Here is a 57,038-nt window from a genome sequence, read left to right as displayed (position 1 = left end):
CATGCTGGCCGACTTCCAGGCCGCTTATCCCGACATCGTGCTGGACCTGAGCAGCGACGACAGCGTGGGCGATATCTTTGCCCACGGTTTTGACGCCGGCATACGCCTCGGTAAATTCATCGACCAGGACATGATCGCCGTGGCGCTGGGCCCTGAGCTGCGCCAGGTCGCCGTCGCTTCGCCCGCTTACCTGCAGGCGCATGGCGCGCCAGCCACGCCCGAAGAACTGGTCCGGCACCGCTGCATCAACTGGCGCCGTCCGGGCCTCGCTTCCCTGTATCACTGGGAGTTCGCCAGGGATGGCGAGCGTTTCGAGCTGGCCGTGAAAGGCTCACTGATCGTCAACGATTGCGCCGTCGCCCTGCAGGCAGCCGTCGATGGCCTGGGCATTACCGTCTGGACGGAGCAGTGGATGCAGGCCGAATTGCAGTCGGGCCGCTTGCAGACTTTGCTGGGCGACTGGTCGCCACCGTCCGCAGGCTTTTATCTGTACCACCCCAGCCGCCGCCAGACACCCGCCACCTTGCGCGCCTTTATCGACTTTGCCCGCGCCAGGCTGGCGCAGGCGTAAAAAAACCGCACGGCGCGAGCGGTGCGGTTTTTGTTTTCAAGCTGGGACTACATTATTTTTTAATGTAGGTATCGAGCCAGTTCAGCACCGTGTGATGCCACAGCAGCGAGTTCGCCGGCTTCAGTACCCAGTGGTTTTCGTCCGGGAACACCAGCAGCTTGCTCGGGATGCCCTGGCGTTGCAGCGCCGTGAACGTGCCCAGGCCTTGGGTAGTCGGGATACGGAAGTCGAGGTCGCCCTGGACCACCAGCATTGGCGTTTTCCAGTTTTTGACGTAGTTCACGGGATTGAATTTCTCGTGCTTGTCCGCTGCGTCGAAGTACGGGCCGCCATTTTCCCACTCGTTGAACCACAGTTCTTCGGTCGAGTAGTACATGGCGCGGTTGTCGAATACGCCGTCATGGTTGACCAGGCACTTGAAGCCATCCGGCCAGTTACCGGCGATCCAGTTCATCATGTAGCCGCCATAGGAAGCGCCCAGCGCGCAGCTGCGCTCGCGGTCCAGCCATGGGAATTTCTGCACGGCCGCCGCCAGGCCTTTTTGCAGGTCGACCAGAGGCTTGCCGCCCCAGTCGCCGCTGATCGAATCGGTGAACTTCTGGCCATAGCCGGTCGAACCGTGGAAGTCGATGAAGACGGTGGCGTAGCCGGCACCCGCATACACTTGCGGATTCCAGCGGTAGCTCCAGCTGTTGCCGAAGCTGCCTTGCGGGCCGCCATGCACGAGGAAGGCGATCGGATATTTTTCACCGGCCTTGGCGTTCCATGGCTTCATCACGTGGCCGTAGACGGTTTCGCCATCGGCGCCGGCGAACGAGAACTGCTCGTATTCGCCGAAGCGCACGTCAGCCAGCGCTGCCGCGTTTTGCTTGGTTAGCTGCACCATTGCTGCGGTGTCGGTCTTTGCATCGAGCTTGCGCGAGTACAGCTGCGCGCCGCCAGCCAGGCTGGCGTGGGTCAGCACGATGGTATTGCCGCGCACGTCGAATTCGCCGACGGCGCCCTTGCCCGTCAGGGCGGCGACCTTGCCATTGGCGGCGTCGATATGGAACAGACGGTGCTGGCCGATATCATCGGCAGCGACCAGGAAGCCCTTGCCATCCGGCGTCCAGCGGAAGTCGGCGACCGAACGGTCCCAGTCATCAGCCAGGGTGCGTTTCTTGCCGCTGGCGACATCCATCAGTACCAGGTGAAAACGGTCTGCTTCAAAGCCTGGCTTGGTCATGGCCACGTAGGCCAGGGTGCGGCCGTCTGGCGAATAGGTGGCGCGCGCGTCCCAGGCCGGGTTTTCCGGCGTCAGGTTGCGTGGCGCCTGGCCGCCGATGGCCGGCACGGTGTAGACGTCGAAGTTGGTCGACCACGATTCGGTGCGGCCGGCCACGCGCACCGAGAAAGCGACTGTCTTGCCGTCCGGGCTGAAATGGTATTCGCCATTGTCGCCGAATGGTTTCGATGGCGTGTCGCCATCGAGCGTGCCGCTCAGGCTGACCGGCGTGGCGCTGACTTTACCCGTTGTGTCGATAGGCGCCGAGTACAGCACATTGCGGCGGCCATCGGCCCAGGTGTCCCAGTGGCGCACGAACAGCTCGTTGAAGATCATGCCGCTGGCTTTGTTCTTCGCCTTGTCATCGAGGCGTTTTTTGGTGCAGGCGATGTCGGCGCAATCGAGGAAAACACCCATGCTGAAGGCCAGGCGGTCGCCCTGTGGCGACAATCGGAAGGTGTCCACGTCCAGCGGCTGGTCGGTGACTTTCGATGCTTCGCCGCCGCTCAAGGGCAGTTGCCACACTTGCGAGGAACCGGAGCGGCCGGACAGGAAGTAGATCACGTCGCCGTTGGGCGACCATTCAGGATCGCTGGCGCTCGCTTCGCCGCGCGTCAGCTGGCGTGGCGCCGCATTTGGCGCGCGCAAATCGATCAGCCACAGTTGCGTGTTGCCGCGATTTTTGTCCAGGTTGGTGCTGCGCACCGTGTAGACCACGCGCGTGGCGTCTGGCGACAGGACGGGGTGACCGACCCGTTCCATGGCGACCATGTCTTCGACGGTGAAACCGCGCGGCGCGGCCAGCGCCGGGACGGCGGCCGTGGTGGCCATGGCGGCACTGAATGCTCCCAAGAGCAGCAGACGTAAACTCATTCGAACTCCCGTTTTTATTACGACGTTATTAATTTGATATAGACGTAACCGGCTGTACCGCCGGCAGGCCAGTATCATAGCAATAAAGCGCTGGCCTTAGCGGGTTTTAGCGCCACGGCTGCCTTGATGTATTGCGCTAACGGAAACCCTGCTTTTTTGAAAAGTGCTAGAGTGCGCTTCTTTTTTTGACGAGTTTCTTCCATGCGCCTGACCACCATTGCCCTGACCACCGCCACCCTGTTCGCCGCCTTGCCCGTCCACGCCGCAGCGATGCCCACGCAAGAGCAAATCAACGCTGCCGTGCAGGCTGGGGTAGCAAAGCAAAAATCGTCTGTACCGATTCCTGTCAAAGTCACCAGCCTGCAGGGTTGCCAGCAGGCGCAAGAGCCCGAGTTCAAGGGTGAGGTAGTCTGCCTGGTGCGCATGAGCGCCGGCATGCGCGATGGTTTTACTGTCTTGCCGCTGCGCCAGGAGGGCGATACCTGGGTGGGTGTCGAGCGCAAGCACGCCCAGTTCGCGGGGCCGGCGCCAGCCGAGGCGCAAGCGCTGATACGCGCCTGGGCGAAACAGGAAGTGGCCAACAATCCCGAGGCGGCCAAGGATCAGCAGATGCAGGAAGCGCAAACCACCATGCAGGTCAAGGCCATCAATAACTGTGAAGTGAAACGCAGCTCCGGTTACCTGCAGTGCGACACCATCCTGAGCGTGCCTGGCCGCCCTGACGATATCAAGACCGAGCTGACATTTACCCTCGAAGCCGGCAACTGGCGCTACGTGCCGCGCTGAGACGGGCTGGCGGCATGCAGAAATTGCTACCAGATCAATAATTCAATATTAGAATGAATGGTGTGTCGCACACGACAGGCTGGCGCCTTGCCGGCCTGCCATGTGCCCTTTCACCGCCGCTGCACGGGCGACAGCCGAGGAATGACCATGCGTCTCAATCTTCCCGTCAGCGATACCGAGATCAATCTGAGCGATACCGAGACCATCGTCTCGACTACCGACTTGCAAGGCAATATCAGCTACGCCAATCCCTATTTCATCGCCGTCAGCGGTTATAGCGCCGAAGAACTGATCGGTGCACCGCAGAATATACTGCGCCATCCCGACATGCCGGTCGAAGCCTTTGCCGACTTCTGGGCCACCATCCGCTCGGGGCGCTCGTGGAGCGGCATGGTCAAGAACCGCTGCAAGAATGGCGATTATTACTGGGTGCTGGCCAACGTCACCCCAGTGGTCGAGGATGGCCAGGCGGTCGGCTATATGTCGGTGCGCACCAAGCCGACCCGCCAGCAGGTGGCGCAAGCGGCCGATCTGTATGCGCGCATCAAGGCGGGGCAGGCGCACGGTATCGTCCTTCGCCAGGGAGCAGCCATGCGCACGGGGTGGCTGGCCAGGCTGCTGCGTTTGCGCGAGATGGCGCTGGCCAAACGCATAGGGTCGAATCTGGGTTTCCTGGGCCTGGTGCTGTTGCTGCAACTGGCCTGGAATGCGGGCTTGCTGCCGGCGGCGGCTTTAGGCTGGGTCACGGCTTTGTCCTTGCTGGCGCTGCTGGTACTGGCAGGCTTCTGGCATGCGCTGCACAGCAATGTGTTGCGTCCTTTGCGCCAGGCGCGCAAGGCCTGCGACGTGATGGCGGGTGGCGATTTGACGCAGGAAGTGGGCACCGAGCGGCGCGACGAAATGGGCCAGTTGCTGCGTTCCTTGCGGCAATTGCGCGTGAACCTGCACTCCATCGTCGGCGATGTGCGCGGTAACTTTTTGCAAATCAGCGTGGCCAGCCGTGAAATCGCGGCCGGCAATATGGACTTGTCGGGCCGTACGGAAGCGCAGGCCTCGGCCTTGCAGCAAACGGCGTCGAGCATGGAGCAACTGGCGGCCACGGTGCAGCAAAACAGCGGCAATGCCGTGCAGGCCAGCGACATGGCGGGCAAGGCGCATGGCCTGGCCGGCAAGGGCGGCGAAATTGTCGGCCAGATGGTGAATATGATGGCCGAGATTAATGCCTCTTCGAAGAAGATCGGCGATATTACGGGCATTATCGAGGGTATCGCCTTCCAGACCAATATCCTGGCCCTGAATGCGGCCGTGGAAGCGGCGCGCGCGGGCGACCAGGGGCGCGGGTTTGCCGTCGTGGCAGGCGAGGTGCGCAGCCTGGCGCAGCGCTGCTCGTTGGCCGCCAGCGAAATCAAGCAGCTGATCACGGCTTCTTTGGCGCAGGTGGAAGCGGGCGCACAACTGGCGGCCCAGGCGGGCGCTAGCAGCGCGGAAATGCTGGGCGCGGTGCAGGGCGTGCACGGCATCATGGCCGAGATCGCCTCCGCTTCGCGCGAGCAAAGCAATGGCATAGGCCAGGTGAACCGGGCTGTGACGCAGATGGATGAAGTAACGCAGCAGAACGCGGCGCTGGTGGAACAGTCGGCGTCCGCCTCGGCCGAACTGCAGGCGCAGACGCTGAAGCTGGAACAGGCGATGGCGCTGTTCAAGCTGGAGCGGCGCCATGATGCATCCGTTTAGAACAGGCACTCCAACTGCTGGGGTACGACCCGGCGGGTCGGACCCCGGTGCTAATTTACTGCCGGGTTTACTGCATGAACCAGCCGTGGCTGACCACGATGGATTGGCCGCTTAGGGCCGTCGACGGGAAGGCGGCCAGGAACACGGCCGTTTCCGCCACGTCTTGCGTGGTGGTGAATTCGCCGTCGATGGTGTCTTTCAGCATCACTTTCTTGATCACGTCTTCTTCGCTGATCTTCAGCTGGGCTGCCTGTTCGGGTATCTGCTTGTCGACCAGCGGCGTGCGCACGAAGCCGGGGCAGATGACGTTGGCGCGGATATGGTCTTTCGCGCCTTCCTTGGCCACCACCTTGGCCAGGCCCAGCAAGCCGTGTTTGGCCGCCACATAGGCGCTCTTGAAGGGCGAGCCTTCATGCGAGTGCACCGAACCCATGTAGATGATGGCGCCGCCGCGGCCGCCCTTGATCATTTCACGCATGCAGGCGCGGGTGGTCAAAAAGGCGCCGTCCAGGTGAATCGCCAGCATCTTCTTCCATTGCTCGAACGGGTAGTCGACGACCGGGCTGATGATCTGGATGCCCGCGTTGCTGATCAGCACGTCGATGCCGCCGAAGTGGGCTGCAGCGTCTGCCACGCCCTTGTCGACTTGTTCCTCGCTGGTGACATCCATGGCGACGGCAAAGGCCTGGCCGCCTGATTGCTTGATTTCATCGGCGGTCTTGTTGGCCGCGTCCAGCGCCAGGTCGGCGATGACGACCTTCGCGCCCTGTTTCGCATATTCAATGGCTATTTCCTTGCCGATACCACTGGCGGCGCCGGTAATCAGTGCGACTTTGTCTTTGAGTTGCATATTAATCCTTTGCATTGCGGGTTGAGGTCATCGTGGGAGCTGTACCTGCGCCAGTATAGCCAGAAAAGACGCCGGCCATGGGCCGCACGCAGTGGCGACGGCAGATGTCTTGCCCTATGCCAGTATTTTATAAACTCAGGACAAATGATATTGCGAATCATTCTCATCTGATATATGATGTGCAACGCATTTCACCCAGGCAACTTTACCCACGGTGCATGCACTGCGATGCCAGTGAGCCACCGGCACGCGTCCGCGCGGGCAGAGCACCGCCGCAACGTTGCCCTCTACGCCGCCGCCTGATAGTGCACTGCCAGCCATTTCCTCTGCCCAGCGTTTTTCACCACAGAAGCATTAAGACAGGCAAGGAATGCAATGAAATCCCATAAAAATATCCATATCAATATGAAGCCGCTGGCCGCCGCGCTGGCGCTGATGCTGGGCGCGGCGGGCGCGAATGCCTGGGCCATCGACAGCAAGGACGACGCAAGCAATGAGCAGCAACTGGCGCCCATCAGCGTGTTCGGCGACGCCATCAACGCCGGCACGGCGGGCCGCTCCTACCTCAACACGGCCGACATCGAACGCCAGCAAGCCGACAATGTCGCTTCCCTGCTCGATACCTTGCCCGGCGTGGATATGTCCGGCACGGCGCGCCCCAGTGGCCAGAGCCTCAATATCTGGGGTTTCAGCAAGGTGCAGGACGTGAAAGTCATTCTCGACGGCGTGCCGAAGGGCTTCGAGAAATACCGTCAGGGTTCCATCTTCATCGAGCCCGAACTGATCAAGCAGATCGAAGTGAACAAGGGCGCGCATACCAGCTTGTATGGCAATGGCGGTTTTGGCGGCGTGATCACGGTCGAGACCAAGGACGCGAAAGACATGCTGGAGGGCGACGCCAAGGTGGGCGCCTTCGTCAAATATGCGCGCCACAGCAATAACGCTGAAAACGACGCCACCGTGGCCGTGTATGGCCGCACGGAAGATGGCCGTTTCGACGCCATGGCCTACACCACCCAGCGCAAGTCGGACGATCTGCGCAAACCCGATGGCAAGGTGTTCCGCTTCTCGGCCATCGATGCGCCATCGAGCCTGGCCAAGCTGAACGTGCGCCCGAGCAGCGAACAGTTGCTGACCCTGACCGCGATGAAGAGCGGCAGCACCGGCTGGGGGCCATTCGCCGCCATGGGCGAAGACGTGCCGACGCCAACCGAGGCGGAAATCAAGAAGTACGGCCTGGAAGAAGCGTGGCAGCGCAAGGCTGTCTACCGCGACCAGCACGACGATACCTATTCCGTGAAATGGCAGTATGCGCCGCAAGATAACCCCTGGGTCAAGCTGACGGCCAGCGCCGGCTATTCGCACACCGACCAGCACGATACGCGTTTGCCATCGGCCTCGCAGGGTTCCTACCTCGGTTCGCTGGGCAACGAGAGCTGGGCGACATACACTGACCGCATCGCCGAAGTGCGCAATGAAAGCGTATTTAACACGGGCAGCTGGTCGCACCTGCTGCAAACAGGTCTGCAATGGCACAAGAATGTGCGCGACACCCTGATGTATTACCCGTCGCCTTCGGCGTTGAAGGACCCGACCTATAACTATGGTTACTTCCAGCCGTATTACATGCCGGCCGGACGCCAGGAAACGCAGGGCCTCTACCTGCAGGATGCAATGACTTATGGCGGCCTGACGGTGACGGCGGCGCTGCGCCATGACCGCGTCATTACCGAAGGCGTGCCGAACAAGGCCTCGCGCTATAACAGCCCGTTAGCGGCCGCCGGTCACGATTTCAGCGAGAAGACACATGAAGACTGGTCGCCGCGCCTGGGCCTGTTCTGGAAAGCCAACAGCACGCTGGCGCTGTTCGGCGACTTGAGCCGCACCTGGCGCGCGCCCACCATCGACGAGATGTTTTCGAATGAATACTATGTGTCGGACAAGCTGGGTTCCTCGACGCCTGGCACCAGCCGCAACCTGGCGGTCGAGCGCGTGACCGCCGTGCGCATGGGCGCGATGGTCCATCGCCAGAACCTGTTCCTGGAACGCGACGATGCGCAAGTGCGCCTGACTGTTTACCGCAACCGTGTCAGCGACAATATCGGCCCGCGCCTGGGTGTGCTGATCGAAGGCTATGTGCCCGGTTCGGGCAAGGTGCCGCCGGCCTTGTCCGACTACCGCAACCTGGCCGGCTACCGTACCGAAGGCGTGGAGCTGGAGTCCTACTACAACACGCCGCGCCTGTACGCCAGCGCCTCGCTGTCGATGCAGTACGGCACCCGCACCGGTACCCAGCGCGACCCATGGGGCCAGGATGAACCCGTATCGACCATGGCGCCGGACAAGCTGATGACGGGCCTGGGCTGGCGCTTTCCCGACCAAGGCGCGAGCTTGGGCTGGCAAGGCCGCTTCGTCGCCAGGCAGGACCGCGTCTTGCCCAAGGGCAGCTTCTACCGCCTGCCGCCATCGACCGGTTATGCGCTGCATACCCTGTTTGCTTCGTGGAATGGCACGCAAGGCATTTGGCGCGGCACGGAAGTGCGGTTGACGGTCGATAATATCTTTAACCGCGACTACAAGCCTTATCTGAGTGAAGCGGTGACGGGGGTGGGGCGTAATGCCAAGTTGAGTTTGTCGCGGAAGTTTTGATCTGTAGAGCTTTAAAAATGGCGGGCCAGAGTCGCGGGCCTGAGAAAATGCCGAGGGCGGCGTTGCAGCTCCTTGCCGTACATGCGTACTGTCTGCGTCGCTGCGCCTTGCCCTCGACATTTTTCAGGCCCGCTAGGCCCGAAAGCCTTTGCACAGGTCTTGGGTGTACTCCTGCTCTTGCTGCTAGCCTTGCTGCTGCTGCTGCTGCTGCTGCTGCTGCTGCTGCTGCTGCTGCGGTATCAACGCAGTACCAATGCCTTGACGGTTTCCCAGGCTGTGCTGCCCGAGCGGGTAGCGCGGACCTGGTTGCGGCCGCCTTCCTTGGCCACGTACAGGGCGCGGTCGGCGGCGACGAACAAGGTGGCGCGGTCGTCCAGCTGGTGCGGGTGGATGGTCGCCACGCCGATGCTGACGGTGATCCATGGCGAAGTGGGCGAGCGGGGGTGGGGCAGTTGCAGGCTTTCGATGTGGCCGCGTATGGCTTCGGCCAGCAGCATGGCGCCGTCGGCTTCCGTCTCTGAAAACAGCATGACGAATTCCTCGCCGCCATAGCGCGCGGCCAGGTCGCCCGGGCGGCAGGCGTGCGTGTCGATCGCTTGCGCCACCTGCTGCAGACAGGCGTCGCCGGCCGGGTGGCCCAGGCTGTCGTTATACAGCTTGAAATGGTCGACATCGAGCACCACCAGCGATAGCGCGCTGCCATTGCGCACGGCGCGTTGCCATTCTTTTTCCAGGAAAGTGTCGAAATGGCGGCGGTTGGCGATCTTGGTCAGCGAATCGAGGTAGGCGGCCCGCTGCAGCGCATCTTCCGACTGCTTGTGATGGGTAATATCGTGCAGCAGCCCGATATACAGGGGCTGGCGCAGATACATGGGTGTCAGGGTCAGGTCCATGCTCAAGCTGTCGCCATTGCGGTGGCGGATCGCCACTTCGCGCGTGCCATGCTTGTGCGCCGTCTCGGGATTGGCCGCATACATGGCGAAATAATCGAGATATTCCTGCGTCACCAAAGGGCTGAGCAGCTCGCCGATAGAGTGGCCGGCCAGCTCATTTTCACGGTAGCCCAGGTACTGGTCGCAGGCCGGATTGGTGTACTGGATGCGCCCGTCCGCCTCGATGATCAGCAAACCCTCGGCCATATTGTTGACGATGGTGCGCAGGCGCTCGGCCTGTTCCTGCTGGGTTTCATTATTGCTGCGGATTTGCAGCTGGGCGCGCACGCGGGCGTAGACTTCGGCCAGACGCAGCGGCTTGGCGATATAGTCGACGGCGCCCGCATCGAAGCCGGCCACCACATCATCCGTCTCCGTCCTGGCGCTCATGAAGATCACGGGGATGCGCTGCGTCAGCGGATGCTGCTTGAGCCGGCGGCAGGTCTCGATGCCATCCATGTCCGGCATCAGCACGTCGAGCAGTATCAGGTCAGGCTGGGCGCGCTGAGCGATGGTCAAAGCGCGCTCGCCAGACGTGGCCACATAGGTTTGATAACCCTGTTCGCTCATGGACTTGCGCAGCAGATCAAGATTGGCTGGCGCATCATCGACGATCAAGATGGCGGCTTCATGCCGTTGGGAAAAATCCACACTGCCTGGTTTCATTGCTACCGGCCTCTATCTGATGAGCTGCACCAGGCCAGCATTTGCTGCACTTTCGGTATTGCCGAACCCTGGAATCGCTGCAGCCGCACATCGCATCGGGCGGGTGGGCGGTGCCAGGAGTGTTGCCTCCAGGCCTATGACGGGCCGGGCATCTGTACACGTGTAGTAAAGGCTGACTTGATTCCAATTTGAGCAGATGATACCGCTTTGCTAATTGATTGGGTGAAAAAAATGCATCGTTTTTATGTGATAAAAAATATAATATTGTTACTTTTGCTGTGCTGTCGTGAGGAACTTTTGTAGGAAAACTACAAAAGGAAAAGCAGGAAGAGGGTGCTGCCCGGCAGTGCGCCGGGCAGGCGGGGAGACTTACACCTTGGCGGCGATTAGCTTGCCCAGGATGGCGACGCCCTCACGGATGCGTTCCGGCGGCACGGTGACGAACGACAGGCGCAGGGTGTTCGTTTCCGGCTGGTTGGCGTAGAACGGCGCGCCGGGCACGAAAGCGACCTTGTGGGCGATGGCTTCATCGAGCAGCTGCATGGCGTCGATATGTTTCGGCAGGGTGACCCAGATGAACATGCCGCCTTCCGGGTGGGTCCACGTGACGCCGGCCGGGAAGTGTTCCTTGAGCGCATCGAGCATGGCCTGGCATTGATTGCCATACAGCGTGCGGATGCTGGGGATATGGCGATCAAGGAAACCATCCTTGATCACTTCATGCACCACCATCTGCGTCAGCTGCGCCGTGTGCAGGTCGGCCGCCTGCTTGGCCAGTTCCAGGCGGCGCACCAGCGGCAGCGGCGCCACCACGTAGCCGAGGCGGATGCCCGGCGTGAGCACCTTGGAAAACGAACCCATGTAGATCACGCCGTCCGGGTTCATATTGATCATTTTTGGCGACGGCTCGCCCTTGTAGCTGAGCGCACCGTAAGGATCATCCTCGATCAGCGGCAAGCCGTGGCGGGCGCAGGTTTCCACCAGTTCGACGCGGCGCGCCACGGACAGGCTGCGGCCCGTCGGATTCTGGAAGTTCGGCAGCGCGTACAGCAGACGTGCGCCATCGGCGACCGGATCGATCGAGGCCGGCACCAGGCCGTGCTCGTCGGTTTCGACGGAAACGAATTCGGGACGGTAGACGGAAAATGCCTGCAATGCGCCCAGGTAGCTGGGGGTTTCCACCAGCACGCGGCTGCCTTCATCGATCAGCACCTTGCCCAGCAAGTCCAGCGCCTGCTGCGAGCCGGAGGTCATCAAGACCTGTTCCGGCGAGATCCGGCTGCCATCGGTCGACAGTGTATCGGCGATCCACTGGCGCAGCGGCGGATAACCGTCGGTGGGGCCGTATTGCAGGGCGACCTTGCCATTGTTGGACAAGACCTTGTCGAAAGCAGTTTTCATTTCCTCGACGGGGAAAGTGGCGGGCGAGGGCAGGCCGCCGGCAAAGGAAATGATCTCGGGGCGCTGCGTGATCTTCAAAATTTCGCGGATGAAAGAGCTTTTTAATTGCTCCGCGCGTTCAGAAAAGCGCCATTGGATGGGATTTGGATTTTCAATTTTCATACGTGTCTCATGGAAGATGCCGAGCTGCGCCGGCTGGTTTTTTATGGTCCGCTTATGGCGGCCGTCGATAAAGCGGCGCCGGGTAGGCGTCGCCCCATTACCGCCATATTGTACGGCCAGACTGTGCTTTGGTGCTTGGTTGGCGTTTCAAATGGATATCGCAAAATGACAACAGGCTATTTCAGCTTGCGCCCGGCCGCCACCACGGCGATCACGGCGCCGGCAAACAGCAGGCTGGACACTTCCAGCGCTTCGCCCAGCAGCACCGCGGCGCCCAGCAGGGTCAAAAACGGTTGCAGCAATTGGGTTTGCCCCACGCGCGCCACGCCGCCCAGCGCCATGCCCCGGTACCAGAAAAAGAAACCGATAAACATGGAAAACACGGAAATATAGGCAAAACCAAGCCAGGCCGTGGCGCTCGCTTGCAACAGCAGCGCCCGTTGCGGCCAGGAGAGCCACAGCACCAGCGGCAGCACGAACGGTGCCGCCAGCACCAGCGCCCAGGAAATCACATGCTGGCCGGGCATGCTTTGCGCCAGGCGTCCGCCTTCTGCGTAACCGAGCGCGCCCAGTATGACGGCGGCGAACATCAGCAAGTCGGCCAGATGAAAACTGCCGCCGCCTTGACGCAGGGCAAACAGCACCACCAGCGCCGTGCCGGCCAGCGCCATCAGCCAGAACCCGGTCGATGGGCGTTCCTTGCCGCGCAGCACGGCGAAGACGGCGGTGGCCAGCGGCAGAATGCCGACCAGTACGGCGCCATGCGAGGCGGGCAGGCTGCGCATGGCGATCGAGGTCAGCCAGGGAAAACCCACCACGCAACCGAGCGCCACCAAGGCCAGCGGCAGCCACTGCTCGCGCCGGGGCAGGGGCGCGCGCTGATGCCATAACCATAAGGCCGCCAGGCAAGCAGCCACCAGGGCGCGGCCCAGCGCCACGAAGGCGGGGGCCAGTTCGGCCACGGCCAGGCGCGTAAAAGGCAGGGTCAGGCTGAACATGGCGACGGCCGTCAGGCCCAGTAACAGGCCCTTGCGGTCGTCGGCCAGGCGGGAAGGAGGGGAAACAAGCTGGGTGTGCGATGTCATGGTTTCGATAGTGGGGAGCAAGGCGTGGATTTGTGAACGGTATGCTGCTATGCTAGGTCTGAATAGCAGTACAGTACAAATACACTTGATCCTATAATTTTCTATACTGTAATGGTCGCATGGGCAATACACTGATAGCACCGCTGAGCCTCTTGTCACGCACCTCGGGCGAAACCCTGATCGACCAGATCGTGCGTTCGGTGGTGGCCCGCATCGATGACCGCTTGCTGCGCGGCGGCGCGCGCATGCCATCGATACGCCAGTGCGCCGCCAGCCTGGACGTGTCTTGCGCCACGGTGGTGGCCAGCTACGACAAGCTGGTGGGACTCGATTATCTGGAATCGCGGCGTGGCGCCGGCTTCTTTGTGCGCGAGCGCTCAGCGCTGAACATGCCTGCGCCACAGCCTGAGGTGGCTGCGCAAGCCATGGATGTGGTGTGGCTGATCCGTAATATGTTTCGCCAGAAGCCGCCCCATCATGCGCCCGGTTCCGGCATGCTGCCCAATGAATGGCTCGATGGCGAACTGGTGGCGCGCGCCCTGCGCGACGTGGCGCGCCAGCCCGGCTCCCTGTTGCTCAGCTATGGCATGCCGCAAGGCTTCTTGCCGCTGCGCCAGCAGCTGCAACTGAAGCTGGCGGGCCTGGAAGTCGCGTGTCCGCCCGAGCAGATTGTCACCACGGTGGGCGTGATGCAGGCGCTGGACCTGGTGGCGCGTGAATTTGCCCGTCCCGGCGACACCATCTTTGTCGACGACCCTGCGTACTGGCTGATGTTCGGCGCCTTTGCGGCCATGGGCATGCGCGTGATCGGCATTCCGCGCCTGGCCGACGGCCCCGATATCGCCATGCTGGCAGAACTGGCGGCCCTGCATCGGCCCAAGCTGTATGTGATCAACTCGGTGCTGCACAACCCCAGTTCCACCTCGCTGTCGGCGGCCAAGGCATTCCAGGTGCTGCGCCTGGCCGAACAGCACGATTTTTTGATCGTCGAAGACGATATCTATTGCGATATGCATCCGGGTGGCGGGCAGCCGGTCACGCGGCTGGCAGCGCTGGACCAGCTGCGCCGCGTGATATACCTGGGCGGCTTTTCCAAGAGCCTGTCGGCCAATCTGCGCGTGGGTTTCATCGCTACCTCGCCCGAACGGGCGCAGCGCCTGGCCGACCGCAAGATGCTGGCAACCTTGACTACCAGCGATATCGGCGAGCGCGTGGTGTATCAAGTGCTGTCGCAAGGCCAGTACCGCAAGCATGCCGAGCGTTTGCGCGCGCGCCTCGACAAGGTGCGTGACGCGACTTACCGCCGCATCGAGCAGGCGGGCTTGCGTTTTGATCCTGCGCCATCCGGCATGTTTGTCTGGGCCGATGCCGGCTGCGACACCAATGTGCTGGCTGAAAAAGCCCTGGCAGAAGGCCTGGTGCTGGCGCCCGGCAGCCTGTTTTCACCGCGCCAGCTGCCATCGACCCGCATGCGCCTGAACCTGGCCACGGTGCAGGATGAGCAGGTCTGGGTGTTTTTCGACCGGGAGCTGGCGAAGAGCCCTTGAAATCAATTATTTAATCCCCAACTCCATAAAATCCGTCCCATCCACAAGACTATGAGGTAAACATGGCTGTCTCCGAAAAGCAAACCCTGGGTTTTCAGACTGAAGTCAAGCAAATGCTGCATCTGATGATCCACTCCTTGTACTCCAACAAGGAAATCTTCTTGCGCGAATTGATCTCGAACGCGTCCGACGCGGCCGATAAATTGCGCTTCGAAGCGATCGATAACGATGGCCTGTATGGCAACGATCACGAATTGAAGATCAAGGTCAGCTTCGACAAGGATGCGCGCACCATCACCATTTCCGACAACGGCATCGGCATGACCCGTGACGAGGCGATCTCGCACCTGGGCACCATCGCCAAGTCGGGCACCAAGGAATTCTTCGGCAAGCTGTCGGGCGACCAGCAGCAGGACGCGGCCCTGATCGGCCAGTTCGGCGTGGGCTTCTACTCGGGCTTTATCGTCGCTGACAAGATCACGGTTGAAACGCGCCGCGCCGGCGCCGCTGCGAACGAAGGTGTGCGCTGGGAATCGGCTGGCGAAGGCGATTACAGCATCGAAACCATCGAAAAAACCAATCGCGGCACGGACATCATCCTGCACCTGCGCGAAGGCGAAGACGAGTTCCTGTCGAGCTGGAAGATCAAATCGACCATCCGTAAATACTCGGACCATATCTCGCTGCCTATCGTGATGCAGAAAGAAGAGTGGGACGACGAGCAGAAGGAAACCGTCGCCAGGGACGAACTGGAAACCGTCAACCAGGCCAGCGCCTTGTGGGCACGCAGCAAGTCCGAGATCACGCCGGAACAGTACGATGAATTCTACAAGCACGTCTCGCACGACTTCCAGGCGCCGCTGACGCACACGCATAACCGCGTCGAAGGCCGCAGCGAATACACGCAGCTGTTGTACATTCCGGCCAAGGCCCCATTCGATATGTGGGACCGCAACAAGCGCGGCGGTATCAAGCTGTACGTCAAGCGCGTCTTCATCATGGACGACGCCGAACAGCTGATGCCGACGTATCTGCGCTTCGTCAAGGGCGTGATCGATTCGTCCGACCTGCCGCTGAACGTCTCGCGTGAAATCCTGCAGGAATCGCGCGACGTCAAAGTCATCCGCGAAGGCTCGACCAAGCGCGTGCTGGGTATGTTGGAAGAACTGGCGAACGCCGACGAGCAGGATAAAAAAGACAAGTACACCACCTTCTGGAAGGAATTCGGCCAGGTGCTGAAAGAGGGTATCGGCGAAGATGCGGGCAACAAGGAGCGTCTGGCCAAGCTGTTGCGCTTTACTTCGACCGCCAACGACAGCGACGAACAAATCACCTCGTTCGCCGACTATGTGGCGCGCATGAAGGAAGGCCAGGACAAGATTTATTACGTCACGGCCGACAATTACGCCGCCGCCAAGAACAGCCCGCACCTGGAAATCTTCCGCAAGAAGGGTGTTGAAGTGCTGCTGCTGACGGACAGAGTCGATGAGTGGATGTTGTCCTTCATCCAGGACTTCGAAGGCAAGGAACTGGTGTCCGTCGCCAAGGGCGGCCTGGACCTGGGCGCGCTGGAAGACGAAGCGGAAAAGAAAGAGCACGAAGAAACGGAAACTTCCTACGCCGACCTGGTGGGCAAGATGAAGACCGCCCTGGCCGACAAGGCCAAGGACGTGCGCGTGACCTTCCGCCTGACCGATTCGCCAGCCTGCCTGGTGGCCGACGAGAATGAATTGTCGGGCAATCTGCTGCGCATGCTGAAAGCAGCAGGCCAGAGCGCGCCGGAATCGAAGCCGATCCTGGAAATCAACCCGAACCACCCGCTGGTGGCGCGTCTGAAATATGAAGACGCGGAAGGCGGCAAGTTCGGCGATTGGGCCAACATCCTGTTCGACCAGGCCTTGCTGGCCGAAGGCGGTTCGCTGGCCGATCCTGCCACGTTCGTCAAGCGCCTGAACGAATTGCTGCTCAATTCGGCGAAGTAAGCCCGTTTTGCAGCAGTAGACTAGCCGGCCCTTTCTTGATGAAAGGGCCGGCTTTTTTTCAAGGAACGCCATGAAGATACGTTGGATCACCGGCCTGGCCGTGCACGCGCTGGGCTGTTTGCTGTTTGTCTTTTTGAGCTGGCTGGGTTTTTATCTGTACACCCAGCTGTTTGGCGGCCTCGGTTCGGTCGGCATCGCCGGCGCCAAGGCCTGGCTGCTGGTGTTTTACGCTTATGCAGGCACGAACCTGGTGCTGGCGCTGCTGCCGCCCGGCCGCATCCCGCCGCCGCTGTGCGCCGCGCTGGGTGTGGTAGTACTTTTTTATTTACTGCCCCAGCATCCTTTGCGGGCGATGTATTTCAGCCTGCTGGCGGGCGGCTTGAGCTGGCTGGCTGTCCTGGCCAGCCGGAAGCTGGCGCTACGCCTGCAGGCTTGAAGGGCAGGCAGATGGCCCGTGCCATCCATGCCAGGCAAGAGAGCAAGCTGGGCAGGTGTTGGTTAAATTGTCATTATTGAGGTCGGAATAATAGTGATGCCTGGCGCCGTAGTGTCCACACACTTTGCCGGTCAACGGCGCGGCGTGGGCGCTGGCGCCGTGCTAGAATCCCCGACGCGCCATGCGTGGCCGGAAAGACGGTCAAATCCCGGACAGACAGAAACATGTATATCACCTTATCAAACTACCGCACTTGGGGCGGCGCCTTGCTGGCAGCGTCCTGCGTTCTTTCCCAGCCCGCCAGCGCGACGGCGGCACCTGCGGTCCTGGCGATGCCAGCGGCTAAGACCTTGTCTTCCTTGCTGTCCGGTGGGCCCTTGCCGCGCTTGAGCGAAGATCCGCAGGTGCGCGCCGCGCTGTTTGATTTTTTCGGCTATACGCGCGGCAGTTATACGGAAGATGATGAACTGGTGCTGGACCAGGCCTTTGAAGCCATCAGCGACCGGCGCGACGCCACCCGCACCGTGCTGCCAGACGGCCGTCAGCTGCTGGCGTCGATGAATGACCGCAATCAGGGCCGTGAACGGGGCGCCATCCTGGTCGACAAGCGCGGCGAGATTATCGCCTTTGGCCTGGTCAACGGCCATTGCCATTTGCAGGCGCAGCCTGGCCAGCCCTTGCTCAAGGTGTGCAATCCCGACCCCAAGGCCGTGCTGACGATATTCCATAAAAAAGGCATGCTGGTGGGCGAGGCCGCGCCCTTGCTGGCGTGGGCGAAGCAATTGCCGCCCATGCTGGCGCTGATCGCCAATGACGATGAAATAGGCGCTGGCGGGCAAAAGATCGCCAGCGTCGAGTATGTGCTGGCGCAGCCTGAATTGCCGGGATGGCGCCGCGAGCAGCTGCCGCAAGTGTATCCGCCTTCGCTATTGCCGCTGCTGCTGCCCCATTCGACGGTGCTGAGTTCTTCGGGCGCCGGCGTGTTTGCCTATCCGCTCACGCTCAAGGGCAAGAAGCAAAACAATCTGCTGGACCAGGCGGAAGGCCGGCCGCAGCGCGACATCGAAGTGGCGCTGCGCAGCTTTGCCAGTTTCGACAGCGTGGTGGAAAAATACCGCCAGATGGCCAAGGGCGCCCGCTTGCAGCGCAACGAGCGCACGGCTTACCTCGATGGCAGCCTGGGGCGGGGCAGCTACCGCGTGTACATCCGCAATACGGGCAGCGACGGCGTGATGATCGACGTGGCGCTGTGGCAGCGCAAGCTGGCTACCGGCCAGTAATCTGCCGGCAGCATTGTTTGATTATTCGCTGAAGTTGAACATCACTTTCTTCGGTGGCGGGCAGCCTTCAGGGCCGGGATAGGTTTGCTTGCCCGCTTCGTCGAACTTCTTGCCGCAATCGAGTGCCAGGCGCTTGCTGTAGCTGCGGATGCTGGCCATGACGCCGTTCGGGTGGTAGCAGATGCTGTCGCCGTCGCGGCTGGAAGCGCCATAGCTTTGCATGGCTTTGCCATTGACCGTGCGATTGCCATGGCCACGGCGCGGTTCCGTGCATTTCAGCTGGCCGCTCTCATAATAAGTGTTGTACGCCGAGGTATCGGCCGCGCGGTCGACCAGCAATTCTTCTTTTACTTTACCGTTCTTGTAGTAGGTCTTGCCTTCCTGGCGGTCGCCATATAAAAAGACATAGTCGTATTCGGGGCTGCCGTCCGGGAAGTAGGTGCGGTGGTAGTCGCACACGTCATCGCGCTCGCTGCCGTATTCGGTGAAATAGCAGCGGTGGATATCGTTGAGCAGCTTGCCATCCGGGTAATAGTCGCGCAGATGTGCGGCCAGCCGGCCCCGCTCGATCACGGTCAGGCGTTCCGGTTTGCCGTCCGGGTAGTAGCGTGCATCGAGTCCCTGTTTCTTGCCGTTGTCCCATTGGATGTCGAGGCGCAGGATCTTGCCGCTGCCGTTGCCACTAATATCGAACGCCTGTTCGCGCCCATCGAGCTGGCCATTGCGGAAGGTCGCCGTGTAGACCACGACTTCCTTGCCTGCCGGCCCCAGATAGCGCGTGCGTGCGCCATCGAGTACGTCGGCCTGGTAATGATCGCGCAGGCGTAGCGCACCGTGGGCGTCCCGGTCGATGGCCTCGCCCTGTTTTTTGCCTTTGACGAAGCTCACGCTTTGCGTGGCGCCGTCTTTCAGATTGAGTTGCCATGGCCCGTCGCGCTGGCCATCGATAAAGCTGCCCGCGCCGTCTTCCATGATCCACGGCCCCTGGTACTGGCCGTTGCCAAAGGCGCCGCGCTGTAGCAGCTTGCCGCCCATGCTGCGCTCGGACGGGCCGTTCAACTGGTCGGCGACATAGGTGTCAAAGCCTGTCGTTTCGTCTGCGCCTGCATAGTTGACGACATTCCAGCGGCCTACACGCTTGCCATTGCGGTACAAGCCATCCTCGATTTGCTGCGGGCCTTCAATATGCCATGGTCCCTCGGGCAAGCCGTTGACATATTTGCCTTTGGTTTTGCCATCATGCAGGCTATCGCGCACCCACAAGCCTTCGCGCTTGCCCTTGCGGTACTGGCCGTGCTCAATCACCGAACCGTCATCCCAGGCCCGGCTGTAGGTAACGGCCGGCCCTTCTTCAGTGCCCTTGTATTGTTGCGGCGCCGCTTCCCACGTGACCTGGTACAGGCGGTAGTTGGGCAGGGTGTCCGCGTCGATTTCGCCATACAGGGCGTAGCTGGCCGTCAGATACAGTTCGCCCTTTTTCTGGAAGCTTTTTTTGTAGGTGATGACATTCTTGTCGCCAGCGGCCACGGCCTTGTTTTCATCGTTGTAATAACCTGCGATGGTGCCTTGCGTATGGTCGATGGCGTCGAACTCCGCATTACCGCTCTTGCCCCGCGTGACGCTGTAATCCATGGGCGCCAGCCTGGCCAGTGCGGCCTTGACCTGGCCGGCGTTCGGCGAGGCGCTTTGCGCGGCGATGCGGTCCAGCGCCGGCTGCAGATCATCGAGGCGTTTGTATTTGCCTGAATGTTGATCGTAGCGATAGGCGCGCAGTGCGTTCCTGTCGCCCTGGCGCAGCAGCACCAGCATGGTTTGCACGCTGTGCTCCGACTCGCGGTCCAGCGCGGCGTAAAACACCGAGCGGATGGCGGCGTTGCCGAAGCGGTCGAGCAGCATGGTTTTCGAGCCGCTGCTGCGGCACTCGCAATAGTAGCCGTTGACGCCATCCTTTTCCTTGATGAAGGCGATATCGGCGCCGCTATCCTGCGATGCATCGATGGCCGGGTGGGCCAGGGTTTTGCCCTCGTAAAATGGGGCGGCGTGGGCCAGGGTGGCGCAGAACAGCAAAGGCAAAAGGCGGGGCAGGAGCGTACGTTTCATCGAAAGGCCAGCGCCGGGGCGCCCTTGTGGAAAGGGCATGATTCTGCCTGCGATCACCGATGGGTGCAAATACGCGCCTATCGTGTGCGTCGCCGCTTCACGCCTGGTGGGCGGCGCAAAAGTCCAGCAGCAGCTGCTCGCCTTCCGGCCAGGGGCCATAGCCGGCGTCGCCATTGATATGGCCGGCGTCGCCTATCATCGTCAGGTCGCTGCCCCAGGCTTGCGCAAAGGCGCGCGCCTGTGCAAAGCTGACGTAGGGGTCATCGCCGCTGGCGACCACCAGCGATGGAAAGGGCAGCGCTTGCAGCGGCATCGGCGTAAAACCGGTGGTGCCGGCCGGATAGGATGGCGCATCCACGTCGCTGGGAGCGACCAGCAAGGCGCCGGCGATCCTGTGCGGCGAGCCGCTGGCCGCCCAGTGGGCGACCAGGGCGCAGCCCAGGCTATGCGCAGCCAGCACGGGTGGGCGCGGGCAGGCGGCAATCGCCTGGTCCAGCGCCGCCACCCAGTCATCCTTGTCAGGCGTCTGCCACTCGCCCTGCTGCACCCGCGACCATTGCGGATGGCGCGCTTCCCAGTGGCTTTGCCAGTGCTGCGGGCCGGAGTTCCACAGGCCAGGCAGGGTCAGGACGAGAGGGGACATGGCTGCTCCTTATAGTTCGGTGCGTAAGGCGAAGAGTTCAGGGAATAACACCACGTCGAGCATCTTGCGCAGGTAGGACACGCCTTCGGTGCCGCCCGTGCCGGTCTTGAAGCCGATGATGCGTTCTACCGTGGTGACGTGGCGGAAGCGCCAGAAGCGGAAGGCCGTTTCCAGGTCGACCAGCTTTTCAGCCAGTTCGTACAGGGCCCAGTATTTCGATGGGTCGCGGTAGACTTCCAGCCAGGCTGCCTTGACCGTGTCGTCCGATGTCGTCGGCAGGGTCCAGTCGGCATTCAGGCGCTCGGGCGCGATGTGCAAGCCGTTGCGCGCCAGCAGCTGGACTGATTCGTCGTAGACGGATGGCGTGCGCAGGGCGCTGTCGAGTGTCGCATAAGCGTCCGGCGCCGTGGTGTGCACATTCAGCAGGGCGGCGTTCTTGTTCCCCAGGATGAATTCGATTTCGCGGTACTGGTAGGACTGGAAGCCCGACGAGGCGCCCAGGTAAGGCCGGATGGCCGTGTATTCGGGCGGCGTCATGGTCGCCAGCACGTCCCAGGCATGCACCAGCTGGTCCATGATGCGGGCCACGCGGGCCAGCATCTTGAAGGCGGGCGGCAGGTCGCCGCTTTGCAGATTGCTGCGCACGGCGTGCATCTCGTGCAGCATCAGCTTCATCCACAGTTCGCTGGTCTGGTGCTGCACGATGAACAGCATTTCATTGTGGTTCGGCGACAGCGGATGCTGGGCCGTCAGGATGCGGTCCAGCGCCAGATAGTCGCCATAACTCATCGATTTGCTGAAATCCATCTGCGCGCCATGCCACTGCGCGTCCTGCTGGCCACCATGCATGGGGCAGCCGCTTTTTTTATTGTCGTCGTTCATGGGGTATCCGGGTTCAGGTGACGGGCTTACGTTACGGTATCGCGCTTGGCGGCGATATCGTAGGCTTGGGTGTCGAGGATGTCGCGCAGGATCTCGACTGCATCCCACACATCGGTAAAGCTGGTGTACAGCGGCGTGAAGCCGAAGCGCATGATGGCCGGTTCGCGGTAATCGCCGATCACGCCGCGCGCGATCAGGGCTTGCATCACGCTATAGCCATGCGGATGCGTGAAGCTGACCTGGCTGCCGCGCCGTGCATGCTCGCGTGGCGTGACCAGGCCCAGTGGATGGCTGGCGCAGCGCTGTTCGACCAGGCTGATAAACAGGTCGGTCAGGGCCAGCGATTTGCGGCGTATCGCTTCCATGGTCGTTTGCGCGAAGATATCGAGGCCGCATTCGACCAGGGCCAGCGAGACGATGGGTTGGGTGCCGCACAGGGCGCGGCCTATGCCATCGGCTGGCGCAAAGCCGGGCTCCATGGCGAAGGGCGCGGCATGGCCCCACCAGCCTGATAACGGTTGGCGGAAGCGGGCCTGGTGTCTGGCTGGCACCCAGATGAAGGCGGGCGCGCCGGGGCCGCCGTTCAGGTATTTATAGGTGCAGCCGACGGCCAGGTCGGCGCCATCGGCGTTCAAGTCCAGCGGCACGGCGCCGGCCGAATGGGCCAGGTCCCACAGGGCCAGCGCGCCTTGCGCATGGCAGTGGCCGCTGACGGTGGCCATATCGTGCTGGTAACCAGTGCGGTAGTTGACGTGCGTCAACATCGCGACGGCGCAATCGGCATCGATGGCGGTCGCCAGTTCGGCCGGGTCGTCCACCAGGCGCAGGCTGTAGCCACGGTCCAGCCAGGCAGCCAGGCCTTGCGCCATATATAAGTCGGTAGGGAAGTTGCTGCGCTCGCTGACGATCACGCGGCGCTCTGCGCGCTGAGCATCGCCGGCTTGCATTTGCAGCGCGGCGGCCAGGGCCTTGAACAGATTGATCGAGGTAGTGTCGGTGATCACCACTTCGCCAGCCTCGGCGCCGATCAGCGGCGCCAGGCGGTCGCCCAGGCGTTTGGGCATGTCGAACCAGCCCGCCGTATTCCAGCTGCGGATCAGGTCCGTGCCCCATTCGGCGGCGATGACGTACTGGGCGCGGGCCAGGGCGGCGCTGGGGCGGGCGCCCAGCGAGTTGCCGTCAAGATAGATGACACCGGAAGGCAGGTCGAACTGGCGGCGCAAGGGCGCCAGCGCGTCATCGAGGTCGCGCGCGCTGCAGTCATGTTGTGAAATCATGGTGGCTTTCATGTCGATACTTGTCTGGATAGCATGGTTTCGTCCTGTTTGACCCAGCCATGCGGGAACGGAAGTGTAGCAAGTATGGGCTGCTGTGCCGCTTTTTTGGCGTCGTCTTGAGCGAAAAGAAGGGCATTTGTGGGGCGTCAGGAAAAAATGTGAAGTTTTTTCAAAATATTTTCAAAAAACCCTCAAGTTTTCCAGGCAGGGGCCGTAACCGGTTTAGACAAGGGGAAATCCTTCTGCAATATTTTTGAAATATTTTGTAAAAAAGCCTCAAGTTCCCGTTTCATCTGTCGTTATATGGTGTGAAACGGCTTGATTCAGGTCAAGCTGTTGTAAAAAAGTGATGTTAAGCGCTGTCAGAAAGTCAGGAAAATTTGATTCTTTCACCGCCTCTTTTCCACGCTTTTACGGGCGTGCGACCCTGATCGAGTAGTGTTTGTCAGACAAACACCTACGATCCTATTTCCTATTTCCCGACGAAAAATACAGTGCTGCGCCTCTGTTGCATTTGATGTTGCTCCCTCAGAATGTATCTCACTGGCAACACACCACCCGCCAGCTGAATTCAACGGATTGAGGAGATGGAAATGACTGCTAACGATATGATGGCCGAGATTCGCGATGCCAACCTGAGCTATCTGATGCTGGCGCAGCAAATGATCCGTGCCGATAAGGTCACTGCCATTTTCCGTCTCGGCATCTCCGCCGACATCGCCGACTTGATCGAAGGCATGAGCAACGCCCAGATCCTGAAACTGGCAGGCGGCAACATGATGCTGGCCCGCTTCCGTTTTGACGACAGCGCCATCCTGTCGATGTTGACCAACTACAATAAAGACCGTACGCTGGCCCAGTCGCATGCCGCCATCCTGATGGCAGGCCAGGGCGTCGAAGAGATCGCCTGATCGTCCCCTCGTTTTCACGTCAGACCAGTAGCGGAGCACACAGCATGGCCAAGAAAAGTGTCGTATCGGAAGCGCAGGAAATCCAGCTCGCCATCGAACTGATACAGCTAGGCGCCCGTTTGCAACTGCTGGAAACCGAAGTCTCGCTGTCGCGCGAGCGCCTGTTGAACCTGTACAAGGAATTGAAGGGCGTATCGCCTCCCAAGGGCATGCTGCCGTTTTCCACGGACTGGTTCCTCACCTGGCAACCGAATATCCATTCCTCGCTGTTCATCAATATCCATAAATTCCTCGTTGACCACGCCGGCGCCACCGGTATCGAGGCGGTGATGAAAGCCTACCAGTTGTATCTGGAACAAATGCCGCCGGAACCGGGCGAAGAGCCGCTGCTGTCGCTGACGCGCGCCTGGACGCTGGTCCGCTTTTTCAGCAGCAAGATGCTCGACATGGCGCCTTGTGGCAAGTGCAACGGCAAATTCGTCGTCAATTGCCTGGACTTGAATGCCGATTATGTCTGCGGCCTGTGCCATATGCCTTCGCGTGCCGGCAAGACCAAGAAAGCCCGCGATGAAGCGGCCGCCGCCCCGACCAGCCTGGCAGCCTGACGCACTTGCTTTCACCCTCACTTTCTTATCCGTAGTCAAGGATAGCTCAAAGCCGGAACCACTCACGCAGTGCTTCCGGCTTTTTTGTTGCACTTTCGCTTACACTGGCGCTTTCGTCTGCCATTCTGCCCATGCTGCAACAAATCCTGCGGGCGCCCGCGCTCAAGGCACTCCTGATCCAGGTGCTGGCCTTTCTCCTGATGCTGCTGCTCGTGTATGGCCTGGCGCGTGCCGGTCTGGCTTTGCCGCTGCTGGCCGTGGCCGTTCTGCAGGGTATGCTTGCCGCGCTGCTGGCCTGGCGCGCGGGACTGGCGCGCTGGTGGTGGGCGATCGGCCTGCTGTTTGCGCCCGCGCTGCTGGCGGCGAGCTGGCTGGACTTGCCGCCCGTGCTGTTCCTGCTGGCCTTCATTTTTTTGCTGAGCCTGTACTGGTCCACCTTCCGCACGCAAGTGCCGTTTTACCCCTCGGGCCCAAGAGTGTGGCGGGCGGTTGCCGAACTGGTGCAGGATAGACCCGGCGTACGCCTGATCGATATCGGCAGCGGCCTGGGCGGGCTGGTGCTCGATTTGTCACGGCGCCGGCTTGACGCGCAGGTGACGGGCATCGAGCTGGCGCCCTTGCCTTGGCTGCTGAGCCGGCTGCGCGCACGCCTGTCCGGCAACCGCGCGCATTTTGTGCGCGGCGACTACGAGGAACTTGATTTTGCCGATTATGAGGTGGTGTTTGCCTACCTGTCGCCGGCGGTCATGGCGGCGCTGTGGAGCAAGGCCGAGGCAGAGATGTTGCCTGGAAGTATGCTTCTTAGTTACGAATTCAAGATTACGGCCCGCGCGCCCGATAAGACCATAGTCACCACAGAGGGCGGTCCCTTGCTTTACATATGGTGCTTTTAAGCAATTGTCTGCGTTATTTGCTTGCTCAGAGGACAATCTCACGTTATTGTAGTTCTACACGGCATTTTTGTCGAAGTGCGTTGAAATGCAAGCCGTTTCTATCTACCTTCAGTCACATTTGCCGCCGGCCTCCGCCGCGGCATCGCCGCCAGCCACCGGGGCCGGTTTGAACATGCCGGGCGCTGAGGCCCGGCCACTTTGGGGAGTCAGGGCACTTGTTAGTCATAATCGGATACATCGTCGTCTGCGCCTCGGTTTTTGGCGGCTTCGCGCTGGCGGGTGGCCACCTGGCGGCGCTGTTCCAGCCGATCGAACTGCTGATGATCGGCGGCGCGGCGCTGGGCGCCTTCCTTGTTGGTAATAATAACAAGGCCATCAAGGCCACCCTGGCTGCCTTGCCCAGCCTGTTCAAGGGTTCGCGCTACACCAAAGAACTGTATATGGAGCTGATGTCGCTGCTGTTCGAAGTGCTCAGCAAGGTGCGCAAGGAAGGCTTGATGTCGATCGAAGGCGATATCGACAAACCGGAAGAAAGCCCGCTGTTTTCCAAATATCCGGCCGTGCTGGCCGACCATCACGTGATCGAATTCATGACCGATTATCTGCGTCTGATGGTGTCGGGCAATATGGACGCCTTCCAGATCGAAAATCTGATGGACAACGAAATTGAAACCCACCATCACGAAGGCGCCGTGCCGGCCCACGTGATCGCCAAGGTGGGCGATGGCTTGCCCGCCTTCGGTATCGTCGCCGCCGTGATGGGCGTAGTGCATACCATGGAATCGGTGGGCATTCCGCCATCCGAACTGGGCATGCTGATCGCGCACGCGCTGGTCGGCACCTTCCTCGGCATCTTGCTGGCGTATGGTTTTGTCGGCCCGCTGGCGGGCTTGCTGGAACAAAAGCTGGAAGAGTCGAGCAAGATGTTCCAGTGCGTGAAAGTCACCCTGCTGGCCAGCCTGAACGGTTATGCCCCGGCCCTGGCCGTCGAATTTGGCCGCAAAGTGCTGTTCTCGACCGAGCGACCGACCTTCAATGAGCTCGAAGAACACATCAAGAAATCGAAAACGAAGTAAGCAGTGAAAACACGTTTGGATAACATGAGTCTATCGCTGTACCAGGAAGGGAGATGCCATGGCTGACGAAGGCATGCGCCCGATTATCGTCAAGCGCATCAAGAAGACTTCTGGCGGACATCATGGCGGGGCGTGGAAAATCGCCTACGCCGACTTTGTCACGGCCATGATGGCCTTTTTTCTGCTGATGTGGCTGCTGGGTTCCACCTCCAAGGGCGATTTGAACGGCATTTCCGAATTCTTCAAGACACCGCTGAAGGTGGCGATGGCCGGTGGTTCCGGCAGTGGCGAAAGCAATTCCGTGATACAGGGCGGTGGCCAGGACTTCACGCGCAAGGATGGCGAAGTGCGCAAGGGCGCCGAAAGCAACCAGCGCAAGGAATACGACCTGAACTCGGCCAAGGCCGCGCTCGAGCGTGAAGAAGGACGCCGTTTGCAGGCGCTCAAGGCGCGCATCGAAGCGACCATCGACGCCAATCCGCTGCTGAAAAAATACAAGAACCAGCTGCTGCTCGATATCACCAGCGAAGGTTTGCGCATCCAGATCGTCGATGAGCAGAACCGCCCCATGTTTGCGCTGGCGAACGCCAATCTGCAGCCGTACACGAAAGAAATCCTGCACGCCATCGGCTCGGTCCTGAATGAAGTGCCGAACCGTATCGGCCTGTCGGGCCACACGGATTCGACGCCTTACATGAGCGATGCCGGCTACAGCAACTGGGAATTGTCGGCCGACCGCGCGAATGCTTCGCGGCGTGAATTGATTATCGGCGGCATGAGTGAAGAGAAGGTGTTGCGCGTGGTGGGCCTCGGTTCAGCCGCTCACCTCGACAAGCTGGACCCGTTCAATCCCATCAACCGGCGCATCAGCATCATCGTCATGAACAAACGCACGGAAGAAAATGTTCTGCGCGATGGTTCGGCGATGGACTTGCCGGCAACCGGCGCCACGACCCCGCAGGCAGTAGCCGCCGGGGTGGCGAACGGTGCGCCGCCAGTTGCTGCGCCTTCCCCCGGCCCGGCAGCGGCAAAGAAATAAGCATGCAGTAGCGATCAGCGCTACGCGTATTGAAACAATGAGATCTTTATGACAAGAAAGAAAGTACTTGGCTCGCATGTGAAGCGCCTGCTGTCTGGCGTGTCGGAGCATGGCCGCAAGCATTTGACGGAGGTGGAAACCGACCTGGTGCAGACCGGCATTTTGCTGGAAGAGGCGATCGAGAAGCTGTCCTTCAACTTCATGGCCATCCATGCAGCCGTGGCGGCGCAACAAGAGACCATCGCCTTGCTGCTGGACGGCGGTCTGCCGGCCGAACAGCAGCGTGAGCAATTACTGGCGCTGCAGGACGAGGTGGGCGGCTATGTGAATGCTGCCATCACCAGCATGCAGTTCCAGGACATGACCAGCCAGTTGATCGACCGCACCCTGAAGCGGGTGACCGGCTTGCGCGAATTTCTCGGCACCCTGGGTTCGCACGGCGCCGAGATGCTGCCCGAGAGCGACAACGAGGAAATCGTTGCCTCGCTGGCCAGAGTCAGCATGGCGCTGGCGATACAAAGCCTGGAATTGCGCAGCGTGCTGCGCAAGGCCGTCAGCCAGCAGCATTTGGAAAGTGGCGACATCGAGCTGTTCTAGCACAGGGTGCTGAACGCTTGCGGTTGCATGGATTAATTATCAATGGGCAGACAGCCCGGATTAGAGTGGAGCAAAGATGGCCAAAACAATACTTGCAGTGGACGATTCCAGCTCATTGCGCCAGATGGTGGCGTTCAGCCTGAAAGCCGCCGGTTACCAGGTGGTGGAAGCCGTTGACGGTCAGGATGGTCTGGAAAAAGCCAAGCTGCAAACGGTGGATCTGGTGCTGACGGACCAGAACATGCCGCGCATGGATGGCCTGGAACTGATCAAGCTGCTGCGTGAACTGCCGACCTATCAAAAAGTGCCCATCCTGATGCTGACGACAGAATCGTCCGATGAAATGAAGGCCAAGGGCCGTGCTGCCGGCGCCAATGGCTGGCTGGTGAAACCGTTCGATCCGCAACGCCTGATCGAGGTAGTCAAAAAGGTGATCGGCTGATGCCAGCCGCACAGCGCAACGATGCAAAGGACGGAGTCACCCTATGACCATCGATATTAGCCAGTTTTTTCAGGTCTTTTTCGATGAGGCCGAAGAACTGCTGGCTGAAAAAGAACGGCTGCTGCTGGCCGTCGATATTGCGGCGCCCGACGCCGAAGACCTGAACGCCATTTTTCGCACCGCCCATTCGATCAAGGGCGGAGCGTCGACGTTCGGCCTCTCCGACATGAGCGAAGTGACGCATATCCTGGAGTCCCTGCTCGACCGCATACGCCAGGGCCAGATGGCCCTGACGGCGGAACACGTGGATGCCTTTTTGGCGGCCAAGGATATCCTCAAGATGCAGCTCGATGGCCATCGCCTGGGCTCGCCCGTCGACCAGGACGCCGTCGCCAACATCCGCATGATGCTGCAGTCGTTTTCGCAGGACGTGCCGGTGGCGGCATTGACGCCGGTTGCGCCTGCGTTCCACACGGCGGAAAAAGAAAGCGTCAGCCATGCGGGCGGCCAGCGCTACCGCCTCGAATTGCCGAAGATGGAACAGCGCGAAGTCGATGCGCTGTCCGCTGAACTGGGCTTGCTGGGCGACGTTGTGGTCTCCACTTTGCCGGACGCCCGCAGCGTGCTCAATGTGACGACGCATGAAAGCCTGGACGATATCCTGGCCATCTGCTCGTTTGTACTGAACCCCGACGACATGGTCATCACGCAGGCGCCACCGTTGGCGCCCGGTGAGGCCGACGCTGCCCGCGCGGCCCAGGAAAAGGCCCAGGGCTACGGTTTCTTCGACCCTTTGCCTGGCGCTCCAGGTGGCGTGAAAAGCGAAGCCGAGCAGGGTTATGGCTTCTTCCAGCCGCTCGAGGAAATCCGCGCCGCTGCGCAAGGCGAGCCTACGGAAGCGCAGCGCGGTTATGGTTTTTTCCAGCCGCTGGAACAGATACGCGCCGATGCAGCCAAGGCCTCGGCTAACGCCAGTTCGGCCGTCACTGCCGTCGTGACGGCGGCTGCGGCAGAAGCCGAGCATGAAAAGAAACCGGCCAAGAAGGACAGCGACAAGGCGGGCGCCGAATCGTCGTCGATCCGCGTCTCGATAGAAAAAGTCGACCAGTTGATCAATCTGGTGGGCGAACTGGTGATCACGCAGGCGATGATAGAACAGCGCGCCAGCGGGCTGGACCCGATGCTGCATGAAAAGCTGCTCGACAGCGTCAGCCATTTGACGCGCAATACGCGCGACTTGCAGGAAGCGGTGATGTCGATCCGCATGATGCCGATGGATTTCGTGTTCTCGCGCTTCCCGCGCATGGTGCGCGACCTGGCTACCAAGCTCGGTAAAAAAGTCGATTTCATCACCAATGGCGCCGCCACGGAACTGGACAAGGGCTTGATCGAGCGCATCGTTGATCCGCTGACGCACCTGGTGCGCAACAGTATCGACCATGGCGTGGAAATGCCGGCCGCCCGCGTGGCCGCCGGCAAGACCGAGGCCGGCCGTCTGTTCCTGTCGGCCAGCCACCAGGGCGGCAATATCATCATCGAAGTGTCCGACGATGGCGCGGGCCTGAACCGCGAACGCATCCTGGCCAAGGCGCTGCAGCAGGGCATGGACGTGTCCGAGTCCATGAGCGACGCCGAAGTCTGGCAGCTGATCTTCGCGCCCGGCTTTTCCACCGCCGAAGCGGTCACCGACGTGTCGGGCCGTGGCGTGGGCATGGATGTGGTCAAGCGCAATATCAGCGCCATGGGCGGCGTGGTCGACATCCGTTCGGCCAAGGGCTTTGGCACCACGATTTCGATTTCACTGCCGCTGACGCTGGCCATCCTCGACGGCATGTCGATCAGAGTAGGCGATGAGGTTTATATCCTGCCACTGGGTTTTGTGATCGAGTCCTTGCAACCCGCGGTGGACGATATCCGCGACATCGCCGGCCGCGGGCAGGTGGTCAAAGTGCGCGGCGAATACCTGCCTTTGATCCCGCTGTACCAGATGTTCGACATCACGCCGCGCTTCACGGCGCCGTCCGAAGGCATTTGCGTGATCCTGGAAACGGAAGGACGCAAGGCCGCGCTGTTTGTCGACGACCTGGTCGGCCAGCAGCAGGTGGTGGTGAAAAACCTCGAATCGAATTACCGCAAGGTGGTGGGCATTTCCGGCGCCACCATCCTGGGCGATGGCGGCGTGTCTTTGATCCTGGACGTCGCAGCCCTGATCCGTTCTTCTCGTCAGTTGGCTGACGAGTCCCTTTTCGTAACACAGATAGATAGCAGATAGGAAAAAACATGTCAGATATTCAACAAAACTCTGGAAGCAAACCGGGCGACGGCAAGGACATCGCCGGCCGTGAATTCCTGGCCTTCACCCTGGGCTCGGAAGAGTACGGCATCGATATCCTGAAGGTGCAGGAAATCCGTGGCTATGAAGCGGTGACCCGCATCGCCAACGCGCCTGAATTCATCAAGGGCGTGATCAACCTGCGCGGCATCATCATTCCGGTGGTCGACATGCGCATCAAGTTCAAGCTGGGCACGCCCGTGTACGACCAGTTCACGGTGGTGATCATCCTGAACATCGGTGGCCGCATCGTCGGCATGGTGGTCGACAGCGTCTCCGACGTGACCACTTTGAGCCCGGAACAAGTCAAGCCGGCGCCGGAAATGGGCACCGCGTTCTCGACCGACTACATGATCGGCCTGGGCACCATCGACGAGCGCATGCTGATCCTGGTCGATATCGACAAGCTGATGTCGAGCAGCGAAATGGGCCTGATCGACAAGCTGGCGGCATAAAAACCGGGGTCAGACCCGCCGGGTCTGGCCCCAGCATTCGCTGGCAGGCCGCAAGGTTCATAGAAACCTGGCCAGGACACGGTGCGAGCATGGCGTGCCGTCATCAAACATAGGGAGACTGAAATGGGTTTGCGCGATTTCAAGATAGGCACGCGGTTGAGTATCGGTTTTGGCAGCATCCTGGTCATCCTGGTGGTGGTGATCCTGTCGGCGAATGGCCTCAATTACCGCAACAAGGCGGAACTGCTGGCGGGGCTGGAACTGGCGGACCAAAAGAATACGCAGGCTGGGCTGATGAAAAGCACGATGCTGGAAACCGGCATCGCCATCCGCAATATCGGCTTGCAAAGCGATGTGGGCCTGATGCAGGCGGAAGAGGCCAAGGTGCAGCAGTACCACAAGCGCTACGACGCTGCGCGCGACAAGCTGGCCAGCCTGGGTTTGTCCGATAGCGAAAAGACGCTGATGGCGCACATCGCCACGTCCGATCGCGCAGTCGATGCGGCGTTCAAGGAAGCGATGGCGCAGGTGCTGGCGTTTAACAGCGAGGGCGCTTCCAGGGTGATCGCCACGCGCATCGATCCGCTGAACCAGAAGACCCTGGCCGACATCAACCAGCTGCTGGAATTGCAGCAAAAGGCGCAGCAAAGCTTCATGGACGCGTCGCTGTCGGCCGACAAGCGTTTGATGCTGATGCTGTTCGTGCTGGGCGGCGTGGCCGTGGTGCTGGGCGCCTGTTGCGCCTTATTTATCACGCGCTCGATCACGGTGCCTTTGTCGGGCGCGCTGGCCGTGGCGCAGAAGGTGGCGGCGGGCGAACTGACTTCGCACGTGGTCGTCGAAGGAAAAGATGAAACGAGCGCGCTGCAGCAGGCGCTCAAGGACATGAATGCCAGTCTGGTGAAAACGGTCAGCGATGTACGCCGGGGAACGCAGACGATTGCGGTGGCGTCCAACGAGATCGCCAGCGGCAATGCCGACCTGTCGGCGCGTACCGAGACGCAAGCCAGTTCGCTGGAAGAGACGGCGTCGTCGATGGAAGAACTGACGTCGACCGTCAAGCAGAATGCGGACAATGCGCGCCAGGCCAATCAATTGGCCGTGTCGGCATCGTCGGTGGCGGAAAAAGGCGGCAACGTGGTGGCGCAAGTCGTCGATACCATGGGTTCGATCAAGGACAGTTCGCGCAAAATCGTCGATATTATCGGCGTCATAGACGGCATTGCGTTCCAGACCAATATCCTGGCGCTCAATGCCGCAGTGGAAGCGGCGCGGGCGGGCGAACAGGGCCGCGGTTTTGCGGTGGTGGCGTCCGAAGTGCGCAATCTGGCTCAGCGCTCAGCTGGCGCGGCCAAGGAAATCAAGGGCCTGATCGGCGATTCGGTCGAGAAGGTCGATGCAGGCAGCCGGCTGGTGGACGAGGCCGGCCAGACCATGGAGCTGATCGTGCAATCGATACGCCAGGTGGCCGACATCATGGGCGAGATCACGGCGGCGACGCAGGAACAAAGCCATGGCATCGGCGAAGTGAACCAGGCGATTGCCGAGATGGACCAGATGACGCAGCAGAATGCGGCGCTGGTCGAGCAGGCGGCGGCAGCGGCCGAGAGCATGCAGGAACAGGCGCAGCGCCTGGCTGGCGCCGTCAGCATCTTCAAGCTCGGTAGCGAAGGCCAGGCAGCATTCACCGCCAAGGCGGCGGTATCGGCTCCGGCGCCCGCAGTGCGGGTGGCGGCAGCGGCCAGGCCGGCGTTGAAGGTGGCGGCAAACAAAACCAGGGTGGCAGGCGTGCGCAAGACGGCGCCGGCATCCGATAAAAAGCTGGCGGCGGCCAGCGGCGACGATTGGGAAGAGTTTTAACGCGAGTTGTGACGTGCTTCCCGTCCCGTTGAGTATCATTGCAAAGGCATAGTTCAGAGTAGTCACAGAGAGGTAACAACATATGCCGCAAACGAAAACGGATACGGTCAAGGAGTTTGACTTTACGGGCAAGGATTTCGAACGGGTCCGCGCCATGATTTACCAGCGGGCCGGCATTGCGCTGGCCGACAGCAAGCAGGAAATGGTCTACAGCCGTCTGGCGCGGCGCTTGCGCGCAACCGGCATTTCCTCGTTCGTCCGCTACCTGGACGACCTGGAAGCGGGCCGCATGGGCGACGAGTGGGAAGCGTTTACGAATGCGCTGACGACCAATCTGACGTCGTTCTTCCGCGAGGCGCATCATTTCCCGCTGCTGGCTGAACACGTCAAGAAATTGAGCGGGCCGATCACCATCTGGTGCTCGGCCAGTTCCACCGGCGAAGAGCCATATTCGATCGCCATGACGGTGTGCGAAGCGTTCAACACGCTCACGCCGCCGGTGACGATTATCGCCACCGATATCGACACCAATGTGCTGGCCACGGCCGCCAATGGCGTCTACAGCCTGGACCGGCTCGACAAGATGGCGCCCGACCGCGCGCGGCGCTTTTTCTTGCGCGGCAAGGGCGATCGCGAAGGGCAGGTCAGGGTGCGCCCGGAACTGCGCCAGATGATTACCTTCAAGCCGCTCAACCTGCTGGCCGACAGCTGGCCCCTGACGGGCCAGTTCGACGTGATTTTCTGCCGCAACGTGATGATTTATTTCGACAAGGCGACGCAGCGCAAGATACTGGCCCGCTTTGTGCCTTTGATGAAGCCCAATGCCCTGCTGTTTGCAGGCCATTCGGAAAATTTTCTGTACGTGTCGGAATCATTGAAGCTGCGCGGCAAGACCGTCTACGAGCTCGACCAGGCTCGTGGCAGCGCACCCAAAGCATCGTTGCATCGTACATGAAAGTGAATTATGAGTCTGGAACCCAAAGAGCAATTTGCCACTAACGTCTATTACGACAGGACGTTCAATTGTGACGCAGCCAAGATCTTGCCAGGGGAGTATTACTTCACCAACAAGGACATGCTGATCGTCACCGTGCTCGGCTCCTGCGTATCGGCCTGCATCCGCGACCGCGTCACGGGCCTCGGTGGCATGAACCACTTCATGCTGCCCGATGGCGGCAGCGACACCAATAGCCCGATTTCCGCCTCCATGCGCTATGGCACCTACGCCATGGAAATCTTGATCAACGATTTGCTGAAAGCCGGCGCGCGGCGCGAAAACATGGAAGCGAAAGTCTTCGGCGGCGGCGCCGTGCTGCGCGGTTTTACGGCCATCAACGTGGGCGAACGCAATGCGGCCTTCGTCATCAATTATCTGCGCGCCGAAAAAATGCGCGTGGTGGCCGAAGACTTGAACGACATCTACCCGCGCAAGGTGTATTTCTTCCCCCGCAGCGGCAAGGTGCTGGTGAAAAAGCTGATGCAGACGCATAACGATACGCTGGTACGCCGCGAACTCGATTACGCCAGCCGCCTGAAAGTCGCCCCGGTAGGTGGCGAGATCGAACTGTTTTAATATTAAAAAGGACGCCAGACGTCCAGAAGGTGAGACGATATGAAGATCAAGGTACTGATCGTGGATGATTCGGCGCTGATACGCAGTGTGATGACGGAGATAGTGAATAGCCAGCCCGACATGGAAGTAGTCGGTGCGGCGCCTGATCCTCTGGTGGCGCGCGAGATGATCAAGCAGACCAACCCGGACGTGCTGACCCTGGACGTGGAGATGCCGAAGATGGATGGCCTGGACTTCCTGGAAAAGCTGATGCGCTTGCGCCCGATGCCGGTCTTGATGGTGTCGTCGCTGACCGAGCGCGGTTCGGAAATCACCATGCGCGCGCTGGAACTGGGCGCTGTCGATTTCGTCACCAAGCCGAAGATATCGATCCAGAGCGGCATGCGCGAATACACGGACATGATCGCCGATAAAATCCGCGCCGCGTCCAAGGCCCGCATCCGCGCGCGCAGCGTGCCATCGGCCAGCGACAGGACGGCCGCGCCGCTGCCAGCCTTGCGCAGCCCGTTGACGTCGAGTGAAAAGCTGATCATCGTGGGGGCGTCCACCGGCGGCACCGAGGCGATCCGCGAATTCCTGATGCAGATGCCGTCGGACTGCCCCGGCATCCTGATCACGCAGCACATGCCTGAAGGCTTTACGACCTCGTTTGCGCGCCGCCTCGATTCGCTGTGCAAGATCTCGGTACAGGAAGCAGCCGGCGGCGAGCGCATCTTGCCCGGCCACGCCTATATCGCGCCTGGCCACTCGCACCTGAGCCTGACCCGCAGCGGCGCCAACTACATGACCAGGATCGACCAGGGCGAGCCGGTCAACCGCCACCGTCCTTCGGTGGACGTGCTGTTCCGCTCCGCCGCCCAGTCGGCCGGCAAGAATGCGGTCGGCGTGATCCTCACCGGCATGGGCAAGGATGGCGCCCAGGGCATGTTGGAAATGAAGGCGGCGGGCGCGTATAATTTTGCACAGGATGAAGCCAGTTGCGTGGTGTTCGGCATGCCGCGCGAAGCGATTGCCATCGGCGCCGCGCATGAGGTTGGGGCACTGAAATCGCTGCCCGGCATGGTGCTTGGCCACCTGGCTGCACATGGCATGCGTGCGTTGCGCGTATAAGCGACTTTTTAATGTGATTCAAAGCAAGTTTGTTCGCCTAAAAGCAACGAAAATGCTATCCTACAACTTGCTGCCGTAGTGTCGACCATAATGTCGGCATTCATGTCGATATTATTAACAAACCGCTACAGAAACAACGGAGTTATTCATGGCTGATCCAAAGATGAAATTTTTAGTCGTTGACGATTTTTCGACGATGCGTCGCATTGTCCGGAATCTGTTGAAGGAACTGGGTTATGCCAACGTCGACGAGGCCGAAGACGGTGTGATGGGCCTGGCCAAGCTGCGCGCCGAGTCCTATGACTTCGTGGTATCGGACTGGAATATGCCGAACATGGATGGCCTGACGATGCTGCAGCACATACGTGCCGATCCTGCGCTGGCCAAGTTGCCTGTGCTGATGGTGACGGCTGAAGCGAAGAAGGAAAACATCATCGCCGCCGCCCAGGCAGGCGCCAGCGGTTACGTCGTCAAGCCATTCACGGCCGCGACCCTGGATGAAAAGCTGAACAAGATTTTCGAGAAACTGGAAAAAGCCGGCTAAGCCGAGTCCAGCTTCTGGACGACATAAAAAACGCTGCCGGTGCGAACCGGCAGCGTTTTTTTATTGCCGCGCTTATGCTGCAGCGCTGATCGACAGCAAGTCATCGATGCCGATGCGCTTGGCAAAATCGATGCGCACCCTTTCGGCCACCAGCGACACTTCTTGCGCACCGTCGTCGATGAAATCGACCACGGTGCGGAAGGGCCGCTGGCCAGCGGGCAGGCCGACCACGCGCACGATGTCGTCGGCCACGGCGGCCGGGTCGGCGTCGTCCGGTGTCAGGGCCGACAGGCGCGCGCCCACCTGGTCCATCAAGCCATCGTAGCGGGCATAGGCGGCGCTGGTGGTGGTATCGGCCGGTTTGCCCGCGTTCGGGAAATGCGCCGTGCCGCGTGTAAAAGCGCCTGGCGTGACGATGCTCGTTTCGATGCCGAAGCGCGTCAGTTCATACGACATGGTCACGGCGATGGAATCCATGGCTGCCTTGGCCGCCGCGTACGGTCCCATGAACGGTGGAAAACCGCCGCGCGTGGTGGTGCTGCTGACCCACAGCAGCAAGCCGCTGCCCTGCTGGCGCAACACGGGCAAAGCTGCCTTGTTGACGCGCTGCGCGCCGATCACATTGGTGTCGAAGACGCGCTTGATTTCTTCCGGCGAGAACGCTTCCATCGGGCCCGTGACGAGACCGCCCGCATTGTGCACGATCACGTCCAGGCGGCCCTGTTCGGCCACGATGGTGGCGATGGCTGCATCGCACGACGCTTGCGACAGCACGTCCAGTTCCAGGCCGCGGATATCCTCGCCGCGTGCAAACGCATGGTCGCGCAATTCCAGCACGCGCGGCGCATTGCGCCCCAGGGTGTCGCGCATGCTGGCATACACCGTGTGGCCAGCGGCAGCCAAGGCGCGCGCCGTCAGGTTGCCGATACCGGTCGATGCGCCGGTAATCAAAATGACTTGTTTCATGATGGTGTCCGTAATAAAGGGTTTGATTGAATATTCGCGACACCTGGCAAACCGTCGCGAGCGGAAGGGAGAGGTGGCTGAGAAGCGCAACTGTACGATTAGTACAGTGAGCATCGCAGGCCGCCTATACCGACGCGCAGCAGGTTTGGCCAGGTGTTATACGAGGCCGCCATTAGCGCGCAAGGTCTGGCCATTGATCCAGCGGCCATCGGGACCAGCTAGGAAAGCGACAGCAGCGGCGATGTCTTCCGGGGTGCCCAGGCGTTCCAGCGGGGCCATCTTGCTCATGCGTTCGATCATTTCTTCCGTCTTGCCATTCAAGAACAGCGCGGTGGCGGTGGGGCCGGGGGCGACGGCGTTGACGGTGATGTTCTTGCCGCGCAATTCCTTGGCGAAGATATTGCTCATCGTTTCGATGGCGGCCTTGGTGGCGCCGTAGACGGAATAGCCGGGCAGGGCGATACCGATCACGCTGGTCGAGAAGTTGACCACACTGCCACCGTGGCGCAGGCGTTTCGCCGCCTGGCGCATGGTGTTGAAGCTGCCCTTGACGTTGATGGCGAACAGGCTGTCAAAGGTGGCGTCGTCCGTGTCGGCCAGGGCAGGCAGCACGGAAGGCATGATGCCGGCGTTATTGACCAGCACATCGACGCCGCCGTATGCCTTTTCTGCCGCATCGAACAGTGCTTGCACGTCGGCCACATTGGATACGTCGGCTTTCACGGCGATAGCAAAGCCGCCAGCGGCCACGATGGTGGCGACCAGCTTGTCTGCTTCCGCCTGGCCATTGGCATAGTTGACGACGACTTGCATGCCGTCGCGCGCCAGGCGCTGGGCGATGGCGGCGCCGATGCCGCGTGATGCGCCGGTGACGATGGCAACTTTTGCTGTGTTGGTAGTAGTCATATCTGCTCCTGTGTGGTGGTGGGGCTGCGACGTTGCGAGCCAGTGACTGCATTGTGATCTTTATCTGCAGTCGGATAAAGCCATGTGTAATGTTCAGACTATGCAATACTGAATAACAATGATTGTTGGCCTGATTGGCATGGTGCAGGCAGAAAAGCCCACTTTATCGTTGCCGGCGGTGGCTCTATAGTGAGCACTTCACTCAGGAGCAGACCATGTCCCATCGATTGTCGCCTTTCATTCTTGCCGCTGGCGCACTGCTGATGCCGCTGGCTCAGGTCGCCCATTCCTTTAACGCCGGGCATCAGGATGCTTCCATGCAAGCCTCGACCACGTACCTGTATCTGTTGCGCAAGACCCCTTTTTTTACGCGTCTGACGACGGCACAGTTGCGCGAGGTGATTAATCATTCCAAAGAGTGGGAAGTCAAGCCGGGCACGGCCATTGCCGCCAGCGGCGATGCGGCGCGCAGCGTATGGATCTTGCTCGATGGGGAATGGCAGGTGGAGGCAGGGGGCAAGGTCTACCCGGCGCTGCACGATCAGCCAGGCAAGTGGTATGGCCGCGATGCCGTGTATGCAGCCGCCCAGCCGTCTCGGCTGGTAGTGAATCAGCATAGCTACGTCATGCAGATAAGGCAGGCTGATTTTGAGTCCATGCTGGCGCAGGGCTACGACTTCCAGCTGCATCTGTCGCAGGGAGAGCAATACTATGGACGGTTATTGCAGGCGCGATAGATTATTTTAGTGACGTACAGCAACATTTGTTGTAACAAGGATTGAGTCTTGGTCCGCTTTGCGCGATGATCGCTCCACTGTCCCCGACCCCGACAATAAGGAGCGCAACATGCGCCGAATAGAGACTGTAGTATTGGCAGTGAGTACCGCCTGCCTGATGGCTTGCGGCGTCAGCGTCGAGCAGGCGCCGGTGCTATCGATTAGCACTACGGAAGATACTAGCGATCTGGCCAGCCGCTACGAGGCGTTGGAAGTTGCTGAACCTCATGTCACCTCGATACGTTTGCTGGCTGCCGACCCGGCCCAGGCGCGCGCCATGCTGCGCAGCCAGAAGCTGCCGGCCAGACACCGCAAATTATGGGAAGACGAAGAGATTGTGCTGGAGTTGCCCCGCCATGTAACGATCATGGCGGGACATCGCCCAAGCTTTGCAGCCGATGGTGAAGAACGGATTATCGGCTTGTAGGGAAGAAGCCGGCCTGAACCCTTAAATTTCCAGATTATCGATCAAGCGGGTCTGGCCCAGTTTGGCGGCGGCCAAGACCACCAGCGGCTCGCCGGCGGCCAGTTCGGCGCCGGACGGCGCTTGCAGGTTGCCACGCTTGCGCACGGAGATGTAATCCGATTTCCAGCCGCGGCTATCCAGCGCCTGCATCGCTGCCTGCTCCAGTTCGCCTATCGACAGATTGCCCTTGCGGACTTCTTCGGCCACGAAGTTGAGGCCCTTGTACAATTCAGGCGCTTCAGCCTGTTCGGTTTCCGACAGATACATATTGCGCGACGACAAGGCCAGGCCATCGTCGGCGCGCCAGGTTTCGGCGGCGATGATTTCCGTCGGCAAGGCAAATTGACGGCACATATTGCGGATGATCATCAGTTGCTGATAATCCTTCTTGCCGAACACGGCCACTCTTGGCTGCACGCAGGAAAACAGCTTGGTGACCACCGTGCACACGCCTTCGAAGAAGCCTGGGCGGAATTCGCCTTCCAGGGTATTGCCCAGGTCGTCAGGCGGCCGCACGCGGTATTCCTGCGGTTCCGGATACAAATCTTTTTCCGTCGGCGCGAACAGCACGTACACGCCTTCTTTTTCCAGTTTCTCGACGTCGGCCTGGAAGGTGCGCGGGTATTTGTCAAAGTCTTCGTTCGGGCCAAATTGCAGGCGGTTCACGAAGATCGAGGCGACCACCGGGTCGCCATGTTTGCGCGCCAGGCGCATCAGCGACAAATGGCCTTCATGCAGATTGCCCATGGTGGGCACAAAGGCTGTGCGCAGCTGTCCGCTGAGTTGGTCGCGCAATTCTTCGATGTCGGAAATAATTTTCATTGATTGCTCTCGCTAAAACCCCGGTATCCGGTAGCCGGTAAGAAGGGGAGGATGATATCAGGCAGGCGAATAGGCCAGCCGGACGTAGATGGGTGCAAATGGTTCGGCTTGCGTGATCTCGATCAAGGTTTCCTTGGCCAGTTCCAGCAAGGCCACGAAGTTAACCACGACGATGGGCACGCCGCCGGCAATGTCGAACAAGTCGCCAAATTCCACGAAGCGGGCGCTTTGCAGGCGGCGCAGAATATTCGTCATATGTTCGCGCACCGACAATTCCTGGCGGCTGATGCGGTGATGCTGGGTCAGCTTGGCACGCTTCAGCACATCGAGCCAGGCTTGCTGCAAATCCACCGCTTCCACGTCGGGCCAGGTGGGTGTCAGGCTTTGCTCGATGAAGATCTGCGTGCGCACGAAGTCGCGCTCGAATTGCGGGATGGTATTCAAATCGTAGGCGGCCAGCTTGATTTGCTCGTATTCAAGCAGGCGGCGCACCAGTTCCGCGCGGGGATCGCCGCCATCTTCCTCGACTTCGCTTTTGCGCGATGGCAAGAGCATGCGCGACTTGATCTCGATCAGCATGGCCGCCATCAACAGATACTCGGCCGCCAGTTCCAGGTTGCTCACGCGAATCTGGTCGACGTATTTCAGATATTGCAGGGTGACCTGCGCCATCGGGATATCGAGAATGTTGAAGTTTTGCTTGCGGATCAGGTAGAGCAGCAAGTCCAGCGGGCCTTCGAAGGCTTCGAGGAAGATTTCCAGCGCGTCCGGCGGGATGTAGAGATCGGTTGGCATGCGCAGCAGCGGCTCGCCATACAGGCGGGCTATGCTGGCCGCGATCGGATCGGCGGCAGGCGCCGCCTCCGTGGCCGTCGTTGCAAGCTCGCCGCTGTCGCTACCGGGACTGTCGCCGCTAGCGACAGCTTCGGGCGTGCTCACCGACTCTTCAGGCAACATCGTGCCGTGTCCGGGGTGTTAGATCTTGTTCTGGTAGACGTAAGCCTGTTGCTTGACGGCCGACGCCATCTGGCGGTCCTGTTCATCCAGGCTGACGGGCGGTTTGTCCCACAGCAGGGCACGGCCGGCGCGCTGGCCTTCGTCGATGGCAGGATTCTTGGCCTTCAGTTCATTGATGAACAAGGTATGGTCGGAAACGTAGTTCATGTGTTTTGCAGGCAGTTTCATATTTTCTTCTGAGTAAAGTCAGCAAGCTCCATTTTACCGCGCCGCAAGGAGCGGCGGGCAGACTATCGCCTGGCTGTGGGGAAATTTCTAAAAAGTAACTTATTCAATAACGTAGCGTGCGGCGCATCATCATCGGCAGCGGTTCGGCCCGGTTGGCGTGCGAATATTCCAGTTCCTCGGCCAGTTCAAAGCCGTAAGCTGCATAAAAATCGATCAGCTTGGGCTGGTCGCGGCGTATCGCCAGCCGCAATTCTTCGGCCTGGCAAGCCAGGCCGTGGTGTATCACGGCTTCCAGCAACTGCTGCGAACAATGCTGGCCGCGCCAGACGGGCAATATGCCCATGCGCGCAATTTCCCAGATGGCCGGCTCGCTGTCGAGCGGCATCCAGCGCACGGAACCGGCCGGCTGCCCATCGATCAGCAAGATAAAGCCGCCGCCGCTGCGTAAATCTCCAAGCACGCGCTGCGTTGTTTCGCGGTGCCCGCTGGAGGTGGCGGCAACCTTGCCGGCCCACGATGCGCGGGTCAGCTCGGCTATCAATTGCGCATCCGCATCGTTCGCTTCGCGCACCACGATCTGCATCACTGGCCTCGCTTAACGTATGCGCATGCCAGGTTCGGCGCCTGGCCAAGGGTTCAGGATGTAGATGCCAGGGTTGGCTTTCTCGTCAGCAGCGGAAGCCGCCATCACCATGCCTTCGGAAATGCCGAACTTCATCTTGCGCGGCGCCAGATTGGCCACCAGCACTGTCAGCTTGCCGACCAGTTCTTCCGGCTGGTAGGCCGAGCGTATGCCCGAGAATACATTGCGGTAACGGCCTTCGCCTGCATCCAGGGTCAGGCGCAGCAGCTTGTCGGAACCGTCGACCAGTTCGCAATTGACGATTTTGGCGATACGCAGGTCGACCTTGAGGAAATCGTCGATCTTGATCTCGGGCGCCAGTGCTTCGATGTTGGCAGCGGCAGGGGCGGCAATCTCGGCCACAGCTTCGGTGGCCGGAGCAGGAACAGCTGCAGCCGCTTGCGGTGCATCAAACAGCGCTTCGATCATCTTGGTATCCATGCGCGTCATCAAATGGCTGTAGGCGCCGATGGTGCGGCCCAGCATGCTGTTTGACACGGCGTCGCCAAACACTTGCGTATCGGCCCAGCTAAATTGCTCGTCGTTCAGGAACGAGGCCACATTTTTGGCCACGCCCGGCAGTACCGGCGACAGCAGGATGGTCAGCTGGCGGAACAGGATCAGGGCAGTGGTGCAGACATCGTGCAATTCCGCCGTTTTATCGGCATCCTTGGCCAGGATCCACGGTTTGTTTTCATCGACATACTGGTTGGTGATGTCGGCGATTTCCATGATTTCGCGCAAGGCCTTGCCGAATTCGCGGTTTTCAAAGTGCTGGGCGATGCTGGCCTGGCGCTCGACGACCACGCCATTGACGTCATGCGTCAGGGCGCGGCTGATCCACGCTTGCGCGCTGTCCGACAGGGTGCTGGCCAGCTTGCCATCGAAACGCTTGGCGATAAAGCCGGCGCAGCGGCTGGCGATGTTCACATATTTGCCGATCAGGTCGCTGTTCACGCGGGCCACGAAGTCGTCGCCGTTGAAGTCCAGGTCTTCCACTTTCGAGTTCAGCTTGAAGGCGATGTAGTAGCGCAGCCATTCCGGGTTCATGCCCAGGTCCAGGTAGCGCAGCGGCGAAATACCGGTGCCGCGCGACTTCGACATTTTTTCGTTGTTGACCGTCAGGAAGCCGTGGACATTGACTTTCAGTTTGTCGATCACCGGGTGGCCGGCAAACTGCAGCATGGCGGGCCAGAACAGCAAGTGGAAGGAGACGATGTCCTTGCCTATGAAATGGATTTGTTCGGTAGCAGGATCGTTCAGCAGGGCGTCGAAATCGATGCCTTTCTTGTCGCAATAGTTTTTCAGGCTGGCCAGGTAACCGACCGGCGCATCCATCCAGACATAGAAAAACTTGCCCGGTGCATCGGGAATCGGGATGCCGAAGTAAGGCGCATCGCGTGAAATGTCCCAGTCAGCCAGCTTTTCGCCCGCTTCACCCAGCCATTCGCTGACCTTGTTGACCATTTCAGGCTGCAAGCGGCCTGGCGTGTTCAGCCAGCCTTTCAGGAATTCAAAGCAGCGCGGGTCCGACAGCTTGAAGAAATACTGTTCCGACGGCTTCATCACGGGCGTGGCGTTGGTGAAGACCGAGAATGGATTGACCAGGTCGGTTGGCTGGTAAGCTGCGCCGCACACTTCGCAATTGTCGCCATACTGGTTCTTGGCGCCGCATTTCGGGCATTCGCCCTTGATGTTGCGGTCGGCCAGGAACATGCCCTTGACGGGGTCAAAGAAGCGGTCGACGGTTTTCGTGACGATCAGGCCCGTATCGCGCAGTTTGCGGTAGATCGACTGCGATAAGTCCACGTTTTCAGGCGAATCGGTCGAATACCAGTTATCAAAGGCGATATGGAAACCGTCCAGGTACTGGGCGCGGCCGGCGGCGATATTGGCGACGAATTCCTGCGGCGTGATGCCTTCTTTTTCGGCAGCAATCATGATAGGTGTGCCGTGCGTATCGTCGGCGCCTACAAAGTGCACTTCACGAGCCGCTGCGCCATCGCGTTGCATTCGCTGGAACCGGACCCAGATATCGGCCTGGATGTATTCCATGATGTGGCCAATGTGAAATGCGGCGTTTGCGTAAGGCAGGGCAGTGGTGACGAACAGCTTCCGAGTCATGATTGATGCACTTTTGGGATGGATAAACAGCCATTTTAACAGCGGAAACGCGATATGAGCAGATGCGGAACATATATGGCAAGCGCCGGCGCCGCTTTTGTCTTTCTCGCGACCGGCAAATTTACGCTAGACTGCGCCTATTGCATATGTAGGAACATCCCGGAGATTGTCATGAGCATCACAGTAGAAGACGTCAAAGCAGCACTGACACAGGTTATTGATCCCAATACCCATAAAGATTTCGTTTCCAGCAAGACCGTCAAGAATCTGAAGGTCGATGGCGGCGATATTTCGCTGGACATCGAGCTCGGTTACCCGGCCAGGAGCCAGATCGACCTGATCCGCAAATCCGTGCTGGCCGCCCTGCGCGTGCTGCCGGGCGTGGGCAATGTCAGCGTGGGCGTGTCGTCCAAGATCATTTCGCACACGGTGCAGCGCGGCTTGAAGCCGATGAACAATGTCAAAAACATCATCGCCGTTGCCTCGGGCAAGGGTGGTGTTGGCAAATCGACCACGGCCGTCAACCTGGCGCTGGCCCTGGCAGCCGAAGGCGCGACCGTCGGCATATTGGATGCAGACATCTATGGACCGTCGCAACCGATGATGCTGGGCATCAGTGGCCAGCCGAAGACCCTGGATGGCAAGAGCATGGAGCCGATGGAAAACCACGGCCTGCAAGTGTCGTCCATCGGTTTCATGATCGATCCGGATGAGCCGATGGTGTGGCGCGGCCCGATGGTCACGCAAGCCTTGCAGCAATTGCTGGACCAGACCAACTGGCGCGACCTTGATTATTTGATCGTCGACATGCCGCCAGGCACCGGCGATATCCAGCTGACCCTGTCGCAAAAAGTGCCGGTCACGGGCGCCGTGATCGTGACCACGCCGCAAGACATCGCGCTGCTGGACGCGCGCAAGGGTTTGAAGATGTTTGAAAAAGTCGGCATTCCTATCCTGGGCGTGGTGGAAAACATGAGCACGCATATCTGCTCGAACTGCGGCCACGCAGAAGAAATCTTCGGCGCCGGCGGCGGCGCCAAGATGTGCGCCGACTTCGGCGCGGAATTCCTGGGCGCCTTGCCTTTGACCATGGCGATCCGCCAGCAAACCGATTCGGGCACGCCGACCGTGGTAGCCGAGCCGGACGGCCCGGTAGCCGTGATCTACAAACAGATCGCCCGCACCATCGCCATCAAGGTGGCGGAAAAAGCCAAGGACATGACCAGCAAGTTCCCTTCGATCGTAATCAAGAACGATTGATTGCCGGCTTTTAGCCCAAGGCAAGGACTGGGGTCGTACCCTCAGGGTACGACCCCGGCCTGTTAAGGGTTAATTGATTGTCATTATGTTGTCATATAGGCTGCGTATCCTGCCCGCTGGCTAGGGGCGCGCGGCGTCCTGGTGCCCTACAGACACTATAGAGACGAGCGCATATGACCAAGAACTTTTCCCTTTCCCGGCAACTGGCGCACGCGCTGTTGCTGGTTTCCAGCGTGGCGGCCAGTCACGCGTTTGCTGCTTCTGCTGCGCCTGCTGCCAAAGCTGCCCAGCCGAAACTGGTGGTGGTGCTGGTGGTCGATGGCTTGCCGCAGGAACAGGTAACGCGCTACCGCGACCAGTTCGGCCAGGGCGGTTTCCGCCGCCTGCTGGAGCAGGGCGCCTGGTTCAGCGATGCGCACCAGGCCCACGGCATTACCGTCACCGCTATCGGCCACTCGGCTGTGTTGTCCGGCGCTTACCCGTATCAGCATGGCGTGATCGGCAATAACTGGATCGATCCCGTCACCAAAAAGTCCGTGTATTGCACCGAAGACGGCAATTTCCATTACATCGGCGAAGAAACCAGGCCTGACGATGGCACGGCGCCGACCAAGCTGCGCGTGACCACCCTCGGCGATGAGTTGCGCTACGCGACTGGCGACAAGGCCAAGGTCGTGACCGTGTCCGGCAAGGACCGGGGCGCCATTTTGCTGGCTGGCAAGACCGGCACCGCCTATATGTATATGGAAAAGACTGGCAACTTCGCCAGCAGCACATACTATATGCAGCAGCATCCGCAGTGGGTACAAAGCTACCAGGCGGCCAGGCCGCAAGACCGCTACTACGGCAAGAGCTGGACGCCGCTGCTGGCCGACAGCGCCTACGTCAACGACGCGCGTGATGATCTTGTGCCGGCCAAACCGGGCGTCCGCAACAGCTTCCCGTTTTCTTATTACAGCGACAGCGGCAACCTCGATGGCGATTACTACAGCCGTCTGAAGGCCGGCCCCTTCCTCGACGAGCTGACCCTGGAATTTGCCCGCGCCGCCGTCGATGGCGAAAACCTGGGCCGCAATCCGGCCGGCGTGCCCGATATCCTGGGCGTGAGCCTGTCGGCGCACGATTATGTGAACCACGCCTACGGCCCGGAAAGCAAGATGTCGCACGACCATCTGCAGCGCCTGGACCGCATGCTGGCCAGCTTCTTTGGCGACCTCGATAAAAAGGTCGGCATGGACAATGTGATCGTGGTGCTGACGGCCGACCATGGTTTTGCCAACGTGCCTGAATTTACGGAAGCGCGCGGCATCTCCGCCAAGCGCATCGATGGCGACAAGCTGGCGGCTGACCTGAACCAGCACCTGGCGGGTGCTTTGGGCGTGGACAAGCTGGTGACGACCTGGTCTATGCCGAATATCTACCTGGACTATGCACTGGCAGAAAAAAGCGGCATCAAGCGCGCCGACCTGGAAAACGCGGCTGCCCGTTATCTGATGGAGCAGGACGGTCTGGCCCAGGTCTACACGCGCACGCAGATGGAAAGCGGTGCCGTGGCTACGCGCATGGACACCCTGATGCGCCGCGCCTGGAACCGCCAGCTGTCGGGCGACCTGATGGTGGTAACGAAGCAGGCCTGGTACTTCGGCAAGGGCGTGGGCGGCACTTCGCACGGCTCGCCCTACACCTATGACACCAACGTGCCGCTGATGGTCTTCGGCCCGCGCTGGATCAAGCCGGGCGCCTACGGCCAGTACGCTGAAGTGGTCGACATCGCCCCGACCCTGGCCCACTTGCTGCGCGTACGCCAGCCATCGGCCTCGGAAGGGCGGGTGCTGGTGGAGGCGGTGAAGTAAAACAGCTTACAGCAACCAGTCTATCGGCAGCACCGACAAGATAGACACGCCCATGCGCTTCCACACGCTGGTGCCCGGCTCCGTGTCGTAGCGCGTGGTGCTGCCGTTGGCGCTGCGGGCGGTCCAGTAGAGGGAGCCGTCTGGCGCCAGGTGCACCTGGTAGGCGCGCTGGGGGATGGTGCTGCGCATGGCGGCGCCCAGCTGGCTGGCCAGTTCGGGGCTGTCGATGACCAGGCCCATTTCCGTATTCAATTCGATCGAGCGCGGGTCGAAGTTGAAGGAGCCCACAAAAATGCGCTGGTCATCCACGGCAAAGGTTTTTGCATGCAGGCTCGATGCGGAACTGCCGAAGCGGCCCGTGTGTTCGCGCGCGTCGCCTTCTTCCCACGAGCGGCGCGATTCATACAGGCTCACGCCGGCTTCCAGTAGCGGTTTGCGCCATTTGGCGTAGCCGGCATGCACGGCCGCCACATCGGTCGCTTCCAGCGCATTGGTCAGGATGCGCACATTGACGCCGCCCTTTGCCATGTCGGCAAATGCCTGCGTGCCCGATTTGCCAGGTACGAAATACGGTGAAATCAGGTCCAGTTCTTTTGCCGGCACGCCCAGCAGGTTTTTCAGATTCTCGGCCACGCCCGTGCCGTGCCGCGCCTTGCCGAGCACCTTGGCCGGGTCGTCGCTGACCAGGCGCGTAGGCGCCCAGACCAGGGGCAGGCTGCGTTCCATTAACTGCTTCACAAACGGCGAGCTGCGCATCGCTGCCACATATTCCAGCGCGGCGGCGCTGTCTTCCACTTTGCCCGCTTTGACTTCGATGGCGGTCGCACCGTTCGCGACAGGTGTTTTCAGCAGCAGCGCCGCCGGATAGGCTGAGGCGCTATTCCAGTAGCGGTCGAAGTCCTGCGACACTTCATCTACCACGGGGCCGATCACCATCACGTCGAGGTCGGAAAACAGCACGTCGCCGGCTGCGCCAAAATATTCATCACCCACATTGCGCCCGCCGACGATGGTGGCCTGGTTATCGGCCGTGAACGATTTATTGTGCATGCGCCGGTTCAGGCGCGAAAAGTCGCCCAGAAAGGCCAGTGCGCGAGGTTTACGCAGCTGGAAGGGATTGAATAAGCGGATTTCAAGGTTGGCTTGCTGGCCCAGTTGCGCCAGGGTGGCGTCCATGCCTGCCGTGTTGTTATCGTCGAGCAGCAGGCGCACGCGCACGCCCCGTTCGGCGGCATGGCGTAGCGCTTCGAACAGCAGGGTGCCGGTGATGTCTTCATGCCAGATGTAGTACTGCACGTCGAGGCTGCGCTGGGCGGCAGCGGCCAGCAGGGCGCGCGCGGCAAACGCGTCGCGCCCGTCGGCCAGCGCATAGATGCCGGACACGCCCGGGTGCTGGGCGGCCATGGGGGCAATGGCCAGTCCCAGCTGCGTATCGCTGGTGTCGGCGATGCGGTTTGACGCCACCCTGCCGTCCAGCGAGGGCAGGGGCGCGCAGCCGGCCAGCAGGCTGGCGGCAAATAGCAGGGTCGGGAGGTGGAAGGAACGGGTGGGCATGGCGTGCTTTCATCAGAGTTGCCCGATGTTATCAGACGCGCATGTCCGCACCGCTGAGCTGATAGTCTTTAGAACTGTTCCAGCGCGATCAGCTCAGCCACGGTCTGGCGGCGGCGGATCACGCGCGACTGGTCTGCATCGACCAGGTATTCCGCCGCATGCGGACGGCTGTTGTAGTTCGAGGACATCGACGCACCATACGCACCCGCGCCTTCGAATACCACGTAGTCGCCCACTTGCGCGCTAGGCAGCAGCCTTGTTTCGACCACGCCGCCATCGCGCTGGGTGAACACGTCGCCCGATTCGCACAGCGGGCCGCCAACCACGGTGGCGCGCTGTGCGTCGAGTGCACGGCCGTCGTGGGCGATCACGCTCATGGCGTGGTAGCTGCCATACATGGCGGGGCGCATCAGTTCATTGAAGCCCGTGTCGAGCAAGGTGAAGTGATTGCCGCCCATTTGCTTGGTGGCCCGTACTTCGGCCACCAGCAAGCCCGCGTCGGCCACCAGGAAGCGGCCCGGTTCGATTTCCAGGTGGACCGGGTGGCCCAAATGGGTTTCGATCTGCTTGCGCGCTGCATCCCACAGCTGGAAGTAGTGATTGGTGTCCACCGGCTGTTCGCCATCGCGGTAAGGCACGGACAGGCCGCCGCCGGTGGAGATGGCCTCGATGTCGTGGCCCATGTTTTTCACCAGACCGACCATGGTGCCGCAGACGGTTTCCAGGTGGCTGTAATCGACGCCCGAACCGATATGCATGTGCAGGCCGACCAGGTGCAGGCCATGCTTGCGGATGATGGCCAGCGCTTCTGGCAGTTCTTCGTGCCAGATACCGTGCTTGCTGTTTTCGCCGCCCGTATTGGTCTTGTTGCTGTGGCCATGGCCATAGCCCGGATTGATGCGCAGCCAGACGCGGTGGCTGGGCGAGACGGGGCCCAGCTGACGCAACATGTCGACCGAGCCGCAATTGACTTCGATTTTCGCCTCCACCACGCGCGCCAGGGTGGCGCGGTCGAACAGGTCGCAGGTAAATACCAGGCCGGCAGCGCCATTGGTTTGCGCCGGCGTGTAGCCTGCCTGCAGCGCGCGTTCGATTTCGCCCAGCGAGACGGCGTCCACGTGCACGCCCGCCTCGCGCATCAGTGTCAGCAGATGGATGTTCGAATTGGCCTTCTGCGCGAAGCGTACCGTGTCGAACTGGGCTAGCTGCTGAATGCGCGCGCGGATGGTGGCCGCGTCATAGACCCATAAAGGCGTGCCGTGCTGCTGGGCGAGTTGGGCGAGGGTCTGGTCCGTAACTGGCTTCATCGTGGGCTTTCGTGGGAGGATGGGAATGTGCTCATGATCGGCGTTTATGCTTCAAACATAAAATATCTATTTAAGCCTATCTTATTCATTTATGATATGGCTATGTCGATCACCCTACGCCATATCGAAGTTTTCCGCGCCATCATGACGACCGGCAGCGTCACGGGCGCCGCGACCATGCTGCATACCTCGCAGCCCACCGTCAGCCGCGAACTGGCGCGCCTGGAATACCTGACGGAACTGACCCTGTTCGAACGCGAGCGGGGCCGGCTGCGCCCGACCGCCCAGGCGCTGCAGCTGTTCGAGGAAGTGCAGCGCGCCTATTTTGGCCTGGAGCGCATCGTCAGCACGGCGACCGCCTTGCGCCAGTTCGACCAGGGGCAGTTGTCGATTGCCTGCCTGCCCGTGTTTTCGCAATCCCTGCTGCCGCAGGCGTGCAAGCAGTTCGTGGCAGATTTTCCCGATGTGAGCATCAGCATCACGCCGCAGGAGTCGCCCTTGCTGGAAGAGTGGCTGTCGGCCCAGCGCCACGATATCGGCTTGACGGAAGTGGGCAGTGCGCCACCGGGCACGGCGTTTGACGTGCTGATGTCGGTCGATGAAGTGTGCGTGCTGCCCGATGGCCATCCCCTGGCAAGCAAGCCGGTGTTGGCGCCGCAGGATTTTGCGGGCCTGCCTTTCATCAGCCTGGCCGCTGTCGACCCCTACCGCCAGCAGATCGACGAGATATTCCGCCAGGCCGGAATCGAGCGGCGCATGGCGCTCGACACGCACAGCGCCGCTTCCGTGTGCGCCATGGTGCGCGAAGGCGTGGGCCTGGCCATCGTCAATCCGCTGACGGCCCTCGACTATGCAGGGCAGGGCTTGCAGATACGCCGCTTTGCCGTCTCCTTGCCATTCACCGTGAATATCGTCAAGCCGCTGCACCGTCCGCCGTCGCAGCTGGTGGCGCTGTTCGAGCGCGCGCTGCATGTGCAGGCCGATGTGGTAAAGCGGCGCCTGTTGCAGTTGTAAGTGCTAAGTGGAGTGGCGGCGGTCAACAGAGTAAAATGGCGTTTTATTTATTTAAGCCTGATTACTTCGATGACCACAGCTTCCGCTCTTCCTGTTCATACCCATGTCCGTACCCGTTTCGCTCCCAGCCCGACCGGCTATCTACACCTGGGCGGCGCCCGCACTGCTTTATATAGCTGGGCCTACGCGCGCCACTTCGGCGGCACCTTCGTGCTGCGCATCGAAGACACGGACCTGGAGCGCTCCACGCCGGAAGCCGTGCAAGCCATTATTGAAGGCATGAAGTGGCTGGGCCTGGACCACGACGAAGGCCCGTTCTACCAGATGCAGCGCATGGACCGCTACCGCGAAGTCGTGGCGCAGATGCTGGAGCAGGGCACGGCCTACCTGTGCTACTCCTCGCCGGAAGAAGTCGAAGCCATGCGCGAACGCATGCGCGCCGCCGGTGAAAAACCGCGCTACGACGGCACCTGGCGTCCGGAGCCAGGCAAGACCTTGCCGGCCGTGCCAGCCGACCGCAAGCCGGTGGTGCGTTTCAAAAATCCGCTCGATGGCGACGTGACCTGGGACGATGTGGTCAAGGGCACGATCACGATTTCCAACCGCGAGCTGGACGACCTGGTGATCGCCCGCCCGGATGGCACGCCGACCTATAACTTCTGCGTGGCCGTCGATGACTGGGATATGCAGATCACCCACGTGATCCGTGGCGACGACCATGTCAACAACACCCCGCGCCAGATCAATATCCTGCGCGCCATCGGCGCACCGCTGCCTTTGTACGGCCACCTGCCGATGATTCTGGGCGCCGACGGCGAGAAACTGTCGAAGCGCCATGGCGCCGTCAGCGTGATGGATTACCCGGCGCAGGGTTTCTTGCCGGAAGCGATGCTGAACTACCTGGCGCGCCTGGGCTGGAGCCACGGCGACGACGAAGTGTTTTCGACCGCGCAGTTCTGCGAGTGGTTTAACCTGAACCATCTGTCGAAATCGGCGGCCCAGTTCAACAATGAAAAACTGGCCTGGCTGAACAACCACTATATCAAGCAGGCGGACAACAACCGCCTGGCTGACCTGGCCCGTCCGCAGATGTTGGCCGCAGGCTCGGTCTTTGAAGGCGCGCCGGACCTGGCGCTGGTGCTGGGCATGATGAAAGAGCGCGCCAACACGGTCAATGAACTGGCCGCTGCCTCGCTGCTGTTCTTCCGCGAACCACAGCCGGAAGCGGCACTGGTCGAGCAGCACATCACGGATGCCATCAAGCCGGTGCTGGCCCAGTTTGCCGAGCGCATCGCCACGGTAGAGTGGAGCAAGGAAGCCGTGGCCGCCATGATCAAGGAAGTGCTGGCCGCCAACACCATCAAGATGCCGCTGCTGGCCATGCCTTTGCGCTTGATCCTGACGGGCCAGTTGCAGACGCCAGCCATCGACCAGGTGGTAGTGGTTTTCGGCCGCGAGACGGTGTTGTCGCGCCTGGCGAAGTGGCTGTAAGTTGCATGGAAAGTAGCAAACAGGCGGATTGTTAAATCAGCCTGTTTGCGCGGTGCCGGAATCGCCTCTATGAAATGTGACGTATAGGCGTAAAAAGGGTATTTGCAGAGTGAAACTTCTTTGCTATACTCTTGTTTCTGCACCAACGGGGGTATAGCTCAGCTGGGAGAGCGCTTGCATGGCATGCAAGAGGTCAGCGGTTCGATCCCGCTTACCTCCACCAACAGATTTGTTGGTCGTTGAAGTGGTGCAGTAGCTGTATGGAAGTTCCGCGGTCCCCATCGTCTAGAGGCCTAGGACATCACCCTTTCACGGTGAGTACAGGGGTTCGAATCCCCTTGGGGACGCCAGGTAGTTGTGGTATAGTAGTGGCAGTTGTTTGTACTGATTGTTGTAAGTTCTGGCCAGTAAAAAACTGGTTCCGAATGGAAAGCAAGTAGTGGAACAAAGTCGCCAAGTGCGGCTTTTATTATTTCTGCGCCCGGGGGTATAGCTCAGCTGGGAGAGCGCTTGCATGGCATGCAAGAGGTCAGCGGTTCGATCCCGCTTACCTCCACCAACAGCGCAGAAGTAAAGTGGTAAATTGTAGAGGTAAGATGTAGCACCAAGGTCCCCATCGTCTAGAGGCCTAGGACATCACCCTTTCACGGTGAGTACAGGGGTTCGAATCCCCTTGGGGACGCCAGTTCAGTCTGGTGTTGTTGAGTAAGAAGAAGTAGCAGTGTTTCTGCGCCCGGGGGGTATAGCTCAGCTGGGAGAGCGCTTGCATGGCATGCAAGAGGTCAGCGGTTCGATCCCGCTTACCTCCACCAATAGCGCAGAAACTTAGTAGTGAATTTGGAGTAAATAAATCAAAGTCGCCTTGAGCGGCTTTTTTTATTTCCGCTGAGTATTTCCGCCATACCCCTCGGGGGAGTATGACTTAGCTGTGAGGACGCTTGCATGGCATGCAAGAGGTCAGCGCTTAGCTCCCGCTTACCTCCACCAATAGCGCAGAAATCACGAGATAATCAAAGTCGCCTGGAGCGGCTTTTTTTATTTCCGCTGAGTGTTCCGCCATACCCCCAGGGGAGTATGGTTTAGCTGTTAGGGCGCTTGCATGGCATGCAAGAGGTCAGCGCTTAGCTCCCGCTTACCTCCACCAATAGCGCAGAAGTCACAAGATAATCAAAGTCGCCTTGAGCGGCTTTTTTTATTTCTGCTGCTCGTCTTGCTGGTGTTCGGTGGGCGGTGTCAGGCATCGGATGGCCGCTTGTGTAGTGGCGAGCATGTCTTGTGTGGCGATGTGTGCGAGGTAGCCGTCGGGGCGCACGAGTAGCAGGGTGGCGCCGGTAACGCCATAGGCATCACGGAAAGTGTGCGTTGCGTCGATGAGTGCATGGCCGGTAGTGCTGGCGGGAGCATTGATTGCCACGCGCTGCAGTGGCGCGCCCAGCGAAGGCCAGTCCAGGTGGGCGAGTTCGTTGGCTGCCGCGAGGCCGTATGCAATGGCGCTGAAGTGTGGTCCCTTGAAGGAATCAAATAGCCTGACCTCGTCCCCTTTGTTGTCGCGCAAGGTGGCATCGGGTGCGCGGTCTCCGGCCTGCAGGGTCGTGGTGCGATTGCCTGCCAGGGCTAGCGGGCCGCCTTGATAGGTCAAGGCAAGTTGTTGCTCATCCTTGCCGCGCTTGATCGCGGATGGATTCAGCGTGCCGATTGCGTCGTATTTCTTTGTCGACAGGCCCAGCACACGCGCAGCGATAGGTTGCCGTTCCGCTTCGTAACTATCCAGCAGTGTATCGTCGGCGCCCGCGATGCATTGCGCAAGCTTCCACCCCAGGTTGTATGCATCCTGGATGCCGGTGTTGAGTCCCTGGGCGCCAGCCGGTGTGTGCACGTGCGCGGCATCGCCTGCCAGGAAGGCGCGCCCCGCGCGGTAGTGTTCCGCCATGCGGATATTTGGCCTGAATACCGATTGCCATTGAATGTTGCGCAGGGAAATGTGCGGCTTGCCCGTGTGCGCATGGATGCGTTGCATGATGCCTGCCAGGTCGCGTGGCGCTTCCTCGTCTGGCGCCAGCCGTATCATCCATTGGAACATATCCGTGTGCGGAAGCGGGCAGGCGCCTATGAATTTCCCGCCCAGCCGTGGCCAGACGTGCCATCGGTCGCGTGGCAGGCCGGTGGTGGTGGCGTCGACGATCAGCATGCGATCCTGCTCCCTGGTCGTCCCATTGAAGGCGATGCCGAGTTTCTTGCGTACGGCGCTGCTGCCGCCATCGGCGCCTACCAGATAGCGGGCCGTAATTTCTTCCGGGCCGTTGGCTGTGGAAATCGTGGCGGTGATCGTGTCGCTGTCTTGCGACAGATCCAGTAATTCGTGGCCGAACTGTGCGTGATGCCCCAGCTTGCCGAGCCGGGCATGCAGTGCACCGTCGACGCGGTATTGGGGAATCAGCCAGGTATTGGGATGAGGAACGCTTGGCGTGGCTGCGATATTGCGGAACATGCCCCATGGAAGGCTGAACGGCCCGAGGTGTACGCCCAATTTGGGATAGAGGCTGCCAGCGGCGAGTATGTCGTCGAGCACCTCCAGGTCGGTGAATATTTCCAGGCTGCGCGGCTGGATTCCTTTTGCGCGCGAGCCATCGAAGGCCATGGGGGCTTTGTCGATAATGCGCAGTTCCAGGCCGCGGCGAGCCAGGTCGATGGCCAGTGTGGTGCCGGTCGGTCCGGCGCCGACGATCAATACGTCGATTATTTTTCCGTGCTTCATCAGATTGTGCTTTCTTTCATGGGCTGATCGGGTGGGTGTTTGCTTCTTCCTGTGTAAAATAGTAAGCTAAAGCTTTCATTTTTACTACTTGCATTCGGAGCGCACATATGAAGGTAGTTCGTCCGGCTACGGTGATCAGGAAACGCCCCAGGCAGGAGCGTTCACGCGCGACGGTGGATGCAATTACGCAAGCCGCTACTTACATTTTGGTGGAATCGGGATGGAAGGGCTTGACCACGAATGCCATCGCCGAGCGTGCCGGTGTGAATATCAGCTCCTTGTATCAGTTTTTCCCTGGTAAGGAAGCCATCGTTGCCGAGTTGCAGCTGCGCCATGCCGCTGAAAGCCGGAAAAAGCTAGCGCAGGCGTTGGAGCAATTGTCCGCCCAATCTTCGCTGCACGATGCCCTTGCCTTGCTGGTTGCGGCTATCGTGGCTGAACACAGGATCGCCCCAGCGGTGCATCGGGCCATCGCCGAGGAGCTCCCGGGTTCTGTCAGGCATGCCGCCCCCGATGATCTTGTCGAGGGACAGCTTCTGCTCGCTTTTGGTCCCTATATGCAGAATGTGCCGGATCCGCAGCTTGCATGCCGGATTGCGCGTATCGCCGCCCATGCCGTCATTCATGAAACAGCGTCCCGTACGCCGGAAGTGCTGGACCAGCCCGGCTTTAATGAGGAAATTATTGCTCTTCTTGTATCTTTTCTGCAGCGGCCTGCCGGTGCATGATTGTCTTGCATGCCTTCCGCTTATTTCCGGCCTCATGGAGAGGGCGGGGACAGAAAATAAGAAGGCCAGTAGTTGATTTCGTGAATCGCTTCGTGTTAAACTTCGCGCACGCTTTTTTGAGGGGCTAAATAAAGCCTTCAAAGAAGAGTCCGCTGAGAGTAAAGCCAGCACAGGTCCCCATCGTCTAGAGGCCTAGGACATCACCCTTTCACGGTGAGTACAGGGGTTCGAATCCCCTTGGGGACGCCAGGATTTTTAGTTGTACTTAGTTGTAACGTATTGATGCAGTGCTGAACGGGCCTGATAAGTCAGGCTTTTTTTGTTTCTGCAACATTGCTGCGGTACCAGGTCAGGATGCGCAAGCGGGCATTCAGGACAGATTTCTGTCCCCATCGTCTAGAGGCCTAGGACATCACCCTTTCACGGTGAGTACAGGGGTTCGAATCCCCTTGGGGACGCCAGATTCGAGTGCGGCTGCTTTGTAGTAAATAATCAGCCGCAAGTAGTGAGCAGCAACAAGGCCGGATGCAGGGCAGCGCATCCAGGGCAGATTTTTTGTCCCCATCGTCTAGAGGCCTAGGACATCACCCTTTCACGGTGAGTACAGGGGTTCGAATCCCCTTGGGGACGCCAGATTCGAGTGCGGCTGCTT

Annotated in this window: 48 protein-coding genes and 8 tRNA genes (1 of these 56 only partly in view); 37 read left to right on the top strand and 19 right to left on the bottom strand. The window is 60.4% G+C overall.

The genetic code is table 11. From position 1 onward, the window contains the following. Positions 1-571, top strand: partial view of a LysR family transcriptional regulator gene (locus HDE72_RS16750; RefSeq protein ID WP_183742969.1) — the 3' portion only. The gene continues 332 nt to the left of window position 1, outside the view; the window shows 571 of its 903 coding nt (coding positions 333-903); its start codon lies beyond the left edge, outside the window; it ends in the stop codon at positions 569-571. A gap of 52 nt (positions 572-623) precedes the next feature. On the opposite strand, the gene HDE72_RS16745 is transcribed toward HDE72_RS16750, so the two are convergent. After that, positions 624-2,708, bottom strand: a complete 2,085-nt coding sequence (locus tag HDE72_RS16745; RefSeq protein WP_183742967.1) for a S9 family peptidase — start codon at positions 2,706-2,708, stop codon at positions 624-626. Between the two features lie 201 nt (positions 2,709-2,909). Here HDE72_RS16745 and HDE72_RS16740 point away from each other — a divergent pair, with 201 nt between their 5' ends. Both HDE72_RS16740 and HDE72_RS16735 read left to right on the top strand, forming a co-directional pair. Continuing rightward, on the top strand, positions 2,910-3,494 hold the full coding sequence (locus tag HDE72_RS16740; protein ID WP_183742965.1) for a hypothetical protein: 585 nt from the start codon (positions 2,910-2,912) through the stop codon (positions 3,492-3,494). A 147-nt stretch (positions 3,495-3,641) separates the two neighbouring features. Beyond that, positions 3,642-5,228 (top strand): methyl-accepting chemotaxis protein, encoded by a 1,587-nt coding sequence (locus tag HDE72_RS16735; protein WP_183742963.1) that lies wholly within the window; start codon positions 3,642-3,644, stop codon positions 5,226-5,228. Positions 5,229-5,295: 67 nt separating this feature from the next. On the opposite strand, the gene HDE72_RS16730 is transcribed toward HDE72_RS16735, so the two are convergent. Further along, positions 5,296-6,078, bottom strand: coding sequence for a 3-hydroxybutyrate dehydrogenase (locus HDE72_RS16730; RefSeq protein ID WP_183742961.1), 783 nt, complete (start codon positions 6,076-6,078; stop codon positions 5,296-5,298). Positions 6,079-6,453: 375 nt separating this feature from the next. On the opposite strand from HDE72_RS16730, the gene HDE72_RS16725 reads away from it, so the two are divergent. After that, positions 6,454-8,727, top strand: coding sequence for a TonB-dependent hemoglobin/transferrin/lactoferrin family receptor (locus HDE72_RS16725; RefSeq protein ID WP_183742959.1), 2,274 nt, complete (start codon positions 6,454-6,456; stop codon positions 8,725-8,727). A 239-nt stretch (positions 8,728-8,966) separates the two neighbouring features. Here the strand turns inward: HDE72_RS16725 and HDE72_RS16720 are convergent, their stop codons facing one another. From HDE72_RS16720 to HDE72_RS16710, 3 genes are all read right to left on the bottom strand, one after another. Beyond that, complete coding sequence (locus HDE72_RS16720; protein WP_183742957.1) at positions 8,967-10,325, bottom strand: diguanylate cyclase domain-containing protein; 1,359 nt, start codon at positions 10,323-10,325, stop codon at positions 8,967-8,969. A 369-nt stretch (positions 10,326-10,694) separates the two neighbouring features. Further along, positions 10,695-11,888, bottom strand: a complete 1,194-nt coding sequence (locus tag HDE72_RS16715; protein ID WP_183742946.1) for an aminotransferase-like domain-containing protein — start codon at positions 11,886-11,888, stop codon at positions 10,695-10,697. 176 nt (positions 11,889-12,064) lie between these two features. Further along, complete coding sequence (locus HDE72_RS16710) at positions 12,065-12,973, bottom strand: DMT family transporter (protein ID WP_183742944.1); 909 nt, start codon at positions 12,971-12,973, stop codon at positions 12,065-12,067. Positions 12,974-13,092: 119 nt separating this feature from the next. Here HDE72_RS16710 and HDE72_RS16705 point away from each other — a divergent pair, with 119 nt between their 5' ends. The 4 genes from HDE72_RS16705 (at position 13,093) to HDE72_RS16690 (ending at position 18,218) form a co-directional block, all read left to right on the top strand. Continuing rightward, positions 13,093-14,520, top strand: coding sequence for an aminotransferase-like domain-containing protein (locus HDE72_RS16705; protein WP_183742942.1), 1,428 nt, complete (start codon positions 13,093-13,095; stop codon positions 14,518-14,520). Positions 14,521-14,582: 62 nt separating this feature from the next. Next, the gene (gene htpG / locus HDE72_RS16700; protein WP_183742940.1) at positions 14,583-16,502 is read left to right on the top strand and encodes a molecular chaperone HtpG; all 1,920 of its coding nucleotides are present in this window, start codon (positions 14,583-14,585) and stop codon (positions 16,500-16,502) included. Positions 16,503-16,572: 70 nt separating this feature from the next. Further along, entirely contained in the window at positions 16,573-16,938 is a 366-nt protein-coding gene (locus tag HDE72_RS16695) for a hypothetical protein (RefSeq protein ID WP_183742938.1), read from the top strand. Between the two features lie 224 nt (positions 16,939-17,162). Next, positions 17,163-18,218 carry a hypothetical protein gene (locus HDE72_RS16690; protein ID WP_183742936.1) on the top strand — a complete coding sequence of 352 codons (1,056 nt, stop codon included), beginning with the start codon at positions 17,163-17,165 and terminating at the stop codon, positions 18,216-18,218. 21 nt (positions 18,219-18,239) lie between these two features. On the opposite strand, the gene HDE72_RS16685 is transcribed toward HDE72_RS16690, so the two are convergent. The 4 genes from HDE72_RS16685 to kynU form a co-directional block, all read right to left on the bottom strand. Next, complete coding sequence (locus tag HDE72_RS16685; RefSeq protein WP_183742935.1) at positions 18,240-20,318, bottom strand: toxin-antitoxin system YwqK family antitoxin; 2,079 nt, start codon at positions 20,316-20,318, stop codon at positions 18,240-18,242. Positions 20,319-20,415: 97 nt separating this feature from the next. Beyond that, positions 20,416-20,961: an RBBP9/YdeN family alpha/beta hydrolase gene (locus HDE72_RS16680; RefSeq protein WP_183742933.1), complete on the bottom strand. Its 546-nt coding sequence runs from the start codon at positions 20,959-20,961 to the stop codon at positions 20,416-20,418. A 9-nt stretch (positions 20,962-20,970) separates the two neighbouring features. Continuing rightward, positions 20,971-21,843 (bottom strand): tryptophan 2,3-dioxygenase, encoded by an 873-nt coding sequence (kynA, locus tag HDE72_RS16675; protein WP_183742931.1) that lies wholly within the window; start codon positions 21,841-21,843, stop codon positions 20,971-20,973. Between the two features lie 26 nt (positions 21,844-21,869). After that, positions 21,870-23,120: a kynureninase gene (gene kynU, locus HDE72_RS16670; protein WP_183742929.1), complete on the bottom strand. Its 1,251-nt coding sequence runs from the start codon at positions 23,118-23,120 to the stop codon at positions 21,870-21,872. 593 nt (positions 23,121-23,713) lie between these two features. On the opposite strand from kynU, the gene flhD reads away from it, so the two are divergent. From flhD to cheY, 14 genes are all read left to right on the top strand, one after another. Next, complete coding sequence (gene flhD / locus HDE72_RS16665) at positions 23,714-24,031, top strand: flagellar transcriptional regulator FlhD (protein ID WP_183742927.1); 318 nt, start codon at positions 23,714-23,716, stop codon at positions 24,029-24,031. A gap of 44 nt (positions 24,032-24,075) precedes the next feature. Then, positions 24,076-24,636 (top strand): flagellar transcriptional regulator FlhC, encoded by a 561-nt coding sequence (gene flhC, locus HDE72_RS16660; protein WP_183742925.1) that lies wholly within the window; start codon positions 24,076-24,078, stop codon positions 24,634-24,636. Between the two features lie 131 nt (positions 24,637-24,767). After that, a complete protein-coding gene (locus HDE72_RS16655; RefSeq protein WP_183742922.1) occupies positions 24,768-25,529 on the top strand; it encodes a class I SAM-dependent methyltransferase in 762 nt (253 codons plus the stop codon). 215 nt (positions 25,530-25,744) lie between these two features. Beyond that, on the top strand, positions 25,745-26,605 hold the full coding sequence (gene motA, locus HDE72_RS16650) for a flagellar motor stator protein MotA (protein WP_183742921.1): 861 nt from the start codon (positions 25,745-25,747) through the stop codon (positions 26,603-26,605). Between the two features lie 58 nt (positions 26,606-26,663). After that, complete coding sequence (gene motB / locus HDE72_RS16645; RefSeq protein WP_183742918.1) at positions 26,664-27,644, top strand: flagellar motor protein MotB; 981 nt, start codon at positions 26,664-26,666, stop codon at positions 27,642-27,644. 48 nt (positions 27,645-27,692) lie between these two features. Further along, complete coding sequence (locus HDE72_RS16640; RefSeq protein WP_183742916.1) at positions 27,693-28,241, top strand: chemotaxis protein; 549 nt, start codon at positions 27,693-27,695, stop codon at positions 28,239-28,241. 76 nt (positions 28,242-28,317) lie between these two features. Beyond that, positions 28,318-28,683, top strand: coding sequence for a response regulator (locus HDE72_RS16635; RefSeq protein ID WP_183676990.1), 366 nt, complete (start codon positions 28,318-28,320; stop codon positions 28,681-28,683). Between the two features lie 43 nt (positions 28,684-28,726). After that, positions 28,727-30,955: a chemotaxis protein CheA gene (cheA, locus tag HDE72_RS16630; RefSeq protein ID WP_183742914.1), complete on the top strand. Its 2,229-nt coding sequence runs from the start codon at positions 28,727-28,729 to the stop codon at positions 30,953-30,955. An 8-nt stretch (positions 30,956-30,963) separates the two neighbouring features. Further along, a complete protein-coding gene (locus HDE72_RS16625; protein ID WP_183676992.1) occupies positions 30,964-31,470 on the top strand; it encodes a chemotaxis protein CheW in 507 nt (168 codons plus the stop codon). A 123-nt stretch (positions 31,471-31,593) separates the two neighbouring features. After that, positions 31,594-33,330, top strand: coding sequence for a methyl-accepting chemotaxis protein (locus HDE72_RS16620; RefSeq protein WP_183742912.1), 1,737 nt, complete (start codon positions 31,594-31,596; stop codon positions 33,328-33,330). Positions 33,331-33,412: 82 nt separating this feature from the next. Beyond that, the gene (locus HDE72_RS16615; protein WP_183742910.1) at positions 33,413-34,285 is read left to right on the top strand and encodes a CheR family methyltransferase; all 873 of its coding nucleotides are present in this window, start codon (positions 33,413-33,415) and stop codon (positions 34,283-34,285) included. A gap of 9 nt (positions 34,286-34,294) precedes the next feature. Then, positions 34,295-34,903, top strand: coding sequence for a chemoreceptor glutamine deamidase CheD (cheD, locus tag HDE72_RS16610; RefSeq protein ID WP_183742908.1), 609 nt, complete (start codon positions 34,295-34,297; stop codon positions 34,901-34,903). A gap of 39 nt (positions 34,904-34,942) precedes the next feature. Further along, positions 34,943-36,013, top strand: coding sequence for a protein-glutamate methylesterase/protein-glutamine glutaminase (locus tag HDE72_RS16605; protein WP_183742906.1), 1,071 nt, complete (start codon positions 34,943-34,945; stop codon positions 36,011-36,013). A 148-nt stretch (positions 36,014-36,161) separates the two neighbouring features. Next, on the top strand, positions 36,162-36,557 hold the full coding sequence (gene cheY / locus HDE72_RS16600) for a chemotaxis response regulator CheY (protein ID WP_183742904.1): 396 nt from the start codon (positions 36,162-36,164) through the stop codon (positions 36,555-36,557). 72 nt (positions 36,558-36,629) lie between these two features. Here the strand turns inward: cheY and HDE72_RS16595 are convergent, their stop codons facing one another. Both HDE72_RS16595 and HDE72_RS16590 read right to left on the bottom strand, forming a co-directional pair. After that, complete coding sequence (locus tag HDE72_RS16595; protein ID WP_183742902.1) at positions 36,630-37,523, bottom strand: SDR family oxidoreductase; 894 nt, start codon at positions 37,521-37,523, stop codon at positions 36,630-36,632. 156 nt (positions 37,524-37,679) lie between these two features. Then, the gene (locus tag HDE72_RS16590; RefSeq protein ID WP_183742900.1) at positions 37,680-38,429 is read right to left on the bottom strand and encodes an SDR family oxidoreductase; all 750 of its coding nucleotides are present in this window, start codon (positions 38,427-38,429) and stop codon (positions 37,680-37,682) included. A gap of 215 nt (positions 38,430-38,644) precedes the next feature. Between HDE72_RS16590 and HDE72_RS16585 the strand changes: the two genes are divergently transcribed. After that, positions 38,645-39,166 carry a cyclic nucleotide-binding domain-containing protein gene (locus HDE72_RS16585; RefSeq protein WP_221291298.1) on the top strand — a complete coding sequence of 174 codons (522 nt, stop codon included), beginning with the start codon at positions 38,645-38,647 and terminating at the stop codon, positions 39,164-39,166. A gap of 109 nt (positions 39,167-39,275) precedes the next feature. After that, the gene (locus tag HDE72_RS16580; RefSeq protein WP_183742898.1) at positions 39,276-39,632 is read left to right on the top strand and encodes a hypothetical protein; all 357 of its coding nucleotides are present in this window, start codon (positions 39,276-39,278) and stop codon (positions 39,630-39,632) included. 21 nt (positions 39,633-39,653) lie between these two features. Here HDE72_RS16580 and panC read toward each other — a convergent pair whose 3' ends face one another. From panC to metG, 5 genes are all read right to left on the bottom strand, one after another. Further along, positions 39,654-40,493, bottom strand: coding sequence for a pantoate--beta-alanine ligase (gene panC, locus HDE72_RS16575; RefSeq protein WP_183742896.1), 840 nt, complete (start codon positions 40,491-40,493; stop codon positions 39,654-39,656). A gap of 57 nt (positions 40,494-40,550) precedes the next feature. Further along, positions 40,551-41,450: a segregation and condensation protein A gene (locus HDE72_RS16570; protein WP_183742894.1), complete on the bottom strand. Its 900-nt coding sequence runs from the start codon at positions 41,448-41,450 to the stop codon at positions 40,551-40,553. Positions 41,451-41,468: 18 nt separating this feature from the next. Continuing rightward, complete coding sequence (locus tag HDE72_RS16565) at positions 41,469-41,678, bottom strand: DUF3460 family protein (protein WP_183742892.1); 210 nt, start codon at positions 41,676-41,678, stop codon at positions 41,469-41,471. A gap of 103 nt (positions 41,679-41,781) precedes the next feature. After that, the gene (locus HDE72_RS16560) at positions 41,782-42,261 is read right to left on the bottom strand and encodes a GNAT family N-acetyltransferase (protein WP_183742890.1); all 480 of its coding nucleotides are present in this window, start codon (positions 42,259-42,261) and stop codon (positions 41,782-41,784) included. Positions 42,262-42,273: 12 nt separating this feature from the next. Beyond that, entirely contained in the window at positions 42,274-44,424 is a 2,151-nt protein-coding gene (gene metG / locus HDE72_RS16555; protein ID WP_183742888.1) for a methionine--tRNA ligase, read from the bottom strand. 171 nt (positions 44,425-44,595) lie between these two features. On the opposite strand from metG, the gene apbC reads away from it, so the two are divergent. Both apbC and HDE72_RS16545 read left to right on the top strand, forming a co-directional pair. Then, positions 44,596-45,684: an iron-sulfur cluster carrier protein ApbC gene (apbC, locus tag HDE72_RS16550; protein ID WP_183742880.1), complete on the top strand. Its 1,089-nt coding sequence runs from the start codon at positions 44,596-44,598 to the stop codon at positions 45,682-45,684. Positions 45,685-45,857: 173 nt separating this feature from the next. Beyond that, positions 45,858-47,537, top strand: coding sequence for an alkaline phosphatase family protein (locus HDE72_RS16545; RefSeq protein ID WP_183742878.1), 1,680 nt, complete (start codon positions 45,858-45,860; stop codon positions 47,535-47,537). A 6-nt stretch (positions 47,538-47,543) separates the two neighbouring features. On the opposite strand, the gene HDE72_RS16540 is transcribed toward HDE72_RS16545, so the two are convergent. Next, entirely contained in the window at positions 47,544-49,091 is a 1,548-nt protein-coding gene (locus HDE72_RS16540) for a phospholipase D family protein (RefSeq protein ID WP_183742876.1), read from the bottom strand. Positions 49,092-49,159: 68 nt separating this feature from the next. Beyond that, on the bottom strand, positions 49,160-50,398 hold the full coding sequence (gene lysA, locus HDE72_RS16535; protein ID WP_183742874.1) for a diaminopimelate decarboxylase: 1,239 nt from the start codon (positions 50,396-50,398) through the stop codon (positions 49,160-49,162). 102 nt (positions 50,399-50,500) lie between these two features. Here lysA and HDE72_RS16530 point away from each other — a divergent pair, with 102 nt between their 5' ends. The 7 genes from HDE72_RS16530 (at position 50,501) to HDE72_RS16500 (ending at position 53,715) form a co-directional block, all read left to right on the top strand. Beyond that, positions 50,501-51,412, top strand: coding sequence for a LysR family transcriptional regulator (locus tag HDE72_RS16530; protein ID WP_183742872.1), 912 nt, complete (start codon positions 50,501-50,503; stop codon positions 51,410-51,412). 69 nt (positions 51,413-51,481) lie between these two features. Then, positions 51,482-52,903 (top strand): glutamate--tRNA ligase, encoded by a 1,422-nt coding sequence (gene gltX, locus HDE72_RS16525; RefSeq protein WP_183742870.1) that lies wholly within the window; start codon positions 51,482-51,484, stop codon positions 52,901-52,903. A gap of 147 nt (positions 52,904-53,050) precedes the next feature. After that, a tRNA-Ala gene (locus HDE72_RS16520) sits at positions 53,051-53,126 on the top strand. Positions 53,127-53,177: 51 nt separating this feature from the next. Continuing rightward, a tRNA-Glu gene (locus HDE72_RS16515) sits at positions 53,178-53,253 on the top strand. Between the two features lie 133 nt (positions 53,254-53,386). Further along, positions 53,387-53,462: transfer RNA gene (locus HDE72_RS16510), tRNA-Ala, on the top strand. A gap of 50 nt (positions 53,463-53,512) precedes the next feature. Then, positions 53,513-53,588 (top strand) — tRNA-Glu (locus HDE72_RS16505). A 51-nt stretch (positions 53,589-53,639) separates the two neighbouring features. Continuing rightward, positions 53,640-53,715: transfer RNA gene (locus HDE72_RS16500), tRNA-Ala, on the top strand. A gap of 380 nt (positions 53,716-54,095) precedes the next feature. Here the strand turns inward: HDE72_RS16500 and HDE72_RS16495 are convergent. Continuing rightward, positions 54,096-55,658, bottom strand: coding sequence for an FAD-dependent oxidoreductase (locus HDE72_RS16495; RefSeq protein WP_183742868.1), 1,563 nt, complete (start codon positions 55,656-55,658; stop codon positions 54,096-54,098). A 107-nt stretch (positions 55,659-55,765) separates the two neighbouring features. Between HDE72_RS16495 and HDE72_RS16490 the strand changes: the two genes are divergently transcribed. The 4 genes from HDE72_RS16490 (at position 55,766) to HDE72_RS16475 (ending at position 57,019) form a co-directional block, all read left to right on the top strand. Then, positions 55,766-56,386 carry a TetR/AcrR family transcriptional regulator gene (locus HDE72_RS16490; RefSeq protein ID WP_183742866.1) on the top strand — a complete coding sequence of 207 codons (621 nt, stop codon included), beginning with the start codon at positions 55,766-55,768 and terminating at the stop codon, positions 56,384-56,386. A 173-nt stretch (positions 56,387-56,559) separates the two neighbouring features. Continuing rightward, positions 56,560-56,635, top strand: a tRNA-Glu gene (locus tag HDE72_RS16485). Between the two features lie 136 nt (positions 56,636-56,771). Then, positions 56,772-56,847: transfer RNA gene (locus tag HDE72_RS16480), tRNA-Glu, on the top strand. Positions 56,848-56,943: 96 nt separating this feature from the next. Next, positions 56,944-57,019: transfer RNA gene (locus HDE72_RS16475), tRNA-Glu, on the top strand. Positions 57,020-57,038 lie beyond the last annotated feature (19 nt).

It is taken from the genome of Janthinobacterium saanense (assembly GCF_014200675.1).
Taxonomy (GTDB): domain Bacteria; phylum Pseudomonadota; class Gammaproteobacteria; order Burkholderiales; family Burkholderiaceae_D; genus Janthinobacterium.
Note: the sequence above shows the minus strand (reverse complement) of the source record. Positions and strands in the feature narration are given on the sequence as shown.

Coding starts and splice junctions, on each gene's coding strand:
- flhC (WP_183742925.1), top strand. CDS start 24,076: ATGGCCAAGAAAAGTGTCGTATCGGAAGCGCAGGAAATCCAGCTCGCC.
- HDE72_RS16635 (WP_183676990.1), top strand. CDS start 28,318: ATGGCCAAAACAATACTTGCAGTGGACGATTCCAGCTCATTGCGCCAG.
- HDE72_RS16725 (WP_183742959.1), top strand. CDS start 6,454: ATGAAATCCCATAAAAATATCCATATCAATATGAAGCCGCTGGCCGCC.
- kynU (WP_183742929.1), bottom strand. CDS start 23,120: ATGATTTCACAACATGACTGCAGCGCGCGCGACCTCGATGACGCGCTG.
- HDE72_RS16530 (WP_183742872.1), top strand. CDS start 50,501: ATGTCGATCACCCTACGCCATATCGAAGTTTTCCGCGCCATCATGACG.
- HDE72_RS16595 (WP_183742902.1), bottom strand. CDS start 37,523: ATGAAACAAGTCATTTTGATTACCGGCGCATCGACCGGTATCGGCAAC.
- HDE72_RS16540 (WP_183742876.1), bottom strand. CDS start 49,091: ATGCCCACCCGTTCCTTCCACCTCCCGACCCTGCTATTTGCCGCCAGC.
- HDE72_RS16560 (WP_183742890.1), bottom strand. CDS start 42,261: ATGCAGATCGTGGTGCGCGAAGCGAACGATGCGGATGCGCAATTGATA.
- metG (WP_183742888.1), bottom strand. CDS start 44,424: ATGACTCGGAAGCTGTTCGTCACCACTGCCCTGCCTTACGCAAACGCC.
- HDE72_RS16495 (WP_183742868.1), bottom strand. CDS start 55,658: ATGAAGCACGGAAAAATAATCGACGTATTGATCGTCGGCGCCGGACCG.
- HDE72_RS16730 (WP_183742961.1), bottom strand. CDS start 6,078: ATGCAACTCAAAGACAAAGTCGCACTGATTACCGGCGCCGCCAGTGGT.
- HDE72_RS16735 (WP_183742963.1), top strand. CDS start 3,642: ATGCGTCTCAATCTTCCCGTCAGCGATACCGAGATCAATCTGAGCGAT.
- HDE72_RS16720 (WP_183742957.1), bottom strand. CDS start 10,325: ATGAAACCAGGCAGTGTGGATTTTTCCCAACGGCATGAAGCCGCCATC.
- HDE72_RS16605 (WP_183742906.1), top strand. CDS start 34,943: ATGAAGATCAAGGTACTGATCGTGGATGATTCGGCGCTGATACGCAGT.
- gltX (WP_183742870.1), top strand. CDS start 51,482: ATGACCACAGCTTCCGCTCTTCCTGTTCATACCCATGTCCGTACCCGT.
- HDE72_RS16690 (WP_183742936.1), top strand. CDS start 17,163: ATGTATATCACCTTATCAAACTACCGCACTTGGGGCGGCGCCTTGCTG.
- HDE72_RS16615 (WP_183742910.1), top strand. CDS start 33,413: ATGCCGCAAACGAAAACGGATACGGTCAAGGAGTTTGACTTTACGGGC.
- HDE72_RS16740 (WP_183742965.1), top strand. CDS start 2,910: ATGCGCCTGACCACCATTGCCCTGACCACCGCCACCCTGTTCGCCGCC.
- HDE72_RS16745 (WP_183742967.1), bottom strand. CDS start 2,708: ATGAGTTTACGTCTGCTGCTCTTGGGAGCATTCAGTGCCGCCATGGCC.
- flhD (WP_183742927.1), top strand. CDS start 23,714: ATGACTGCTAACGATATGATGGCCGAGATTCGCGATGCCAACCTGAGC.
- htpG (WP_183742940.1), top strand. CDS start 14,583: ATGGCTGTCTCCGAAAAGCAAACCCTGGGTTTTCAGACTGAAGTCAAG.
- HDE72_RS16570 (WP_183742894.1), bottom strand. CDS start 41,450: ATGTTGCCTGAAGAGTCGGTGAGCACGCCCGAAGCTGTCGCTAGCGGC.
- HDE72_RS16585 (WP_221291298.1), top strand. CDS start 38,645: ATGTCCCATCGATTGTCGCCTTTCATTCTTGCCGCTGGCGCACTGCTG.
- lysA (WP_183742874.1), bottom strand. CDS start 50,398: ATGAAGCCAGTTACGGACCAGACCCTCGCCCAACTCGCCCAGCAGCAC.
- HDE72_RS16490 (WP_183742866.1), top strand. CDS start 55,766: ATGAAGGTAGTTCGTCCGGCTACGGTGATCAGGAAACGCCCCAGGCAG.
- cheD (WP_183742908.1), top strand. CDS start 34,295: ATGAGTCTGGAACCCAAAGAGCAATTTGCCACTAACGTCTATTACGAC.
- kynA (WP_183742931.1), bottom strand. CDS start 21,843: ATGAACGACGACAATAAAAAAAGCGGCTGCCCCATGCATGGTGGCCAG.
- HDE72_RS16680 (WP_183742933.1), bottom strand. CDS start 20,961: ATGTCCCCTCTCGTCCTGACCCTGCCTGGCCTGTGGAACTCCGGCCCG.
- apbC (WP_183742880.1), top strand. CDS start 44,596: ATGAGCATCACAGTAGAAGACGTCAAAGCAGCACTGACACAGGTTATT.
- HDE72_RS16685 (WP_183742935.1), bottom strand. CDS start 20,318: ATGAAACGTACGCTCCTGCCCCGCCTTTTGCCTTTGCTGTTCTGCGCC.
- HDE72_RS16695 (WP_183742938.1), top strand. CDS start 16,573: ATGAAGATACGTTGGATCACCGGCCTGGCCGTGCACGCGCTGGGCTGT.
- HDE72_RS16545 (WP_183742878.1), top strand. CDS start 45,858: ATGACCAAGAACTTTTCCCTTTCCCGGCAACTGGCGCACGCGCTGTTG.
- HDE72_RS16715 (WP_183742946.1), bottom strand. CDS start 11,888: ATGAAAATTGAAAATCCAAATCCCATCCAATGGCGCTTTTCTGAACGC.
- HDE72_RS16620 (WP_183742912.1), top strand. CDS start 31,594: ATGGGTTTGCGCGATTTCAAGATAGGCACGCGGTTGAGTATCGGTTTT.
- HDE72_RS16565 (WP_183742892.1), bottom strand. CDS start 41,678: ATGAAACTGCCTGCAAAACACATGAACTACGTTTCCGACCATACCTTG.
- HDE72_RS16705 (WP_183742942.1), top strand. CDS start 13,093: ATGGGCAATACACTGATAGCACCGCTGAGCCTCTTGTCACGCACCTCG.
- HDE72_RS16625 (WP_183676992.1), top strand. CDS start 30,964: ATGTCAGATATTCAACAAAACTCTGGAAGCAAACCGGGCGACGGCAAG.
- HDE72_RS16590 (WP_183742900.1), bottom strand. CDS start 38,429: ATGACTACTACCAACACAGCAAAAGTTGCCATCGTCACCGGCGCATCA.
- HDE72_RS16655 (WP_183742922.1), top strand. CDS start 24,768: ATGCTGCAACAAATCCTGCGGGCGCCCGCGCTCAAGGCACTCCTGATC.
- cheA (WP_183742914.1), top strand. CDS start 28,727: ATGACCATCGATATTAGCCAGTTTTTTCAGGTCTTTTTCGATGAGGCC.
- HDE72_RS16580 (WP_183742898.1), top strand. CDS start 39,276: ATGCGCCGAATAGAGACTGTAGTATTGGCAGTGAGTACCGCCTGCCTG.
- panC (WP_183742896.1), bottom strand. CDS start 40,493: ATGAAAATTATTTCCGACATCGAAGAATTGCGCGACCAACTCAGCGGA.
- cheY (WP_183742904.1), top strand. CDS start 36,162: ATGGCTGATCCAAAGATGAAATTTTTAGTCGTTGACGATTTTTCGACG.
- motB (WP_183742918.1), top strand. CDS start 26,664: ATGGCTGACGAAGGCATGCGCCCGATTATCGTCAAGCGCATCAAGAAG.
- HDE72_RS16710 (WP_183742944.1), bottom strand. CDS start 12,973: ATGACATCGCACACCCAGCTTGTTTCCCCTCCTTCCCGCCTGGCCGAC.
- HDE72_RS16640 (WP_183742916.1), top strand. CDS start 27,693: ATGACAAGAAAGAAAGTACTTGGCTCGCATGTGAAGCGCCTGCTGTCT.